A 55,557-nucleotide genomic window follows, 5' to 3' on the forward strand; every position below is an offset into this window, starting at 1 on the left:
CGTTGCCGCCGAGCGACGTCCAGGTGCGGCTGGCACGCTGCACATTGGAGCGCAGCGTGGCCCTGACCGGCGTGAGCACGATCTGGCGGCCGTTGAACAGGGCTGCCTCGGCATGCTCGATGCCCGACACCTCCTTGCCCGCGATCGGGTGGGCCGGCACGAAGCAACTGAAGTGCTCCTGCAGGCCGCGGCGCGCCGCTTCGATCACGTCACCCTTGGTCGAGCCGACGTCCATCACCAGCGTCTCTGCCGAGATGCCGTGGCGGATCGACTTGAACGTGGCCTCGGAGGCCGCCACCGGCACGGCGATCAGCACCAGGTCGGCCCCGGACACGGCCAGCAGCGCCGACGGCGCCGCCAGGTCGATCACACCGAGCTGGCGCGCGCGTTCGGTGGTGGAGGGCGACTTGCTGTAGCCGACAACACGCTTCACCAGCTTGGCCTTCTTGAGCGCGAGCGCGAACGACCCGCCCATCAGGCCGCAGCCGATCAGTCCGAGTTGCTCAAACATGCTGTGCGATCAGGCGGTCACGGGATAGGCACCCAGCACCTTGTAGAAGGCGCACAGCGCACGCAATTCGGCCAGGGCGGCCGCCACGTGGGGCTGTGAGGGGTGTCCATCGAGGTCGATGTAGAAGTAGTACTCCCACTGGCCGGTACGCGCGGGCCGCGACTCGAACCGCGTCATCGAAACGCCATGATTCTTGAGCGGCACCAGCAAATCGTGCACTGCGCCCGGACGGTTCGGCACCGAAACGATCAGGCTGGTGCAGTCGCGGCCGGAGGCGGGCGGCATGGCCAGCGTCTGCGGCAGGCAGATGATCGCGAAGCGGGTGCGGTTGTAGGCGTCGTCCTGGATCGCGTGGGCCACGATGTGCAGGCCAAAACGCGTTGCGGCGCGCTCGCTGGCCAAGCCGGCCCAGGCCGGGTTGGAAGCGGCCAGACGGGCGCCTTCGGCATTGCTGGACACTGCACGCCGCTCCACCTCGGGCAGATGCTTGGACAGCCACGTCTGGCACTGGGCCAGCGCCTGCGGATGGGCCAGCACGGCTTCGATGCCGGCAAGCGAGTTGGTGGTTCGCAGCAGGTTGTGGCGCACCAGCAGGCTGACCTCGCCGACCACATGCGCCGGCGAATGCAGGAACATGTCGAGCGAGCGCGTCACCACGCCCTCGTTCGAGTTCTCGACGCCGACCACGCCGTACTGGGCGCTGCCGCTGGCGGTGGCGTGGAACACCTCGTCGAAACTCGCGCAATAGGCCAGGTCGGCCGCGCCGCCGAAGTATTCGACCGCGGCCTGTTCGCAGAATGTGCCTTCGGGGCCGAGCACCGCGACGCGTTGCGGCGATTCGAGCGCCAGGCAGGCCGACATGATCTCGCGCCAGATGGCCGACACATGCGGGGCCTTGAGTGGCCCGGGGTTGCTGCGCTCCATCTTGTCGATCACCTGCGCCACGCGATCCGGACGGAAGAAGGGCGTGCCCTCGCGCTTCTTGATCTCGCCCACCAGCTCCGCCACGTGGGCGCGCCGATTCAGGAGCCCGAGCAGTTGCTGGTCGAGCGCGTCGATCTGCACGCGCAGTTCGGCAAGACTGGCAGAGGCTTCGGGGGGCGGTGTGGGGGAGGGCGGTGCGGTGTCAGGCATGCGATCGTTCAAATTCTCGCATGTAGTTCACCAATGCCTGCACGCCCTCGAGCGGCATCGCGTTGTAGATGCTGGCACGCATGCCACCCACGGACTTGTGGCCCTTGAGTTGCAGCAAGTCCGCTGCGCGAGCGCCGGCCAGGAATGCGTCGTTGCGGCTTTCGTCGGCCAGGAAGAAGGGCACGTTCATGCGGGAGCGGCAATTTGCGGCCACCTTGTTGAGGTAGAAACCCGAGCCGTCGATGAAGTCGTACAGCAGCCGCGCCTTGACGGTGTTGCGCTGCGCCATGGCTTCCACGCCCGTCAGCGCACCTTCGGTCTGCTCGCGCAGCCACTGGAAGGTGAGCCCGGCCACATAGATGCCCCAGGTCGGCGGCGTGTTGTACATCGACCGGTTGTCCGCCACGATCTTGTAATTGAATGCGCTCGGGCAGATCTCCAGGGCGTGCCCCAGCAGGTCGTCGCGCACGACCACAATCGTGAGTCCGGCCGGCCCGAGGTTTTTCTGGGCACCGCCGAAAGCCAGGCCAACGCGCGCCCAGTCGACCGGGCGCGAGGCCACGTGCGACGAAAAATCGATCACCAGCGGCGCTTTGCTGCCAAGTGCGGCAAGGTCGGGCAACTGCTGGAACTCGATGCCGTTGATGGTCTCGTTGCTGCACAGGTGCACATAGGCAGCATCCGCGCCGATCTGCCAGCCGGCCGGATCGGGCAGGCTGAGATGGCCGTCGGCCGCATTGCTCGCGGCGATGCGCGCGGCGCAGTAGCGCTGCGCTTCCTTGTGCGACTTGATGCTCCAGCTGCCCGTGATCACGAAATCGGCCGCGCCGCCACGCGACAGGTTCAACGGAACAATCGCGTTCTCGCCCAGTCCGCCGCCCTGCATGAACAGGATGTGGAAGTGGTCGGGAACCGCGAGCAGGGTCCGCAGGTCGCTTTCGGCCTGCGCAAGAATGACGCCGAACTCTTTGCCGCGATGGCTCATTTCCATCACGCTCATGCCGCTGCCCTGCCAGTCAAGCATTTCGGCGGCGGCACGGCGCAGCACTGCCTCCGGCATTGCGGCCGGGCCGGCGGAGAAGTTGTAAGGCCGCCGCGTGCCCGGCGCGGGCATCACTTCTTGGCGGGTGCTTTGGCAGGCGCGGCGGCCGGTGCCTTGCCCTGTGCGCCGGTCGGCGCGCCGAGGGCCTTGGCGACGGACGCGTCGAGCGCGCGCAACTTGGGTTCGATGGTCGGCTTGGTTTCTGCCACCAGCTGCTTCGTCAGCGCCTCACCCATCTTCGGGTTGAGCTCGTCATACTTCTTGCGCAGCGGCGAGCTGAGCCATGCGATGAGCTGGCGCAGTTCGTCTTCGCTGAAGTTGTCGGTCATGACCGGGCCGAGCGTGGTCGGTGCCAGCGTCATGGCCTTGTCGCGCAGGATCGGGTAGGCCTCGTCGAAATACTTCTTGAGCTCGGCGTCGGCCGCCTTGGCAGCAGCTTCGCGCTTTTCGGCCGGCACTTGCGATTGCAGGTAGCCGGAGCCGGCCTGGGCGATCGGCGCGCTCGAATCTTCCACGAGGCTGCGGGCCAGCACTTCGATGCCAGGGCGTTGCAGGTCGATGAGTTGCTTGACGAGGGCGGCCTTGCCGTCCTGTGCCCAGCCGATGGAGCTGGTGGCCAGGGCGGCAGCGACGAGTGCGAGCTTGATGGTTTTCTTCATTCAGTTTTTTCCGTTCAGGATGTTGGATTGTCTTCAGGTTCAGGAGTGGATTCGATATCGCCGTTGGCGTCGTTCTCGACGATGCGCTGCAGCCCGCTGAGCTTGGCGCCTTCGTCGAGGCCGATCAAAGTCACGCCTTGGGTGGCGCGGCCCAGCTCACGGATTTCGGCGACCCGGGTGCGCACCAGCACACCCTTGTCGGTGATGAGCATGATCTCATCGTCCGAATGCACCAGCGTGGCCGCAACGACCTTTCCGTTGCGCTCACTCTGTTGAATGGCAATCATGCCTTTGGTTCCGCGGCCATGACGCGTGTATTCGGTAATGCTTGTACGTTTGCCGTAACCATTTTCCGTGGCCGTCAGTACGCTCTGCTGTTCGTCTTCGGCCACGAGCATGGCAATCACGCCCTGGCCATCTTCCAGCATCATGCCGCGCACCCCGCGTGCATTGCGGCCCATCGGCCGCACATCGTTCTCGTCAAAGCGAACGGCCTTGCCACCATCGGAGAACAGCATCACGTCGTGCGTGCCGTCGGTCAGTGCGGCGCCGATCAGATAGTCGCCCGGATCAAGATCGACCGCGATGATGCCGGCCTTGCGCGGGTTGCTGAACTCGTCGAGCGTGGTCTTCTTGACCGTGCCCATCGACGTGGCCATGAATACGAACTGGTCGGCCGGGAAGGTGCGTTTCTCGCCGGTCAGGGCCAGCACCACGTTGATTTTCTCGCCTTCCTGCAGCGGGAACATGTTGACGATCGGGCGGCCGCGCGAGCCGCGCGAGCCCGCCGGAACCTCCCAGACCTTTAGCCAGTAGAGCCGGCCCCGGTTCGAGAAGCACAGGATGTAGTCGTGCGTATTGGCGATGAAGAGCTGGTCGATCCAGTCGTCTTCCTTGGTCGCCGTGGCCTGCTTGCCGCGGCCGCCGCGCTTCTGGGCTCGGTATTCGCCGAGCGGCTGGCTCTTGATGTAACCGCTGTGCGAGAGCGTCACGACCATGTCGGTCGGCGTGATCAGGTCTTCGGTGGAGAGGTCGTAGGCGCTGTGCTCGACCTGGCTGCGGCGCGCGCCCAGCTTGGTCTGGCCGAACTCCTGTTTGATCGTGCCCAGTTCATCGCCGATGATGACCGACACGCGCTCCGGCTTGGCCAGGATGTCGAGCAGATCCTCGATCTCGGACATCACTTCCTTGTATTCGACGACGATCTTGTCCTGCTCCAGGCCGGTCAGGCGCTGCAGGCGCATTTGCAGGATTTCCTGCGCTTGCGTTTCCGACAGCCGGTAGAGGCCGTCGTTGCCCATGCCGAAATCGGCTTCGAGGCCGTCAGGGCGGTAGTCGTCGGCATTGACCACACCGCCATCGGCACGGGTACGGGTGAGCATCTCGCGCACCAGCTTGCTGTCCCAGCGGCGAGCCATCAGGTCGGTCTTGGCCACCGGCGGCGTCGGGGCGTTGCGGATGATCGCGATGAAGTCGTCGATGTTGGCAAGCGCCACCGCCAGGCCTTCCAGCACATGGCCGCGTTCGCGCGCCTTGCGCAGCGTGAACACCGTGCGGCGCGTCACCACTTCACGGCGGTGCTGCAGGAAGACCTGGATCAGGTCTTTCAGATTGCAGAGCTTCGGCTGGCCGTCGACCAGCGCCACCATGTTGATGCCGAAGGTGTCCTGCAACTGCGTCTGCTTGTAGAGGTTGTTCAGCACCACCTCGGGCACTTCGCCGCGCTTGAGCTCGATCACCAGGCGCATGCCGGACTTGTCGGACTCGTCCTGGATGTGGCTGATGCCCTCTATCTTCTTCTCGTGCACCAGCTCGGCCATGCGCTCCTGCAGCGTCTTCTTGTTGACCTGGTAGGGCAGCTCGTCGACGATGATCGCCTGCCGCTGGCCACGGTCGATGTCTTCGAAGTGGCACTTCGCGCGCATGATCACCTTGCCGCGGCCAGTGCGGTAACCGTCCTTGATGCCGTTGATGCCGTAGATGATGCCGCCGGTGGGGAAGTCGGGCGCCGGGACGATTTCCATCAGTTCGTCGAGCGAAGCTTCCGGCTGTCGCAGCAGATGCAGGCAGGCGTCCACCACTTCGTTGAGGTTGTGGGGCGGAATGTTGGTCGCCATCCCGACGGCGATCCCGGCCGAACCATTGATCAGCAGGTTGGGAAATCGCGCGGGCAGGACAAGCGGCTCCTGCTCGGAACCATCGTAATTGGGGCCGTAATCAACCGTTTCCTTGTCGATATCCGCCAGCAACTCATGGGCGATCTTGGTCAGCCGGATTTCCGTATAGCGCATGGCCGCCGCGTTGTCGCCGTCGACAGAGCCGAAGTTGCCTTGGCCATCGACCAGCATATGGCGCAGCGAAAAGGGCTGCGCCATCCGGACGATCGTGTCGTAAATCGCGCTGTCGCCATGCGGGTGATATTTACCCATCACGTCGCCCACGATCCGCGCGCTCTTTCGGAACGCCCGGTTCCAATCGTTGTTTTGCTCGTGCATGCCGTACAGCACGCGCCGATGCACCGGTTTGAGGCCGTCCCGGGCGTCCGGTAGGGCGCGACCGACGATCACGCTCATGGCGTAGTCGAGGTAACTGCGGCGCATCTCCTCTTCGAGACTGATGGGCAGGGTTTCTTTGGCGAACGAGGTCATGAGCGGCACGCAGACAGCAAGGAGGCGAAATTTTACGCCGTGAGGGGTGTCGCAACGCCGCAACACAAGGCGGCTATTCCGCCTCCGTCCTACGATTCCGGGGGGCGCTGCGGCCTGTTTGCCAAAGACCCTATGGCACAATCGCCTCAACGTTTTGGGTGGTGGTCACTTAAAGCGTCCTTGATTCGCAGCGCGGCTGCGGCTTTTTCCCCAAGAGGAGAACCATGAAGAAACTGAATAAAGTGGCGATGATGTTTGCAGTCGCTGCGCTCGCCACTGCCGCCGGCGCGCAGACCCGTGTCACCGCAGCAAATGGCGGTCCTACGATCGACAACTGGCAAAACGGCACCGGCGAACTCGTCTGGAAAAACGGCACCAATGAACTGTGCTGGCGCAATGCCAACTGGACGCCTGCTACCGCAGCCGTCGGTTGCGACGGCGCGATCGTCCCCGCACCCGCAGTGACCCCCGCCGCCGCCCCGGCCGCAGTGGTTCCGCCGGCCGCTGGCCCCGCAGTTGCTGCATCGAAGGTTACCTTCGCTGCTGACGCCTTCTTCGACTTCGACAAGTCGGTTCTGAAGCCTGAAGGCCGTGCGAAGCTCGACGATCTGGTCTCGAAGATCAAGGGCGTGAACCTCGAAGTCATCATCGCCGTCGGCCATACCGACTCGATTGGCTCGGACGCTTACAACCAGCGCCTGTCGGTTCGCCGTGCAGAAGCCGTCAAGGCCTACCTGGTCTCCAAGGGCATCGAACGCAACCGCGTGTACACCGAAGGCAAGGGCGAGAAGCAACCTGTTGCGGACAACCGCACCAAGGAAGGCCGCGCCAAGAACCGTCGCGTGGAAATCGAAGTTGTCGGTACCCGCGCCAACTAAGTAATCCGAAAGGATTCTTAAGGAACCCCGCTACGGCGGGGTTTTTTTATGTCCGCTTCATAATCATTCGATGACAAATAACTTGAATGCCGACCCCGCGGAGTTGGCCAAATTTTCGGAACTGGCCCATCGCTGGTGGGATATGGACAGCGAATTCCGGCCATTGCATGAAATCAATCCGTTGCGGCTCGACTGGCTTGACGGCATTTCGCCGATAGCAGGTCAGCGTGCGCTCGATGTCGGTTGCGGCGGCGGCATCCTGGCCGATGCCCTGGCGCGAAAAGGTGCCGATGTGCTGGGCATCGACCTGGCCGACAAGGCGCTCAAGGTGGCTCAACTGCATGCGCTCGAAGCCGGCACGCGCGGCGTCAAGTACCGCGAGGTCAGTGTCGAGGCGCTGGCAGCCGAGCAGCCGGGCAGCTTCGACGTGGTCACCTGCATGGAAATGCTCGAGCATGTGCCGCAGCCTGCATCGGTTGTTCAAGCCTGCGCCACGTTGGTCAAACCGGGCGGCTGGGTGTTCTTCTCGACCATTCATCGCAATTTCAAGGCGTTCATGCTCGCGATCGTCGGCGCCGAGTACGTGCTCGGCATGCTGCCGCGAGGAACGCACGAGTACCAGAAGCTGATTCGGCCGAGCGAACTTGCTGCCTATTGCCGGAGTGCCGGGCTGGAACTGCGGCAGACCAAGGGTTTGCAGCACAACCCGGTGACGCGGCGCTACTGGCTCAACGACGACACCAGCGTGAACTACATGTTCGCGACGCAACGGCCGGCAGCCTCCCCGTGAAGCAGCGGCACGACATCCTGGCCGTGCTGTTCGATCTCGATGGCACGCTGGTCGACAGCGCGCCCGAACTCGGTGCCGCGGCCGACAAGATGCGCACCGACCGTGGCATGCCTTCCTTGCCGCAGGCGTTGTACCGGCCACTGGCCGGCGCAGGCGCGCGTGGCATGCTTGGCGTTGCCTTCGGCATCACCCCCGAGGCGACGGAGTTCGATGCTCTGCGCGAAGAGTTCTATGTGAACTATGAAACCCGCATGCTCACGGGAACCCCCGTGTTCGACGGCATACCGGAGCTGGTGGACGCGCTGCGTGCCCAGGGACTGAGCTGGGGCGTGGTGACCAACAAGGCGGCCCGCTTTACCGACCCGCTCACACGGGCCATGCCGCTGTTCGCGAGCGCCGGCGCCATCGTGAGTGGCGACACCACGCCGTTTTCCAAGCCGCATCCGGAGCCGCTGCTGGAGGCGGCGCGCCGGCTTGGCGTTGCCCCCGGGCGCTGCATGTATGTGGGGGACGACGAGCGCGACATCGTTGCCGGGCGCGCGGCCGGCATGCAGACGGTCGCGGCGACCTACGGCTACATGGGCGACCAGGCCGACGCCACCCTCTGGAATGCCCATGCAGCCATCGCATCGCCACTGGAACTCTTGCAAATGCTGAAGCAGGCCTAAAATGTGAATCTTGGGGCTGCACTGGTTTCGACGTGGGTTCGGAATCGCAGCGGGGCATGTCGAGCTGAATGCGCTCGTAAAACAGATTCAAACAAACTAACTGCAAACGACGAACGTTTCGCACTCGCTGCTTAATTGCCAGTGAGCTTTGCAACAGCAGGCCGATGGGCTGGGCAAGGGGGTGACAGAGCAATCTGACACCTCCCGGCTGCAAAGATAATTACATGGGCTGGCTCCGATCCGGGTACCTTGGGTCGGGGTGAGAAAATAGGGTGCTGGCGTCCGGTTTAGCGTGCGACTGCGCGACTCCGGGAGCGAGACTCAAATCAGATCGCTAAGCATGTAGATCTGCGCGAAGAAGGCTTGCGGACGGGGGTTCAAATCCCCCCAGCTCCACCAACCACCGGACAGGCCCGGCCGTTTTGCGACGGCCGGGCCTTGTTTTTGGGGCCGCGCGATTCGTGGCTATAGTCAGTGCCGCTGAAGGCTCGCCATGCGGCCGGTCTTGCGCCCCCAGGAAAACAACATGCCGGACACCCTGACCTCTGCGATCACGAGCTACTACGACACGGTTCCGTACGACTCGCATCCCTTTCCGCAGACTGCCGCAGAGCATCTGGAATCGCTGGCCTACCTGTTCGGTCTCGATGCCACGCCGCCCGCACAGGCTCGGGTGCTTGAGCTGGGCTGCGCCGCGGGAGGCAACCTGCTCCCGTTTGCGGCACGGCATCCTGGCGCCAGCGCGCTGGGCATCGACCTGTCGCCGGTACAGGTGGCGCAGGGCGTGGCAGCGATCGCGCACACGAAGCTCGGCAATGTCGAACTGCGCGCTTTCAACATCGCCGACATCGATGCATCGTTCGGCCAGTTCGACTACATCGTCTGCCACGGCGTCTACAGCTGGGTGCCGCCGGCAGTGCAGGACGCGATCCTGCGCGTCTGCTCGGAAAACCTGGCCCCGAACGGCGTGGCCTATGTCAGCTACAACGTTTACCCGGGCTGGAAGGCGCGCGAGATCGTGCGCGACGCGATGATCCTGCGCGGCGGCCCGCGCGACGAACCCGACGAGAAGCTTTCGTACGCGCGCGGCATGCTCGAATTTCTCGAACAGTCGGCCCGTCCCGACAGCGTGCTGAAGAAAACGCTCGAGGAAACGATGCCGATCGTCCGGAATGCGAACAGCTCCTACCTGCTGCACGAGTTCCTCGAGCCCTGCAACGCGCCCTGCTATTTCAAGGAATTCGTCGAGCGGGCGGGCGCGCATGGCCTGGCCTATCTGTCCGATGCCGAGCCCTCGACCATGTTCGTGCAGAACTACGGCGAGAAGGTGCGCGAGCCGTTGCTGCGCGAATGCGGCGGCAGCCAGATCATGATCGAGCAGTACCTTGACTTTCTGGTCAATCGCACTTTCCGCCAGACGCTGCTGGTCAAAAAGGAGCGTGTTGGCGAGATCCGTTACCGGCTCGATCCGACCCGGCTGCGCGTGCTCGGCTATGCCGGCGTTTTCCTGCCCGACGACGGCACCCCGATTACGCTCGACGGGCCCGAGCAGCCTTGCACCGCAATCCGCAATCTCAAGGTCACATTGCGCCTGCCGGTGCACAAGGCGGTGGCCCAGGTGCTGGATCAGCACTATCCGGCGGCCCTGCTGCCCGATGCTCTGGTCACCGAGGTCTCCGCCCGGACGGGTGAGCCGCGCAGCGCAGTCGAGCCCTTCGTGATGGCGATGCTCGAAGAACTGCTGATACTGGGCGCGGTGCGGCTGCGGCGCAGCCCGGCCGAGGCCGCGGCGCAGGTGTCCGAGTTGCCCCGCGCCCTCGACGCGGTGCGCCACGCGCCGGGTCTCGCGCTGAGCACCGGCCCCACTGCCACCGCCTGCAACCAGTGGCACGAGCAGGTTGCGTTGTCGCCGCTCGAGCGCTGCCTGCTGCCGCTGCTCGATGGCGCCCACGGACACGAGGCGCTGGCCGAGCATCTCGCCGGCGAAGCGCGCGCCGAGCGACTGCGCTTCATCAAAGACGATCAGTTGTTGACCGAAGAGGTCGCGCTGCGCGACTTCACGCGGCAACAGGTGGCGCTCGCTCTGAAGGACTTGCGCCGCAAGGGCCTGCTGGCAGCCTGATCTATCGATCCATTGTTGAAATCCGAGGAGAGGTCTGAATGAAAAAATACCAATGGACATCCGACGCGCGCAAGCTTTTGACCGAGAGGGGCCACAACCTCGGTGTGCAGCAGCCGTCCAACCATCTGGCCGCGATCATCGTCGGTGCGCCATCGCTGGGCTACTGAACCGGTGCTGTTGCAGGACATCCTCTACAGCCAGGGCTTCGGCACCCGGCGCGTTTGCGCCGGGCTGATTCAACAGGGCTTTGTGACCATCGCGGGCGCCGTTGTCGCGGACTCTGCGGTCGATTTGGCGGCCCAAGGGCTGCGCTTCACGGTGCAAGGCACCGAGTGGGCGTACCACGAGAAGGCCTACCTGATGCTGCACAAGCCGGCCGGCACCGAGTGCTCGCAAAAGCCCTCCACCTGGCCGAGCATCTACACGCTGCTGCCGTCGCCGTTGCGGCTGCGGCCCAACAAGGGCGCGGTGCAGGGCGTGCAGGCCATCGGCCGGCTCGACCAGGACACCACTGGCCTGCTGCTGCTGACCGACGATGGCCAGTTCATTCACCGCATGGGGTCGCCGAAGCACCATGTGCCCAAGGTGTACGAGGTCACGGTCAAGCACCCGCTCGACGAAAGCCAGCTGCAGAAACTGCTCGCCGGCGTGGTGCTCGACGACGACCCGAAACCGGTGCTTGCCGCAGCCTGCGAAGCGGTGGCGCCACTCCACCTGCGGCTGACCCTGACCGAAGGCAAGTACCACCAGGTCAAGCGCATGGTGGCAGCCGTCGGCAACCGGGTCGAAGCCTTGCATCGCTCGTCGATCGGTGCGCTTGCGCTGCCCGAGGATCTGGCGCCCGGCCAATGGCGCTGGCTTAGCGCCGAACAAGTCGAGGCATTGCGCAGCGCCCGCTGAAACAGGCCCGACCGGTCAGCCGACGGTCGGGCTCGACCGTTAAAATCGAACGACTTCTTCCGGAATCTCCCCTTGCGCTTTTCTGCTCTCCCCAGCGGCCGCATCGCGGCCTTTTTGTTGTCCGCCGCCTCTTTGCTGTCGCATGCCGGCGCGGCCGAACCGCCGCCGATCTTCGTGCTCAATTCGCTCGATGCCACTGTGAGCGTGATCGATCCCGTCAGCTGGACGGAAAAGCAGCGCATCCAGACCGGCAAGGAGCCGCATCACCTGTACCTGACGCCGGACGAGCAGTCGGTGATCGTGGCCAACTCGGCCGGCGATTCGCTGACATTCCTGAACCCGCGCACGGCCGAAGTGCAGCGCGTGGTGTACGGGATCATCGACCCGTACCAGCTCCAGTTCTCGCACGACATGAAGTGGTTCGTCACGGCCGCCAACCGGCTCAACCATGTCGACATCTACCGTTGGGACGGCAAGGAGCTCAAGCTCGCCAAGCGCATCCCCACCGGCAAGACGCCGAGCCATATCTGGATCGACCGCGCCAGCACGGTGGCCTACGTCACGATGCAGGATAGCGACGAACTCATCGCGGTCGACCTCGCCACGCAGACCATCCGCTGGCGCATGCCGACCGGCGCGATGCCGGCCGACATCTTCGGCATCCATGGCGACAAGACCCTGCTCGTCGGCCTCACCGGCAGCGACGGCGTGCAGGTGTTCGACGTGGCCGGCGCGCAACCCAAGCTGGTCGGCAAGATTCCCACCGGCAAGGGCGCGCACGCGTTCCGCGCCGCGGGTGACGGCAAGACCGTGTTCATCAGCAACCGCGTGGCCAACAGCGTGAGCCGCATCGACCTGGCGACGCTGAAGGTGATTGACGAGTACCCGGTGCCCGGCGGCCCCGACTGCATGGACGTGTCGGCCGACGGCAAGACCCTGTTCGTCACGTCGCGCTGGGCCAGGAAGCTCAGCGTGGTCGACCTCGCTGCGCACAAGGTGGTGCGGCAAGTGAATGTCGGCCGCTCGCCGCATGGTGTCTGGACGCTCGACCATGCATCGAGATAGGCGCTCCCCCAGGCTTCGCGCACTGCGTGTCGCTTCGCCAACCCCCTCGCCGGGGGCGACACCGGCGGCCCGGCGGACCCGGTTCCGCGGTGTCTCACGCATGGTTGCGCGCTTGCGCTCGGCTTTTTGGGGCTTGTTTCTGGTCGTGCCCACTGCTGTGCTGGCCCAGGCCACTTGCGAGAAACCGGTTTACCTGACACTCGACACCGGCCACATGGGTGTCGCCCCGCTGGTGGCCGACGTGCTCAAGCGGCAGAACGTGCGCGTTACCTTCTTTGCCGCGGCCGAGCGCACCCAGACCGACGGCGACAGCCTCGACAACCACTGGGCCGCCTGGTGGAAGGCGCGGGCGGCCGAGGGCAACGAGTTCGGTTCGCACACCTACGACCACGTCTACTGGCGCGGCGACGAGAAGAGCGTCGAGCCGCGGTTTCGGGTGAAGCCTTCGGCCGGGGCCTTTGCTGGGCGCGAGTTCACCTGGAGCGCCGCGCAGTATTGCGAGAACATCGCCAAGGCCTCCGACCGGCTCGAATTCGTGACGGGCAAGAAACCGCTGCCGCTGTTCCGCGCACCCGGCGGCAGAACATCGCCAAAGCTGGTGGCCGCCGCCAAGGCCTGCGGCTACGCGCACGTGGGCTGGTCGCCGGCCGGTTTCCTCGGCGACGAGTTGCCGAGCGAGACCTTCAGCAACGAGAAACTGCTCGCGCAGGCGCTCGACCGGATCCGGCCCGGCGACATCCTGCTGGCGCACCTCGGCATCTGGTCGCGCAAGGATCCGTGGGCGCCGGCCGACCTCGAGCCGCTGATCGTGGGCCTGAAGGAGAAGGGCTTCTGCTTCCAGACCTTGCGCCAGCACCCCGACTACCGCGACTGGATCGCAAAGCATCCCTGACATGGACTGGTTTACCGACCACTTCGCTGCGGTGCAGCAGTGGCTCTTCGAAGCCGCGGTGCAGCCGCTGGTCTACGCCGTCGGACTGGGCGGCTGGGTAGAGGATGCGTTCGATGCCACCGGTTGGCTGCTGGTCGGCCTGATCCAGATCGCAATCCTGCTGGCGCTGATCGGGCCGCTGCAGCGTTGGCGCCCGGTGGAGCCGGTGAGCGACCGGCGCGCGATCCGCACCGACATCCTCTACACGCTGATCCACCGGCTCGGGTTGTTCCGCCTGGGCATGTTCTTCGCGCTCGATCCGCTGTTCGACGAGGTGATGGGCTCGCTGCGCGGCGCGGGTTGGGGCAGCCTGCACCTGGACGAACTCTGGCCCGGCGTGACCGACGTGCCGTGGATCGCCTTCGCCATCTACCTGGTCGTGCTCGACTTCGTGGAGTACCTGATTCACCGGGGCCAGCACCAATTCAACTGGTGGTGGGGGCTGCATTCGCTGCACCACTCGCAGCGCCAGATGACGATGTGGAGCGACAACCGCAACCACCTGCTCGACGACGTGCTTCACGACACGATCATCGTGGTGGTCGCACAGCTCATCGGCGTTGCGCCGGGCCAGTTCATCGCGATCGTCGCGTTCACGCAGCTCAGCGAGAGCCTGCAGCATGCCAATCTTCGGCTGTCGTTCGGCGCCATCGGCGAGCGGCTCTGGATCAGTCCGCGCTTCCACCGGCTGCACCACAGCATCGGGCTGGGCCATGAGTCGGCCGGCCCCCGTACGCTGGGCGGCCATAACTTCGGCGTGCTGTTGCCGTGGTGGGACATGCTGTTTCGCACCGGCAACTTCGAGAACCGGTATGACGCCACCGGCATCCGCGATCAGGTCGAGCCCGATGCCGCCGGCCGCGTGCGCGACTACGGGCGCGGCTTCTGGGCCCAGCAGTGGACCGGGCTCCAGCGCATGCTGGGCCGCTGAATTCGTAGCGTATCCTCGGCAGCGATGCGCCTCCTTCTCGATTCCTTCTGGCGCGCGGTGGCTTATTGCCTGCGACCGCGCGTGATGCTGCTGTCGCTGCTGCCGCTCGGGCTCATGCTGGCGCTGGCGGCGCTGTTCGGTTACTTCTTCTGGGCGTCGACGGTGGCTTGGACCCGGGAGGCGCTCGACGCCTGGCCGCTGCTTTCCAGCTTCTGGGGCTGGATCGGCCGCCTGTTCTCCGGCGACGTGACAGCAATGCTCGCCCCGCTGGTGGTGGTGATCGCGGCGACGCCGCTGCTGGTCGTGGTGTCGCTGGTGATCGTGGCCGGCCTCATGGCGCCGGCGCTCACGCGGCTGGTCGGCGAGCGCCGCTTTCCGGCGCTGGAACAGAAGAAGGGCGCTTCCTTTATCGGCAGCGTGGCCCGCTCGCTGGGACTCACGCTGCTGGCGCTGGTCGCGCTGGTGGTCTCGATGCCACTGTGGCTGATTCCACCGCTGGTGCTGATCCTGCCGCCGCTGATCTGGGGCTGGCTCACCTACCGCGTGATGAGCTTCGACGCGCTGGCCGAACATGCCAGCCCTGAAGAGCGCGCCGCACTGCTGCGCGCGCACCGGTTGCCGTTGCTCGGAATCGGCGTGCTGTGCGGCTACCTCGGCGCGGCGCCGAGCATCGTCTGGGCCTCCGGCCTGTTGTTCGCCGCGGCGTTCTTCGTGCTCGTTCCGCTTGCGATCTGGATCTACACGCTGGTGTTTGCGTTCTCGGCCCTCTGGTTTGCACACTATTGTCTTGACGCGCTGGCACAGTTGCGGGCGCAGCGCGCCGCGCTCGCGACCGCCGATCCGACGCCTGCGCTCGAGGCTGATCGCACCGTCGAAACACTATGGAGTTCTCCATGAAACGCGCGATCGGCATGCTCATCGTGGGCGACGAAATCCTCTCCGGCAAGCGGCTCGACAAGCACATGCCCAAGGTCATCGAGATGCTCGCCGCGCGCGGTCTGTCGCTCGATTGGGCCGAGTACGTGGGCGACGAGCCCGCGCGCATCACGGCTGCGCTCAAGCGCGCGTTCGACTCCGGCGACATCGTGTTCTCGACCGGTGGCATCGGTGCCACGCCCGACGACCACACGCGGCAGTGCGCCGCCGCGGCGCTCGGTGTACCGCTGGCGTTGCACCCCGAAGCGGAGTTGCTGATCCGCGAGCGCATGCAGGACACGGCGCGCGAGCAGGGGGTGCCCTACGAGGCCGATCGCCCTGACAACGTCCACCGCCTCAACATGGGCGTGTTCCCGCAGGGCGCCACGATCATCCGCAACCCTTACAACAAGATTCCCGGCTTCAGCGTGGGTGACGTGCACTTCGTACCTGGCTTCCCGGTCATGGCCTGGCCGATGATCGAAGCGGTACTCGACACGCGCTACACCGACCTGTTTGCGCACGGCCAGAGCGCCGAGAAGTCGGTGATCGTCTACGGCGCGATGGAGGCTACGCTGACGCCGCTGATGGAGGCCGTCGAACGCACCCATCCCGGCGTCAAGGTGTTCAGCCTCCCGAGCGTGGATCATCCCGAGCATGGCCGTCACATCGAACTGGGCGTCAAGGGCCCTGCAGAGGGGCTCCACGCCGCGTACACGCAACTGATCGAGGGCCTGCACGGCTACGATGCGCGACTTGGCCCCGAAATGGTGCGATGAACTACCATGCACCAAAATGAGTAAATACTGGTTCATTCTGGGTTGTGAGCGGGGGCTAAAGCCTGTGCGCAGCACCCTGGCAATGGCATAGAAACTGCATTCGCTTCCCCCGCATTCCTAACCACCATCCACAAGGAGAATTTGATGGCAAAGACCGTCGCCGACGTACTCAAACTCGTGAAAGAAAGCGAGGTCAAGTTCGTCGATTTCCGTTTCACTGACACCCGTGGCAAGGAACAGCACGTCACCGTGCCGGTTTCCGCTTTCGACGAAAGCAAGTTCACCGACGGTCACGCCTTCGACGGCTCCTCGATCGCTGGCTGGAAGGGCATTGAAGCTTCGGACATGCAACTCATGCCCGACCCGAACACCGCAAACATCGACCCGTTCTTCGAAGAAACGACGCTGATCCTGACCTGCGACGTGATCGATCCGTCGGACGGCAAGGCCTATGAGCGCGACCCGCGTTCGCTGGCCAAGCGCGCCGAGGCCTACATGAAAGCCTCGGGCCTGGGCGATACCGCCTATTTCGGACCGGAACCCGAATTCTTCGTGTTCGACAGCGTGCGCTGGAAGAACGACATGTCGGGCTGCTTCGTGAAGATCGATTCCGAAGAAGCTTCGTGGAACACCGACAAGGAATACGAACACGGCAACACCGGCCATCGCCCGGCCGTCAAGGGCGGCTACTTCCCGGTGCCCCCGGTCGACAGCTTCCAGGACATGCGCTCGGAAATGTGCCTGGTGCTCGAATCGCTCGGCATCCCGGTCGAAGTGCATCACCATGAAGTGGCGAACGCCGGCCAGATGGAACTGGGCACCCGTTTCAGCACGCTGATCCAGCGCGCCGACTGGGTTCAGCTGCAGAAGTACGTGATCCACAACGTGGCCCATGCCTACGGCAAGACCGCCACCTTCATGCCCAAGCCCATCGTTGGCGACAACGGCTCCGGCATGCACGTGCACCAGTCGGTCTGGAAGGACGGCAAGAACCTGTTTGCCGGTGACGGCTATGCGGGCCTCTCGGAATTCGCGCTGCACTACATCGGCGGCATCATCAAGCACGCCCGCGCGCTGAACGCCATCACGAACCCCGGCACCAACAGCTACAAGCGCCTGGTGCCCGGCTTCGAAGCCCCGGTGAAGCTGGCCTACTCGGCCAAGAACCGCTCGGCTTCGATCCGCATCCCGTTCGTGGCCAACCCGAAGGGCCGCCGCGTCGAGGCGCGCTTCCCCGATCCGCTGATGAACCCGTACCTCGGTTTCGCCGCGCTTCTGATGGCCGGCCTCGACGGCGTCGAGAACAAGATCGATCCGGGCGAAGCCGCCAGCAAGGATCTGTACCACCTGCCGCCGGAAGAAGACGCGCTGATCCCGACCGTGTGCCACAGCCTCGACCAGGCGCTGGAATACCTCGACAAGGATCGTGCATTCCTGACCAAGGGCGGCGTGTTCACCGATTCGTATATCGACGCCTACATCGACCTCAAGATGCAGGAAGTCACGCGCTTTCGCATGGCGACCCATCCGGTCGAGTTCGACATGTACTACTCGCTGTAATGTTGCGCGAGACTGCGGCAGCCCCTTGAAAGGGCCCGTCGCGTCAAATAAGGACGGCCTGGCGCCGTCCTTTTTCTTTGGGCGGGAACATGCGACTGGCATCGGCATCGAATTGCAGGAAAATGGCACTTTGCCGCGCACTTCCTCCAAGACCATGAAGACTGTCGTTTCCTTTCTTTTGCTGCCAATGGCCCTGCTGGCCGTCGCACCGGCGTTCGCGCAGGAGCGCGTCTGGCGCTGCGGCAACGAATACACCAACAACGCGACCGACGCGCAGAAGCGCGGCTGCAAGATCATGGAAGGCGGCAACGTCACGGTGGTTCAGGGCTCGGCACGTGCCGCGACGGCGCCTTCCAGCGGCGGAGGCGGCGCGGCGGTCAAGGCGCCCCCGGGCAGTCCGCGCGTGGAGGGGGTCGACCAACGCGCCCGGGACGGCGAAGCCCGCTCGGTGCTGCAGTCCGAACTCAAGAAGGCCGAAGCGCGCCAGGCCGAACTGCTCAAGGATTTCAACAACGGCGAGCCGGAGAAGCAGGGCAGCGAAGGCCGCAACTACCAGAAGTACCTGGATCGCGTGGCCGAAATGAAAGCCGAGATCGCGCGCAATGAAAGCGACATCGCCGGCATTCGCCGCGAAATCGGCCGGCTGCCGGCCGCTTCCCAGTAACCATGGCCTTTGGCAAGGCCCCCGCCTCCAGCAAGCGTTTTCAGCCTTTCGACCTGCTCGCCACGCTGATTGCCGTGGTGCGCACCGACGGCGCGGTGTTGTTCGCCAACGCGGCGCTCGAGGACGCACTCGGCACTTCGCGCCGCACGCTCGAAGGCTCGCAGTTCGGCGCGTGCTTTCACGAGCCCGCGGTGCTGCGCACCGCCATCGACGGCGCGCACAGCCACGACTTCGCCACGCTGCGCTATGAGGCGTTCCTGCGGCGCGTGAACCACGAGCTCATGCCGGTACAGGTGACGCTGGCACAAACCGACAAGAGCGGCGAACTGATCATCGAGATGTCACCGCTCGAGAGCCAGGTTCGACAAGACCGGGAAGAGCGCCTGCTCGACCAGGCGCAGGCCAACAAGGAGTTGATCCGCAACCTCGCGCACGAGATCAAGAACCCGCTCGGCGGCATTCGCGGCGCCGCCCAGTTGCTGCAGATGGAGGTCGAGTCGCGCGACCTGATCGAATACACCCAGGTGATCATCCACGAGGCCGACCGGCTGCAGACGCTGGTCGATCGGCTGCTGGCGCCGCATCGGCGCCCGCACGTTGTGGGCGATGTCAACATCCACGAGGTCTGCGAGCGGGTTCGCTCGGTGATCCTCGCCGAGTTTCCGCGCGACCTGCACATCGAGCGCGATTTCGACGTCTCGATTCCGGAGTTTCGTGGCGACCGCGAGCAACTGATCCAGGCCACGCTCAACATCGTTCACAACGCGGCGCAGGCGCTGACCGAGCGGCGTGCCGCAGGCGATGCGCAGATTACTTTCAAGACCCGCATTGCGCGTCAGGTCATCTTCAACAAACAGTGGTATCGACTGGCACTGGAATTGCATGTCATTGACAATGGACCGGGTGTGCCGGACACGATCAAGGATCGCATCTTCTACCCGCTCGTATCGGGCAGGGATGGCGGAACCGGGTTGGGTCTGACACTTGCGCAAACCTTCGTACAACAGCATCACGGCGTGATCGAGTGCGACAGCGTCCCGGGCCGAACCGATTTCAAGATATTGATACCGCTGCCTTAGCAGCCAGGGCGACAAGGAACTGCATGAAGCCGATCTGGATAGTGGATGACGACCAATCGATACGCTTCGTGCTCGAGAAAGCGCTGCTGCGCGAGAACCTGCCGACGCGCAGTTTCACCAACACCCGCGAAGTGCTGGCGGCGCTCGAGGCTGCCAACGACGACGAGTCCCAGGGCCCCCAGGTTCTGGTGAGCGACATCCGCATGCCTGGTGGTTCGGGCCTCGAACTGCTCGACAAGATCAAGATCAAGCACCCAGGCCTGCCGGTCATCATCATGACCGCGTACTCCGACCTCGACAGCGCCGTTTCGGCGTTTCAGGGCGGCGCCTTCGAATACCTGCCGAAGCCCTTCGATCTGCCGCGTGCCGTCGAGTTGATTCGCCGCGCCGTCGACGAAAGCCAGCGCGAGGAAGTGGCCGAAGAGCGCATGGTGGCCGCCCCTGAAATGCTGGGCCAGGCCCCAGCGATGCAGGACGTGTTCCGCGCCATCGGCCGCCTCTCGCAGAGCAATGTGACGGTGCTCATCACCGGCGAATCGGGCTCGGGCAAAGAGCTGGTGGCGCGTGCCCTGCACAAGCATTCGCCGCGCACCGATGGACCGTTCGTGGCCATCAACACCGCAGCGATTCCCAAGGATCTGCTGGAGAGCGAACTGTTCGGCCACGAGCGCGGCGCCTTCACCGGCGCCCAGACCATGCGGCGCGGCCGCTTCGAGCAAGCCGATGGCGGAACGCTGTTTCTCGACGAAATCGGCGACATGCCGTTCGACCTGCAAACGCGCCTGCTGCGCGTGTTGAGCGACGGGCACTTCTACCGCGTCGGCGGCCACAACGCGGTCAAGGCGAACGTGCGCGTGATCGCGGCGACGCACCAGGATCTGGAACAGCGCGTGAAGCACGGCGGCTTCCGCGAAGACTTGTTTCACCGCCTCAACGTGATCCGGCTGCGGCTGCCTGCGTTGCGCGAGCGGCGTGAAGACGTGCCTGCGCTGACGCGCCACTTCCTGCAGCAGAGCGCCAAGCAACTCGGCGTCGACCCCAAGCGCATCTCCGACGCGGCGCTGGTTCAGCTGTCGACCTTCGGCTTTCCGGGCAATGTGCGCCAGCTCGAAAACATCTGCCACTGGCTCACGGTGATGGCGCCGGCGCAATTGATCGAGCCCAAGGATCTGCCACCGGAAGTGATTGCGGGCGCTGCGGTCGAAGCCACCTCGAGCGGCTTCGGTGCGGCGCCGGTGTCGACCACCCACAGCGCGCCGGCCGAGCGGGAGCCGCTGGCGCCTGTTGCGTCGGCCCCGGCACACGCTGCGCCTGCCGCGACCGAAACAGTGCCGCAGGAGGCGCCGCGCAGCGATGCCTGGGAGACCGGGCTGGAGATCGAAGCGCAGGCTCTGCTGGCCGCCGGCCGCCACGACGTGTGGGATGCGCTGTCGCGCCGCTTCGAATCGCGCCTGATCCTGACCGCGCTGGCCAACACCCGCGGCCGCCGCATCGAGGCCGCGCAAAAACTCGGCATCGGCCGCAATACGATCACGCGCAAGATTCAGGAACTCGGCATAGAGTAGTTGCTCGCCCCCAGGCTTGCTCACTTCGTGTAGCCTCCTTCCCCCTGCCGGGGGCAACACCGGCGGACCGGCGGAGCCGGTTCCTCGGTGTTTCTGGAAAAAGCGCAGTGCTTTCCAGGGGGCGGAGTTGGTTAGATTTCCAGCACGACCGGTGCGTGGTCGCTGGGCTTTTCCCACTTGCGCGGGACGCGGTCGATCACGCAGCTTTTCACCTGCGGCACCAGCGGTTCGCTCACCAGGATGTGGTCGATGCGCAGGCCTCGGTTCTTCTGGTAGCCGAGCATGCGGTAGTCCCACCACGAGTAGCTCTTGGGCGGCTGGTCGAACAGCCGGAAGGCATCGGTCAGGCCCAGCTTCAGCAACGCCTTGAACTGGTCACGCTCTTCGGTTGTGTGGTGGATGGTTTCGGCCAGCCCGACCGGATCGAAGCTGTCGCGGTCTTCCAGCACGATGTTGAAGTCGCCAAGCAGCACCAGATTCGGGTGAGCAGCCAGTTCCTCGCGCAGCCAGTCGCGCAGCGCGCGCAGCCAGCCCATCTTGTATTCGAACTTCTCGCTGCCCGGCGCCTGGCCGTTGACGAAGTAGCCGTTGACCACCCGCACCTCGCCGGCCGGCGTGTCGAGCGTGGCCGCGATCACGCGTGACTGCTCGTCGGTGAAGCCGGTGATGTTCTTCACGACATCGCGCACCGGCGCCAGGCTCAGGATCGCGACGCCGTTGTAGGTCTTCTGGCCGAACACGGCAGCCTCGTAGCCGGCCGCCTTGAGCACCTCGAGCGGGAACTTGTCGTCGCTCATCTTGAGCTCCTGCAGACACAGCACGTCGACCGGGTTGGCGACGAGCCAGTCGAGCACATGCTGCAGGCGGGCGGTGAGGGAGTTGACGTTCCAGGTGGCAATTTTCATGATTGCCGTAACTTACCTGATTGTTGTTGGCCTGCGCATCACCCAACCGCGCGCATTTGCCAGCCCTGCCGCTCAGTCGAGCGACACGCCAGCTTTTTCCAGGGTCACGAAGCTGAACCGCAGCCCATTGCTCGACACATGGGATGCGCGCACGGTTTCCTGCCACTCGCTGCCGAGCGTCGGTGCATAGGCGTCACCATCGAAGTCGCGGTCGATCTCGGTGACCAGGGCGCGCTGTGCCAGTGGCGCTGCCTCGGCATAGATCTGCGCACCGCCGATCACCCACACCTCGGCGGCATCGTCGCAGAGCGAAATCGCTTCCGTCAGGCTGGATGCGCGCCGGGCTCCGGCTTCGTTCCAGCCGGGTTGGCGTGTGATCACGATGTTGGTGCGACCCGGCAGCGGCCGGAATTTCGGCGGCACCGAATCCCAGCACTTGCGGCCCATGATCACCGGGCAGCCCATGGTCGTGCGCTTGAAGTGCGCCATGTCTTCGGGCAGGTGCCAGGGCAGCGTGCCGTTGATGCCGATCACGCCGTTGGCGGCGCGGGCGTAGATCAGGTTGATGCGGGTCATGCGCTCAAACGGCCACCGGCGCCTTGATCGCGGCGTGGTGCTGGTAGTCGACCACTTCGAAATCCTCGTACTGGTAGTCGAAGATCGAAGGCGGTTTGCGCTGGATGACCAGCGTCGGGTACGGATGCGGCGCGCGGTTCAGTTGCAGCGCGACCTGCTCGGCATGGTTGCTGTAGATGTGGCAGTCGCCGCCCGTCCAGATGAAGTCGCCCACGTCAAGGTCGCACTGCTGCGCCACCATGTGCGTCAGCAGCGCGTAGCTCGCGATGTTGAAGGGCACGCCAAGGAAGATGTCGGCGCTGCGCTGGTAGAGCTGGCAGCTCAGCTTGCCGCGCTCGCCCGGCGCCTGCGGTGGCGCCACGTAGAACTGGAAGAAGGCGTGGCAGGGCATCAGCGCCATCTTCGGCAGTTCGGCCACGTTCCAGGCGCTCACGATGATGCGGCGCGAATCGGGGTTGCTCTTCAGGGTCTTGATCACATCGGCGATCTGGTCGACGTGGCCGCCGTCGGGTGTCGGCCAGCTGCGCCACTGGACGCCGTAGACCGGGCCCAGGTCGCCATCTTCGCGCGCCCATTCATCCCAGATCGTCACGCCGCGTTCCTTGAGCCAGTTGTTGTTGCTGGAGCCGGTCAGGAACCAGAGCAGTTCCTGGATGATGGACTTGAGGTGCACCTTCTTGGTCGTCACCAGCGGAAAGCCTTCGTTCAGATCGAAGCGCATCTGGTAGCCGAACACGCTCTTGGTGCCGGTGCCGGTGCGGTCGCCCTTGTGCACGCCATGCGTGTCGACGTGGCGCATGAAGTCTTCGTACTGCGAGCGGATGGGGCGGATCATGTGGAAGAGGCCTCCGACCGGAGCACGCGCCCCGGGTTCAGGATGTTCTGCGGGTCGAGCCCGCGCTTGATGGCGCGCATCATGCCGAGCGCGACCGGGGATTTGTGCTTTTCGAGCTTGTCGACCTTGAGCGCCCCGATGCCGTGCTCGGCCGAGAACGAGCCGCCGAACCGGGCGACCGCGTCGTACACGAGCACGTTGACGCGCTCTTCTTCGTCGCGCAGGAACGCCTTCGAATCGCCCTCGGCCGGCGCCTGCACGTTGTAGTGAAGGTTGCCGTCGCCAAGGTGGCCGAAGTTGACCAGCCGCACGCCCGGAATCTCGCGCTGCAGCAGCGCATCGGTGCTGGCGACGAACTCGGGGATTCGCGAGACGGCAATCGAGATGTCGTGTTTGATGTTCAAACCCTCTTCGGCCTGCGCGAGCGGAATGCTCTCGCGGATGTGCCAGAGCTGGTGCGCCTGCGTGAGGTTTTCGGCCACCACGGCGTCCGTGACGCAGCCGTCTTCGAACGCGGTTTCCAGCAGTGCCTCGAAGCGCGCGCGCGCATGGTCTTCGGATTCGCTGTCGGAGTTCTCGAGCAGCACGCAATACGGTGTGGCGTCGTCGCCGATGAAGGGCACGCGCAGCTGAGGCATGTGCTTGGCCACCAGGCTCAGTGCAAACTGGCCCATCACCTCGAAACCGGTCAGCCCGGCGCCGAGCCGCTGGTGCGCCATGCCCAGCAGCGTGACCGCATGATCAAGCGACGGCACTGCGGCCCAGGCGGTGAGCTGCGCGGCGGGCATCGGGTACAGCTTCATCGTCGCGGCCGTGATGATGCCCAGCGTGCCTTCGCTTCCGATCATCAGGTCGCGCAGGTCGTAGCCCGTGTTGTCCTTGCGCAGGCCGCTGGTGCCTTCCCAGATCTCGCCCTGCGGCGTGACGACTTCCAGGCCCAGGCACAGGTCGCGCGCATTGCCGTAGCGCACTACCTGCGTGCCACCGGCGTTGGTCGCCAGGTTGCCGCCGATGGTGCAGCTGCCTTCGGCCGCCAGGCTCAGCGGAAACAGGAAACCGGCCTTCTCGGCCGTTTCCTGCAGGGTCTGCAGAATGCAGCCGGCTTCGACCGTCACCGTGAGGTTGGCCGCGTCGATCTGGCGGATCGCGTTCATGCGCTGCAGGCTCAGCAGCACCTGGGTGCCGCTGCCATCGGGTGTCGAGCCGACCGCGAGACCGGTGTTGCCGCCCTGCGGCACCAGCGACGTGCCGGCCGCCGCGCAGGCCTTGACCACGTCGGCCACCTGCTGCGCGTTGCCCGGCCGCACCACGGCCAGCGCCTTGCCGCGCTCGCGCTTGCGCCAATCCTGCTCGAAAGCGGTGAGGTCGCCTTCGGTGAGGACGTTCGATGCGCCGACAACGGCGCGCAACTGGTCGATCAGGTCGGTCATGGGGCAGGGGCCTCGGTCAGGCGTTGGGCTTCGGCGGCGTTGCGCAGGCGCAGCCGCACGTGCCAGGCGCAGGCGGCGAAGAGCACGAGGCACAGCAGCACTTCGAGCAGTGCCAGGCCACGGCTCAGCGGCAGCACGTCGCTCCAGGCGCGCACCACGCCCTCGGTGAAATAGAGCCAGACCATCAGGCTGACCCAGCGGTAGGTGTACATGCGGTTCTTGAGCAGGCCGGCCAGCGGCACCACGAGCGGCAGCACCTTGAGCGCCAGCACCGAGCCGCCCGGGCGCAGCGGCGCCAGCCACATTTCCCAGGCCAGCCCGAGCACGATCAGACCGACCAGACTGCCGACGGCGAGCCGGCGGGTCAGCGCAACGGAAGACGAAAGCGGCGGCAATGTGGTTGTCATGTCAGGCGCTCGACGGCGGGGTATTCAATGCCAGAAACACCGCGGAACCGGCTTCCGCTCGCGAAGCGACACGAAATGCGCGCAGCTTGGGGGGGAGGGCGTCCACCTATCATACCGGCCATGAATTTTCAGCAGTGGATGGGGGATCTTTCGCACTTTCCGTGGCGCAACACTGCGGCCGTGCTCGGCGAGCGGTTTCGCGAGGAACGGCTCGGCCTGACGGCCAGCAGCCTCACTTTCACCACCACCATCGCGCTGGTGCCTTTTTTCACCGTGGCGCTGGCGCTGTTCACGGTGTTCCCGATGTTCTCGAAGATGCAGGGCGGCCTGCAGCGCTGGTTCGTCGAAAGCCTGATTCCGGAGAACATCGCGCGCCAGGTGCTCGGCTACCTGAACCAGTTTTCGAGCAAGGCCGGCGGCCTGGGCATCGCAGGCCTCCTGGTGCTGCTGGTGACCGCGATCGCGTTGATCCTCACCATCGACAAGACGCTCAACACCATCTGGCGCGTGCGCACGCCACGTCCCTTTGCGCAGCGCGTGCTGATCTACTGGGCCGCGATCACGCTCGGGCCGCTGATTCTGGCGGTGAGCCTCAGCACCACCTCGTATGTGTTTTCGGCCTCGCGCGACGTGGTGGGCGGCGCCGCCCTCAGGCTGCTCAAGCTGCTGTTCGACACCTTCGAGTTCGCGTTGCTGGCGGCCGGCATGGCCTCGCTCTATCACTATGTGCCCAACACCTCGGTCAAGTGGGCCCATGCCTGGGCTGGCGGCTTCTTCGTGGCGGCCGCGATCGAGATCGCCAAGCGCGTGCTGGGCTACTACATCAGCCAGGTGCCGACCTATTCAGTGCTGTACGGCGCGTTTGCCACGGTGCCGATTCTGCTGGTGTGGATTTACGTCGCCTGGGTCATCGTGTTGCTCGGCGCCGTGATCGCGGCCTACCTGCCGAGCCTGATGACCGGCGTGGCGCGCCGCGGCGGCGCGGCCGGCTGGCCGTTCCAGCTTGCGGTCGAGGCGCTGCAGCACCTGCACCGTGCGCAGGCCACGCCGACCAAAGGGCTGGGCGTCGGCGAACTGGTGCAGCGCATGCGGGTCGACAGGCTGCAAGTGCTGCCGGTGCTCGAAACGCTGGTGGCGCTCGACTGGATCGCGCCGCTGGCCGAAGAGCCCGACAACGAAGACCCGCGCTATGTGCTGCTGGCCGACCCCGACACCACGCCGCTGCACCCGCTGCTCGCCGAGCTGCTGATGCCGCCCACCGAAGCGCTCGCACCGGTCTGGGCCAAGGCGCCGCTGGCCCGCCTGCGGCTGCGCGATGCGCTGTAACGCGGCGCCACCGATAATCCGATCGCCTTGAACGCCCTGCTTCAATCCCCCGCCGACGCCCTCTGGGTGGTGTGCCTCTGCGCCGAATGGTGCGGCGCCTGCCGCGAGTACCGGCCCTTGTTCGAGCAGGTGGCGCAGGCGCACCCGGGGCTTCGCTTTGCATGGGTCGACATCGAAGACCACGCCGAGCTGGCCGACGATTTCGACGTCGAGACTTTTCCGACGATCCTGGTCGCAGGCGGCGACGGCACCCGTTTCATCGGGCCGCTGCTGCCGCACGCCGAGACCCTGTCGCGCATGCTGTCGGCACTGCAGCCCGCGCAGCCGTCCGCCGCGGAAGTGAACCTGCTGCTTTCGGCGCTGCACGCTGCGCCGGGGCGCTTCGAAGTGCGGCCCTGAAGGTCAACCGGCTCGGTTGCCAGGAGCCGAGGAAGCCTAGGCGCCCAGGAAGTCCTTCAGCGCAAACAGCGTCTCGTCGGGTGCCTCCGACAGCAGCGCATGCCCGGCGTTGACCGTGACCACTTTCGCGCCGGGTGCTTTGCCGGAGAGGGTTCTGGTCGCCCGCGGCGGCGTCATCTGGTCGGCTGCGCCGAGCAGGAACAGCACGGGGCACCGCACGGACGCGATCGCGGCTTCGCCGTTCGCGTAGTCGTTGCAGGCCTTGAAGCCGATGTGGAACACGTTGGCCTCCCGGTTGCTCGCGAGCACGCGGCGCATCAGCGCGCGCGAGCTGCCGTAGAGCCAGGTGCCCGGGCCGAGCGATGACGGGGGCGGCGCCAGCAGCGAATGCGACAGGTTGTTGACCAGGGTGATCGTGCGCTGCGGGTCGTTCAGCGCACCGTCGAGCAGCGCGGGCGAGACCACCATCGGGTAGGCAGTGCCGACCAGCGCGAGGTGCGTGACGCGCTGCGGCGCGCGGGCCGTGGCTTCCAGCGCGATCAGCGAGCCGAAGCTGTGGCCGACCAGCGCGGCCTTTTCGACACCTGCCGCATCCAGCAGCGCGATCACGAAGTCCGCGGCCTGCTCCACGCTCGCGGGTGGCGGGCCTTCGCTCCTGCAATGGCCCGGGAGGTCGAGTGCGAGCACGTTCCAGCCGTGGTTGGCGAACCAGCGGCTTTGCAGGATCCACACGCTGTGGTCATGCAGCACGCCGTGGACGAACACCACCGTGGGCTTTGCTGCATCGAAAGTCTTGCCGCCGGTGTAGCACCAGGTGCGATGGCCATTGACGACGAGTTCCATCACGCGCCCGCCTTTTCTGCGGCCTTGAGGGCGCGCTTCAGGTCGTCGATCAGGTCGGCCGGGTCTTCCAGGCCGATCGACAGCCGGATCGTGCCCTGCGAGATGCCGGCACCGGCGAGCGCCTCGTCGGTCATGCGGAAGTGCGTGGTGCTGGCCGGATGGATCACCAGGCTGCGGCAGTCGCCCACGTTGGCGAGGTGGCTGAACAGCTTCAGCGCCTCGATGAACTTCTTGCCCTGCTCGCGACTGCCCTTCAGGTCGAAGCTGAACACCGCACCCGCACCCTTGGCGCCGTGCCGCAGCAACTTCTTGGCGAGCGCATGGCTCGGGTGCGATTCGATCAGCGGATGGCCGACGCGCGAGACAAAGGGGTGCGCGGCCAGGAATTCGACCACCTTCTGGGTATTGTCGATGTGGCGCTCCATGCGCAGCGGCAGGGTCTCGATGCCCTGCAGGATCAGCCAGGCCGTGTGCGGGCTCATAGAGGCGCCGAAGTCGCGCAGGCCCTCGCGCCGCGCACGCAGCAGAAACGCGCCGACCGTGCTTTCCTCGCTGAACACCATGTTGTGGAAGCCGTCGTAGGCCTGGGTGAGTTCGGCGAACTTGCCCGAACGCTCCCAGTCGAAACTGCCGCCATCGACCACCACGCCGCCGATCACCGTACCGTGCCCGCTCAGGAATTTGGTGGCCGAGTGGTAGACCAGATCGGCGCCCCAGTCGAAGGGCTTGATCAGGTAGGGCGAGGTGAGGGTGGAGTCGACCAGCAGCGGCACGCCGGCTTCGTGCGCGATGTCGGCGACGGCAGGAATGTCCAGCACGTCGAGGCCGGGATTGCCGACCGTCTCGCCGAACAGCAGCTTGGTCTCCGGCCGGATCGCGGCGCGCCAGCCATCCAGGTCGTTCGGCTTCACGAAGGTGGTTGCGATGCCGAAACGCCGCATCGTGTAGTGCAGCAGGTTCTGTGAGCCGCCATAGAGCGCCGTGCTCGCCACGATGTGCGAGCCCGCGCCCATCAGAGTCGCGATGCTCAGGTGCAGCGCGGCCTGGCCGCTCGCGGTGGCGATCGCGCCGATGCCGCCTTCGAGCGCGGCCACGCGCTGTTCGAGCACCGCGTTGGTCGGGTTGCTGATGCGGCTGTAGACATGGCCGGCCCGCTCCAGGTTGAACAGCGCGGCCGCATGGTCGCTCGACTCGAATACGAACGAGGTGGTCAGGTGGATCGGCACGGCGCGCGCGCCGGTGGTGGGGTCGGGCGCCGCGCCTGCGTGCAACGCGAGCGTGTCGAAGCCGGGGTCGGAATAGCCGGGCATGGAAAGCCTTTCAGGGTCTTGTTTGGCAACGCCCGGTTACCGATGCATCGGCTGCAGCGGCGCCGCGGGGCTTGTTTCGGCGGCTATTGTGAGTGAGTTGGGCTATATTCAAATCGGCATCGCCGCCGAGTCCCGAGGAGCACCATCATGAAAGTCAGCGACATCCTGCGCGTCAAGGGCAACACGCTCTTCACCGTCACGCCCGAGGAGTCGTTGTCGACCGCGGTTTCGGCGATGGCGGAAAAGGACATTGGCTCGCTCGTCGTCATGGAGCACGGCGATCTGGTCGGCATGCTGACCTTCCGCGAGGTGATCCTCGCCATCGTCGGAAACGGAGGCCAGGTCGGCGGCACGCTGGTGCGCAAGGCCATGGACGATGCCCCTGTCACCTGCACCATGGAAACCGACCTCGACGAAATCCGCCGCATCATGCTGGAGCGCCACGCCCGCTACATGCCGGTAATGGACAAGCGCATGCTGATGGGCGTGATCAGCTTCTACGATGTGGCCAAGGCGGTGGTCGACAGCCAGAACTTCGAGAACAAGATGCTCAAGGCCTACATCCGCGACTGGCCGGCCGAGGAAGAGCCGGGCAACTGAGCGCAGGCGCGGCCGCGGCGCCTCGTTCAGTAGTCTTTCTTGAGCTGCTGCGCCACGCGGCGCGCCATCAGCCGCATTCCCGTGTCGTAGCTTTCGATCACCTCCGGCGTGCGATCCATCAGCGCGTCGAAGTTCGGGAACCGGAAGCGCGGCTCGGCCTCGATGCTCCACGCGGCATTTCCGCTCGCATCGGCGCCGTAGTAGAGCGATGTGGAGAAGAGGGTGTCGCCGGAGGCTGGGGCCGACAGCGTCGCACCGATGTTGACGCGCGGCAGGTAGTAGGACGAGAGCCGCCCTGAGTCCATGCCCGTTTCGCCAAACTGCACGTACAGCACCGGATCGCGCGTGGGCAGTTGGGTCACATCGACATAGTCGGCGTCCTTGTAGCCGCTCGGCACTGCAATGACGGCGGCCTCGTAGCCTTGGCCGCGCAGTGCTTCTATCAGGGCTGCCGTCATCTTCGGGCCCATGGCCTTGCGTTCGGCCTCCATCTTCTCGTCGAACAGATTGGTCTTGACGCGATTGGCGATGGATGCCCAGAGCAGCCCGGCGACCAGGTTGTTGTAGGTGTAGAGACGGTCGGGCGATGTGACGGGCAGAACCTGAATCCGGGTCAGCACCGGTTTTGGCGCCGGTGGAGTTCTGTGGCCGCAGCCCGCCAGCGCGAGCGCGGCGACGGCCGCGAACGATAAAACAACAGACCGCCTCGATGCGCACAGCGCCATGGTTCTCTCCCTTTTTTTTGAACGGGCGCAAGGATGCCACAGAGCTGCCTCCGCGCGTGCCGGAAGCGGGAAAAAGGTTGCAACGCCCGTCCTGCGGCGGGAATAGTTGTCAAATCGATCGCAAAGCTGCACCCGGAAAGCTCGCCATTACAGCGCTGAGCCGCAGCACGCCGCCCGTCAGAACAAGTGTTTCCCCGGTCAACACGTTCCCAAAGCGCGCGCCATCGGCGAAGCCCGGGACTTTCAGCAGCGTGTCACCCCACGGCACGTTGCCCAACGGGAGGCGTCGCGCCGCAGCCGCCGCGACCGGGTCGCTTTCCAGCGTCGCGAAGAGCCGCGCCGCGATCACAACCAGCGTCTGCCCTTCGTGCTGCCGCATGAACGCCAGCACGTGCTGGGCCTTGGACCCCCTGGCCTGGAGCGCCGTGTAGCTGCCGTCGCGAAACAGTGCCGGCTGCTCGCTGCGCAGGCCCAGCAATCGCCACGTGAGCCATAGCTTTGCGCGGCCGTCGTACGGCCGGCTGGCCATCGCGCCGACGGCAGCCGCCATGTCGGGCTGCTGCGCGATCTGCGTCAGCTCGTCGAGCCATCGCGAGCGCGTCGCGTAGTCGACCGGGCGCCGGTTGTCGGGGTCGACCAGGCTCAGATCCATCAGCTCGTTGCCCTGGTACAGGTCGGGCACGCCGGGCGAGGCGTACTTGATCAGCGTCATCGACAGGCTGTTGAGCGCGCCGAACCAGGCCAGCGTGCTGCTCAGCGCTGTCAGGTCATCCAGAAACGGGTTGTCCCGCACGCGTGCCAGCAGGCGGTGCACAAAGCGCGTCAGCGCCGCTTCGTAATCGGGATTTGGAACCACCCAGCTGGTGTGCGCTTTCGACTCGCGCGCGGCTTTGAGCGCATAGCGCTCAATGCGCTCCGCATAGTTCTCACGCGTGCCGGCGTCGAGGCCGCCGGCCGGCAGCGTGCCGAGCAGCGTCTGGTACAGCAGGTACTGGTCGGCTGCCGAGGGCAGCGCGGTACCCTCGTCCGCGGCATTCATCGCGCGCCAGCGGCGCAGCGCCAGGCGCCATGCGGCAGGCATTTCCGACAATACGTTGATGCGGTTGCGCACATCCTCGGAGCGCTTGTTGTCGTGGGTCGACGTGGCCAGCATCGTGTGTGGCCAGCGCAGCGCGCGGTCGGCGCTGGCGGCGTGGAAGGCTGCCACCGTCATGCCGAAATGCGCTGGCTCGCCACCCACTTCGTTGAGCGAACTCAGCGGAAAGTAGCGGTAGAAGGCCGTGTCTTCCACCCCCTTGGCCGTCACCGGCGCGCTGAATTGCTGGAACCGGATCGCAAAGCGCCGCACGCGCGCGCGCAGCGCCTCCGGCGCATCGGCAATGGTCTCGGCCAGCAGGGTGCGGCGCAGGAACTCGAACACCGACCCGTCGGCATCGAGGCTGCGTTCGCGCGCGTGGGCCACGGCTTCGTCGATGTAGTGGCGATCCTGCACTGAAGGCACGTCGATGATGTAGCTGCGATAGACCTGCATGCAGGCCGCTACCTCGGCCAGCGCGCGGCGCAGCGTGTTGAGCGTGTAGTCGCGCGTGTGGCGGTCGGCGCGCGCGATGCGCAGCAGCTCGGTCGACAGCACGTTGAGTTCGGACGACAGCGCGTTGCGCATGATGGCGCGCTTGCCGCGGTAGGCCAGCTCCTCGAACTCTTCTTCCACGCCGCTGAAGCTGCGCCAGATGCGCTGGAAGCGCTCGTCCGCGCTCGCGTCGAGCAGCACGCCGTTGACCACCGTGGCAAAGCGGTAGCCGGTGGTGCCGTGGATGTGCCACTGCACCGGAACTTCTTCGTGCGAGGCGGCGATCTTCTCGGCCACCACGTAGAGCGGCCGGGCCGGCCGGCCCTGCGCATCGGGGCCCGGCAACACCAGCCCAGCGCGAAGCGCAAAGCCGAGCTGCAGACGCTCGAAGTAGCGGGCCGGGTCGTAGAGGCCGTCGGGGTGATCGATGCGCAGGCCGTCGACCACGCCGGCTGCGGCCAGGTCGAGTGCCATGCCCTGCGTGGCCTCGAACACTTCCTCTCGCTCGACGCGCAGCGCAGCCAGTTCGTTGATGTCGAAGAAACGCCGGTAGTTGATCTCGTCGGCGGCCACGCGCCAGTAGGCGAGGCGATAGGCCTGCGTCTCGAGCAGCGCATGCAGCGCGTCGCGCTCGGTCGGGCCGTTGAACTCGGCCACCGCGGCGGCGATCGCCTGCGCCACGTCGAGCTGGCGCGCAACCAGGCGGGCGAGCCGGCCCTTGAGCACTTCCTTGTCGCGCGCACGTTCGGCCACCGACTCGGGTTCGGTCGCGGTGCGCTCCGGCAGATGGCCGAACGAAGACGCGATGCTGGCCAGGCTGGCGGACAGCTCGACATCGTTGATGCGCGATTCGGCCCGCTGCAGCACGCGCGGATAGGTCTCCGGTGCCAGCGGAAAGCCGTGCTCGTGGTAGCGAAGCGCCAGGCTGCCAGCCTCGGCATCGAAGGCCAGCACCAGCTCGCCGCGCGCCAGCACGTCGCCGTAGTGGTCGCCGAGCACTGGCAGCAGCACCTTGCCCTGCAACTCGACATTGAGTGGCTGCCAGTCGATGTCGAAGTGCTGTGCATAGGGCGAGGCCGGCCCGTTCTCCAGCACGTCGAGCCACCAAGCGTTGTCGGCCGCCAGAACCCCCATGTGGTTCGGCACCAGGTCGAGCAGTTGGCCCATGCCATGCGCCTTGAGCGCGGCGCTGAAACGCTCGAAGCCTTCACGCCCGCCGAGTTCAGGGTTGATCTCGTCGTGCGCGACCACGTCGTAGCCGTGCGTGCTGCCGGGGCGCGCACGCTGGATCGGCGAGCAGTAGATGTGGCTCACGCCGAGCTTCGCCAGATAGGGCAGCACGGCGATCGCATCGTCGAAGCGGAAGTTCTTGTGGAACTGGAGGCGGTAAGTGGCGCGTGGAATCACCGTTGCGATGCCACGCTGCCGATCTGCGTTCGGCGCGGGATGCGGGCGGATCGCCGCCAGCGTCTCGCACAACTGCAGCGCCTGGCCATCGGCCGCGAGTTGCTGCAGATCGAGCGGCAGCTTGCGCCGCCAGTTCGGTTGCGCCTCGGTGGTGCCGGGCATGTTGGCCTGCTCCAGCATGCCGACCGCATCCTCCAGCTGCACCATCATCACCTGCGACGGCGTGCTCGCCACATAGGCGTGGATCGCGGCGACCACGGCCGGCGGCAGCGTTTGCGCACCGGTGGATTCGGCCACCGCGTCGGCCGACAGCAGGCCGGCGCGCTGCACCGCCAGCAGCAGGCGCACGCGCTCCTGCGCGCGGTCGAACAGCTGCTTTTCGAAGAGGGCCTGGTTCGGGAACAGCCCGAGCGACAGGCGCAGGCGCAGGTCGTGGCCAGCCCACCAGCCCGTGAGGGTGGCGAGGTCGTGCGTGCTGATCGCGACCAGCGCGTTGCGCGGGTACTCGGCCGGCGCCTTGAAGTCGCCCTCGTGGTTGCGCTCGAAGTAGAGCAGGCGGTACGACAGCACCTCGAAGCGCGCCAGCGCGCCACGCATCTCGTCGGCCACGGTGCCGAGGTCTTCGCCGATCACCATGCAGCCCTGGCGCTGGCTTTCGATGGCCACGATCGCGAGCATCTCGTGCAGGGCGTAGTGCACGTAGGCGCCGTCGTGCGGGGTCTTGTCGGGCGGGATCCAGAACAGGCGCATCAGGCCCATCACATGGTCGATGCGCAGCGCACCCGCGCCGCGCATGCTGCCGCGCAGGGTCTCGATGAAGAAACGGTAGCCGGTCTCGCGCAGCCGGTCCGGGCGCAACGGCGGCAGGCCCCAGCCCTGGCCGTTCGGGTTGAACTCGTCGGGTGGCGCACCGACGCTGGCGCCGAGCGCGAAGGCGTCGCGCTCGCACCAGGCATCGGAGCCTGCGCGGTCGACCGACACGGCCAGGTCGAGATAGAGGCCGACCGCCATGCCAACCGCCTTGCATTGCGCGCTCACGCGGTCGAGCTGGCGTGCGGCCTGCCATTGCAGGTATTCGAAGCAGCTGATGCGCTCCTCGTGCTGCTCGGCAAAGCGGGCCACCGCCGGCGCGTCCGGCGCGCCGTAGCCCTCGGGCCATGCAGGCCAGCCCCAGACGGCCGCGTCGGCTTGATGGAAATGCGCCTGCAGTGCCTCGAACAGCGCATGCCGGCGCAACGACGCACCGCGCTCTGCGCGGAATGCATCGAAAGCCTGCGCGCCAGCGCTGCCGGTTGCGATGTGCTGCGTGCGGAAATGCGCATAGAGCAGTTCGAGGATCTCGAACTTGGCCGCCGCTACACCGGGGTAGTCGACCAGATCCACTTCGCGCAGCGCGGCCAGGCGGCTCTGGAATTCGGGCGACTGCACGCGTTGCTGTGCGGCCTCGCATTCGCGGAACTCGTCGATCGCCTCGACGTCGATGTACAGCACGTTGAGCTGCACCCGCGAAGACGGGCTGTAAGGGCTTGCATGGGCCGGGTTGTGCGGGAACAGCGCATGCAGTGGATTGAGGCCAAGGATGCCTGCGCCCCGTTGCGCGGACTGCTGTGCGAGCCTGGCCAGGTCGCTGAAATCGCCGATACCCCAGTTGCGGTTGGAGCGCAGCGCATAGAGCTGAACCGCCGGGCCCCAGACGCGCCCATCGTCCTGCAGCGCCGGGGGGCGGTAGCAATGCGGCGGTGCGCAGAGCAGCAGGGTCTCCCCGGCCAGGCCGTCGATGCGCAGGCGGTGGTAGCCCATCGGCAGCGCCAGCGCCAGTTCGAGCTGGCGCTCGCAGTGCGGAACGCCATCGATGTCGGTGCGTGCGCCCTCGGGAATGGCATGCAGGGACACCTGGCCGGTGTGCTGCTGGCCGCTTTCTTCCACCACCGTCCAGCCGGTCTCGGCCAATGCGGCGGGCAGGCGCAGCGTGAGCGACCAGTGCGCCTGGTCGGCGTCGATCGCCTGCACCGGCGGCAGCGCTTGCCGCCAGGCGGCGTGCTGCAGGTCGTGCAGGGCCTGTTGCAGCGGCTGACCGGTGTCGACGTCGAAGCTGCCAAGCAGCGCGCTCAGGTTGTCCGGCGCGATCACATGGCGGTGGCCGAAGATGTCGTGGTAGTCGGTGGCAATGCCAAAGTGGGCGCACAGGCGTTGCAACGCCTCGTGGCCGCCGGGAACCTCATCCATGGGTGCTCTCTTGGTCTCTTTGCTGCAACGCGATGCACACAGCGCCGGGTGCCAGGCGCAGCGTGTCGTGGCCCTCGGTCTCGAGACCGAAGGCATGAATGGCATGGCCGCGCAGCGCGCGGACGCCCGTCAAAGGCTGTGTTCCGAAGTGGGCGAGCAGCTGCAGGCTGGCGCCGCCCGCCAGCGGCCATTCGACGCGCAGCGCCGCGCCGTCGCGCCAGTGGCGCCCACCACCGGGCTGGCCTGCGAGGTGCGGCACCAGGGCGTGGTGGCGGATCGCCAGCAGCTCGGCGATATGGGTCATGAATTCGCGGTGCGGGCTCTGCAGCCGTTCTTCCCAGCGCAGCTTCGACGCTTCGAAGGTCGAAGCTGCATTCGGATCCGGAATGCGCGCGCGCGCCGCCTCGTCGGCAAACGCGGCGAACTTGCCGAACTCGGCGCGGCGACCGGTCGACACCGCGGCGGCCAGATCGGGCCCGAAATCGCAGAAGTAGAGAAAGGGCGTGGAGGCGGCGTACTCCTCGCCCATGAATAGCATCGGCGCATGTGGCGACAGCAGCAGGCAGGCGTAGGCGGCACGCAGCGACACCGGGTCGGCCAGCGCGTGGATGCGGTCACCGAAGGCGCGGTTGCCGACCTGGTCGTGCGTTTGCAAAAAGGAAACGAAGGCGCCCAGCGGCAGGTGTCCGCTCGGCTCGCCGCGCGACTCGCCCTCCCGGAACGGTGACGGCTGCCCCTGGAACACGAAGCCCTGCGCAAGCGCCTGGCCGAACTGGCTCACCGGGTCGTCGGCGTAGTCGGCGTAGTAGCCATCGGTGTCGCCGGTCACGAGCACGTGGCCCGCATGGTGCAGGTCGTCGTTCCATTGCGCTGTGGCGATCCGCGGCGTGCTGTCGGCGTTACGCGCCAGGTAGCGCGCACCGTTGGCATCGTTTTCGAGCACCACATGGATCTGGCGCTCGCGGCCCGGCCCCTCGCGCAGCGCCGCGCAGATTTCTTCCACGATGTCGGGGCTGGAGTCGTCGCGGATTGCATGCACCGCGTCCATACGCAGCCCGTCGCAGCGGAACTCTTCGACCCAGTAGAGCGCGTTGTGCACGAAGAAGTCGCGCACCGTGCGCGATGCGTCGCCGTCGTAGTTGATCGCCGAGCCCCAGGGCGTCTGGTGTGCCGCATTGAAGAAAGACGGGCTGCCCGCGTGCAGGTAGTTGCCTTCGGGCCCGAAGTGGTTGTAGACCACGTCCATCAGCACCATGAGGCCGTGTTCGTGCGCGGCGTCGACGAAGGCCTTGAGTTCGTCGGGCGTGCCGTAGGCGGCGGTGGGCGCGAACAGCAACACGCCGTCGTAGCCCCAGCCACGCTCGCCGGGAAAGTCGGCCACGGGCATCAGTTCGATGACAGTGATGCCGAGTGCCATCAGGTCGGGCAGGCGGCGGCGTGCGGCGGCAAAGGTGCCTTCTGGCGTAAAGGTGCCGATGTGCAGTTCGTAGATGACGGCTTCAGCCCAGGGGCGGCCGCGCCATGCGTCGTCGCGCCACACGTAGCCGCGCGGGTCGACCACCTCGCTGGCCGCATGCACGTCGTCGGGGTTGCAGCGCGAGGCTGGGTCGGGCACCAGGGTGCCGTCGGGCAGGCGGAAGTGGTAGCGGTCGCCGGCATGTGCATCGGGCACATCGAGCCGATGCCAACCTTCCGCGTCGCGCGTCATCGGCGCTGCAGGGTGGTCGTTTCGTTTCAGTGCGATGCCCTCGGCGTCTGGTGCCCAAAAACTGAAGCGCACACCGCTGTCGTGCACGGTCGCGCCGAACGGCATCGAATGCACATGTTTCATGCGGGGCTGCGATCGAGGAGATGGGGGCGGGCCGCTGGCGGCGGGTGGCCCCTTCCGCGAATGTCCCCCGCCTTCGGCTCCTCCTTTATTTCGCTGCAGGGGCCACCCACCACCAGCGGCCTTGGACACGCTCTGCTTGTTCGGCGCGAACCGGACACGCCGCGTCCAGGATCAGGGCGGTGGGGCACGCTGCGCAGCGAAATAAAGGAGGAGGCCGCAGGCCGGGGGACATTCGCGGAGCAGCGTGCCCCGCCGCCCTGAGCCCGCCGGAGCGCCTCGCACCCATATGTCGCAATCGAATCTCGGTCGTTCATGCAGTCCCAGTTCAAGGCGTCAAAGCGGCGGCGGCGGATCGCTCGGCCGGCTCGGCATCAGAGGGCGGCCGCGTCGCCGCGGCGGCGCGGCGGGCGGCTCGACCGCTTCGGGCGAAAGATCGGATGCCGCTTCGAGATCGGCGAAATCGCTGTCCCGCACTGCCGGCCTGGGCATGCCATTGCGGGGCCACCACTGGGCGATGCGATCGGCCGCCCAGTCCTTGCCGGCCAGGCCGAAGGCCAGCGCCAGTGCGAACACCACACCGGCCAGGATCACGATGAAGCTCTCGCGCACGATGTCGCCGCCGACCTTGATGTGGTCGAGCGCGATCAGCACCACGAAGATCATGATCGCGTACTGCGCCAGCTTGCCGAAGAAGCGGGCGTCGGCCAGCTTGACGTTGCGCGCATAGGTGATCACCGCGTCGCCCACGAAACGTGCGAAGTACGAGCCGAAGGCCAGCACCAGCAGCGCCACGAAGATGTTCGGCACGAACCACACCACGCGCCCGAGCAGGTCGGTGATGTAGGTGAGCCCAAGGCCGTTGAACGCGATGATCAGCGCCGCCAGCACCACCAGCCAGTAGGCAAGCACGCCGATGATGTCGCCGGTGTCTTTTTCCATGCCGCCCTGGCGCAGGAAATTGTCGAGGCCCGAGCGCTCGGTCAGCACGTTGAAGTTGACGGCCCGCAGCCCGCGCGTGACCGCAAAGCGCACCACCTTGGCGAACAGCCAGCCGACGATGACGACCAGCGCTGCGATCAGCAGCCGCGGCAGGAATGCGCCGATCTGGTAGAGGATCCCGCGCAGGGGCTCCAGGTAAAAGTTGAACTCGTTCATGCGGCTTCTCCTCGTGCGGTTTCGGCGCGGATCGGGGCTGCGAGGGCCTGCAACCCCTGCATTGGCACCTGAACCCAGTCGATGCGATTGTTCAACTCGTAGCGCAGCTCGTACATGGCCTTGTCCATCTCGAACAGCGAGAGCAGCTCGGTTTCGGGCGCTGGCGCGCCGGCCACCGCCAGCGTGTCGACATAGCCGCCCAGGAACGCGCTGCGCACCTGGCTTTCCCAGTCGGCCGCGGCGGCATCGAGCCGGGCCAGTTCATCCGGGTTGTGCGCGGCGCGCTTGAGTGCCGACCACCGCGCATAGTTGAACGAGCGCAGCATGCCGGCCACATCGCGCAGCGGCGAGGTCTTGGCGCGGCGCTCCGCGAAGTCGCGGGCCGGTTCGCCCTCGAAGTCGATGATGACGAAGTCGTTGCGCGACACCAGCACCTGGCCGAGGTGGTAGTCGCCATGAAAGCGCGACTTGATCCCGGCGGCATTGCCCGTTTCGGTCTCGAACTGTTCGATGCGGTGGAGCATCGACGCCTCCTGCGCCAGCAGGCGCTCGCCGTCCCGCTGGGCTTCGGGCGGCAGGCTCGCGAGCCGCTCGCGCAGCATGGCGAAGCTGTGGCGCGCTTCGGCGACCGCGTTGTCGCGCAGCGCGACGCGGTCGGTCGCCGTCAGTGGTTCGGGATCGAACGCCGGATCGCCGCTCGAGCGCGCAAAGGCGAGGTGCAACTCGGCGGTGCGCTGGCCCAGTATCCGCACCAACGTGAGAAAGGCGCCATGGTCGACCACCGCATCGCCTTCCGTGGCGGCACGCTGCTCCGACAGGAACCGGTCGAGGTAGGCCTGCGTGTATTCCCACGCGTCGCCCTGGTTCGGCACGAAGGCCTGCAGCAGCGCCAGCGTCATCACGCTGCCGTCGGCGCCGTGGTACTCGATGGCACCGGCGACCGGCACGCAGTTGGCGAAGCGGGCCACCTTGGTGAGGTAGCGGCCGACGTCGAGCTCGGGGTTGATGCCCTCGTGCAGGTGCCGGTAGCCCTTCAAAAACAGCTGGTCGCCGAGCGTGACAACGGTGTTGCTGCTGGCCGCGCTCGGCCGGCTCACGTCGAGCGCGTCGACGTCCTCCTGCGTCACGTCGGCCAGCGCGCCGGTCGACGTGAAGCGGATTTCACCGCGCTCGGCCGGCAGCGTGAGGCCCTGTGCGATCGCCAGCACCACGGCGCGGCAGAACGCCTCGTCGTAGAAGGCGTCGGCCATCAGGCCCACCTCGGCCTGCTGGCGCACCTTGGCAATCGCGGCCGGCGCGAGTTGCTTCATGCGCTCATCGTCATGGTCTTCCCAGGCCAGTGCCAGCGGCATGAAGTAGGTGGACTTTGCATCGGTGGCCTGCACGTCGAGGATCGGCAGCATCCAGCGCAGTCGGCCGTGCTCCCACACGGCATGCTCAGCGATGGTGGTGCGCGTGATGGCACTGCCCTTGGCGCCGTACCAGCGCTGCACCTCGATGTGGCGCGCGAGCACGTCGGCCTCGACCTGCTCGCGCAGCCGCTCCGCCATGCCGATGCGCCATGGCATCACACGTTCGCGGAAGAAGCTGCTCCAGCCGTCGAACAGCACCAGTGTCGGGCGCTCGCGCAGCCCCACGTCCTCCTGGTGCCAGGTGGGCATAGGGGCATCGGTGGTGAGCTTGAACCAGTAGAAGCCGTAGGAGGCCAGCGTGAGCAGGTAAGGCAACTCGCCGATCGGCGGAAACGACGAACGCCCGAGCATCTCGACCGGCACGCGCGTCTTGTAGGCCGACAGGTCGAGCTCGACCGGCTGCGCCGCGCGCGACAGGTTGAACACCGTGAGGATCACGTCGTCGTCGAAGATGCTGAGGTAGGCCAGGATCTTCCGGTTGCCGGGGCGCAGGAAGATCTTCTTGCCGCGCCCGAACGCGCTGCTGGTCTTGCGCACGGCCAGCATGCGGCGCGTCCAGTGCAGCAGCGAGCTGTTGTCGCGCAATTGCGATTCGACGTTGACGGATTCGTACCCGTACATCGGATCCATGATGGGCTGCAGGTACAGCCGCTGCGGATCGGCGCGCGAGAAGCCGGCATTGCGGTCGGGCGCCCATTGCATCGGCGTGCGCACGCCGTTGCGGTCGCCCACGAACACGTTGTCGCCCATGCCGATCTCGTCGCCGTAATAGATGATCGGCGAGCCGGGCATCGACAGGAGCATGCCGTTCATGAGCTTGATGCGATCCTTGTCGTTGTCCATCAGCGGCGAAAGGCGGCGCCGGATGCCGAGGTTGATGCGAGCACGCATGTCCGACGCATAGGTCGTGTACATGTAGTCGCGCTCTTTGCTGGTCACCATCTCGAGCGTGAGCTCGTCGTGGTTGCGCAGGAAGATCGCCCACTGGCACCCGTCGGGAATGTCGGGCGTCTGCTGCAGGATCTCGACGATCGGGTCGCGGTCTTCCTGTGCGATCGCCATGTACATGCGCGGCATGAGCGGGAAGTGGTACGCCATGTGGCACTCGTCGCCGTTGCCGAAATACTCGCGCACGTCTTCCGGCCACATGTTGGCTTCGGCCAGCAGGAAGCGGTTCTTGTACTCGGCATCGACCGCCGTGCGGATCTTCTTGATGACCGCGTGCGTCTCGGGCAGGTTCTCGTTGCTGGTGCCGTCACGCTCCACCAGGTAGGGGATGGCATCGAGCCGGAACCCGTCCACGCCCATGTCGAGCCAGAAGCGCATGGTCTTGAAGATCGCCTCGAGCACCGCCGGGTTGTCGAAATTGAGATCCGGCTGGTGGCTGAAGAAGCGGTGCCAGTAGTACTGCTTGGCCACCGGATCCCAAGTCCAGTTCGAGGTCTCGGTGTCGGTGAAGATGATCCGCGTGCCCTGGTAGATCTGGTCGGTGTCGCTCCACACGTAGAAGTCGCGCTCGGGCGATCCGGGCGGGGCCTGCCTCGCGGCCTTGAACCAAGGGTGCTCGTCCGAAGTATGGTTGATCACCAGCTCGGTGATCACGCGCAGGCCGCGCTTGTGGGCTTCGTCCAGCATCTCCTTGAAGTCGGCCAGCGTGCCGTACTGCGGATGCACGTCTTCGTAGCCGGAGATGTCATAGCCGTCGTCGCGCAGCGGCGAGGGGTAGAACGGCATCAGCCAGATGGTGTTGACGCCCAGATCCTTTACATAGTCGAGTTTGGCCGTCACGCCCTTGAAATCGCCCATCCCGTCCTCGTTGGTGTCGAAGAAGGCCTTGACGTTGAGCTGGTAGATCACCGCATCGCGGTACCACTGCGCGTCGTCGGTGCTGTCGATCTCGGGGGTTTCAAGGACCAGGGCGGGGACGGGAGCGTTCATGGGCAACGGGATCCTCAAAGGAATTGTTCGAAGTCGTTCTCGTCGCGCACGCGGCGCCGGACAAGCAGGATGTGGGCCGGCGTCTGCTGCGGGTCGAGCCGCACGTAGTGGGATTCGCCCTGCCAGAGAAAGCGTTCGTCGCTCAGCAGATCGTGCATCTGGAAGCTGTGGCCCGCCTCCACGCCGATCGACTCGGGGGTGAGGCCGACCCAGCCTTCCTGCGGGTTGTGCGGATCGAGGTTGACCACTGTGACGACCACGTTGCGGCCGTCGGGGGAGGCCTTGGCATAGGCCAGCAACTGTTCGTTTTCGACGGCCAGGAAGCGCAGGCTGCCGTTGAACTGCAGGGCCGGGTTGTCGTGCCGGACGCGGTTCACCCGCGCGATCAGCGGAGCGATGCTCTTCGGCTGGTCGTGGTCCCAGTGGCGCAGCTGGTACTTTTCGGAATCGAGGTATTCCTCGCTGCCGGGACTGCGTGGCAGATGCTCCAGCAGCTCGTAAGCCGGCCCGTAGATGCCGTAGTTGGCCGCCAGGGTGGCGGCCAGCACCAGCCGCAGACGAAACATCGCCGCTTCGCCGCCCTGCAGTTGCGCATGCAGGATGTCGGGCGTGTTGGGCCACACGTTGGGGCGGAAGTATTCGTAGCCCGGCCCCTGCGAGAGCTCGGTGAAGTACTCGATCAGCTCGGCCTTGGTGTTGCGCCAGGTGAAGTAGGTGTACGACTGCGAGTAGCCGACCTTGGCCAGCCGGTGCATGACCTTCGGCCGCGTGAACGCCTCCGCCAGGAAGATGACGCCGGGATGCTGGCGCTTGATCTCGGTGATGCACCACTCCCAGAACGGGAACGCCTTGGTGTGCGGGTTGTCGACGCGGAAGATCGTCACGCCCTCGGCGATCCAGTGGTCGAACACGCTCTTGAGTTCGAGCCACAGGCCCTGCCAGTCGTCGCACTCGAAGTTGAAGGGGTAGATGTCCTGGTACTTCTTGGGCGGGTTTTCGGCGTACTGCACGCTGCCGTCCGGACGCCAGCGGAACCAGCCCGGGTGCGCCTTGACATAGGGGTGGTCGGGCGCGCACTGGAACGCGATGTCGAGCGCGATCTCGAGGCCATGGCCGTGCGCTGCCGCGACCAGGTGGCGGAAGTCGGCCAGGGTGCCCAGCGCGGGCAGGATGTCCTTGTGGCCGCCTTCGACTGCGCCGATGGCCCAGGGGCTGCCCACGTCGTCGGGCTCGGTCACCAGCGCGTTGTTCTTTCCCTTGCGGTCGATGCGGCCGATCGGGTGGATCGGCGGAAAGTACAGCACGTCGAAGCCCATCTTCGCGATCGCCGGCAACCGCGTCTCCACGTCGCGCAGGGTGCCGTGCTTGCCGGCCGGGCCGGTGGAGCGCGGAAACAGTTCGTACCAACTGCTGAAGCGTGCGCGCTCGCGGTCGACGATCAGCGGCAATTCGGCGAAGTGCGCCTCGAAGCGCCGATCCGGGTACCTGGCGGCGATGGCAGCCTGGTCTTCGTCGAGTGCCATGGCCTTGAGGCTGGCGCCGTCGATGCCGCGATCGGCGGCGCTGCGGTCCAGCGTCTGTGCCCAGGCGGTCAGCGCTTTCTGATCCGCACCCTGGGCACGGCCGGCCGCGCTCGCGATTTCGATGGCACCGACCTGCGCCGCCACGCGAATGTCTTCTTCGTCGACGCGGCGCTCGAGTTCGTACCGCCAGGACGCGAAGGAGTCGACCCAGGCGACCACGGTGTAGGCATAACGGCCCGGCACGGGTGGCACGAAGTCGGCCTCCCAGATGTCGTTGTAGAGCAGCACCATCTCCACCTCGTGCGCCGCAATGTTGCTCTCTGGCCCCCAGCGCAGCATGACGCGCAGCACGTCGTGCCCTTCGGCAAAGCAATGGGCCTTGACTTCGAGCTTTTCGCCGGCCGTGCGCTTGACCGCGAAGCGCCCCGCGTCAACCACCGGCAGCACGGCATCGATGATGGTGCGCACGCGCCCGTCGGGCGGCATGCCGGGCGGTGCGGCTGCGAGAAGGGCCGGGGTCTGGGTTTCAGGCATCGTTCGAAGGCTTCAGGATCAGAGTGGACAGTGGCGGCAGGGTCAGGCTCAGCGAGTGCGGTCGGCCATTGGCGGGCGTCGACGCAGACTTCACGCTGCCCATGTTGCCCCAGCCGGCGCCCCCGTATTCGATGGCATCGCTGTTGAGCAACTCGCGCCAGATGCCGCCGGTCGGTACGCCAACGACGTAGTTTGTACGCGGCAGCGGGGTCAGGTTGCAAGCCACCAGCACCGGCGCACCGCCCCGGCGCGGCTTGCGCAGGAACACCAGCACGCTGGCGTCGGCATCGTCGGCGTTGATCCACTCGAAGCCGTCGGGCGAAAAGTCGAGCTGGTAGAGCGCCGGCTCGGCCTTGTAGACCCGGTTGAGTTCGCGCACGAAGCCCTGCAGGCCGGCGTGTTCGGGATGCTCGGCCACCCACCATTCGAGTTCGCCGTCGTGCGTCCACTCGCGTCGCTGGCCGAACTCGCAGCCCATGAACAGCAGCTTCTTGCCCGGGTGCGCCCACATCAGCCCGAACAGCGTGCGCAGGTTGGCGAACTGCTGCCAGCTGTCGCCCGGCATCTTGTTGATGAGCGATCCCTTGCCGTGCACGACCTCGTCGTGCGAGATCGGCAGCACGAAGTTCTCATCGAAGGCATAGATCAGCGAGAAGGTCAGCTGGTGGTGATGGTGCCGGCGGTGGATCGGATCGCGTGCGAAGAACGACAGCGTGTCGTGCATCCAGCCCATGTTCCATTTCATGCCGAAGCCCAGGCCGCCCATGTCTGTCGGGCGCGAGACCATCGGCCAGGCCGTCGACTCCTCGGCCACCGACACCGTGTCGGGGTGCTCGCGGTACACCGCGCGGTTCAGGTCGCGCAGGAACTCGATGGCCTCGAGGTTCTCGCGGCCGCCGTTGCTGTTGGGGATCCACTCGCCAGCGTTGCGTGCGTAGTCGAGGTAGAGCATCGATGCCACCGCATCGACCCGCAGGCCATCCAGGTGGTAGTACTCCAGCCAGAACAGCGCAGACGAGATGAGAAAGCTGCGCACCTCGTTGCGGCCGTAGTTGAAGATGCTCGAGTTCCACTCGGGGTGGAAGCCCTGGCGCGGGTCTTCGTGCTCGAACAGGTGCGTGCCGTCGAAATAGCCGAGGCCGTGCTCATCTGTCGGAAAGTGGGAAGGCACCCAGTCGAGCAGCACGCCGATGCCACGCTGGTGCAGGTGGTCGACAAAGGCCATGAAGTCCTGCGGCGTACCGTAGCGCGAGGTCGGTGCAAAGTAGCCGGTGGTCTGATACCCCCAGGAGCCGTAGAACGGGTGCTCGGTGATCGGCATCAGCTCCACGTGCGTGAAGCCCATCTCGATCACATAGTCGGCCAGGCGGCGGGCCAGTTCGCGGTAGCCCAGCATCTGGCCATCCTGGCGTTGCCAGGAGCCTGGGTGCAATTCGTAGATGGACATCGGCGCGTCGAGCGCGTTCCTCGGCGCGCGCGAGGCCATCCAGTCGGCGTCGCTCCAGTCGTGTTCGAGCGACCACACGCGCGAACCCGTGGCCGGCGGCGCCTCGGCATAGAACGCATACGGGTCGGCCTTGTCGACCACATAGCCGTTGTGCTGCGAAAAGATGCGGTACTTGTAGGCCTGCCCGCGCCTTGCTTCGGGCGCAACCCCCTCCCAGATGCCGCTCGAGTCGGGGCGGGGCTCCAGCGGCAACGCGCCGTCGTTCCACCCGTTCCAGTCGCCGATGACGGAGACGGCGCGCGCATTGGGGGCCCACACTGCGAAGGCGGCGCCCTTGCCGTCGGCGCGCAGATGGCATCCCAGCATGTCGTGCATGCGGGCGTGGGTGCCTTCACGGAATAGCCAGCTGTCTTGCTCGCCGAAGCGCTGTTGATGGTTTTGCACGGATGAATTTCCCTTGTGGCCGGACATTGCGTCCGGTGGCTTGCGAGCAACTCATTGGAGCGCGGAACCGCCCGGCAACGCGAGCCGCCGAGGGAGCCTTGACCTGTAGGACAGCGGCTAGTGTGCCGGCGCCGCCGGAAATCAGTGCAGTTCTGCGGCCGCGTGGATGGTTTCACGCACGCGCGGGTAGATCTGCGCGTTCCACTTGCTGCCGCTGAACACGCCGTAGTGCCCCACGCCGGCCTGCAGGTGGTGGACCTTGAGATAAGGCCGGATGTTGGTGCAGAGGTCTTGCGCCGCCACGGTCTGACCGACCGCACAGATGTCGTCGCGCTCGCCTTCGACCGTGAGCAGCGCGGTGCGGCGGATCGCGGCCGGGTTGACCTTGCGCGTGCCCACGGTCAGTTCGCCACGCGGCAGGTCGTAGGTCTGGAACACGCGCTCGACTGTCTCCAGGTAGAACTCGGCCGGCAGGTCGTTCACCGCAAGGTACTCATCGTAGAAATTGCGGATGGTGTCGGCCTTGTCGATCTCGCCTTCGACCAGGTGCTCGAACAGCTTCTTGAACTGCTCCTTGTGGCGCGCCGGGTTCATGCTCATGAAGGCCGAAAGCTGAAGAAAGCCGGGGTACACCCGCCGAGTGGCGCCCGCATGCGGCCATGGCACGCGGCTGATCAGGTTGCGCTTGAACCACTCGATCGGCTGGCTGGTGGCCAGCGTGTTCACGCCGGTCGGGTTGATGCGGCAATCGACCGGGCCGGCCATCAACGTCAGGCTGCGCGGTGCGGCCGGGTTGTCGTCTTCGGCCATCAGCGCGGTGGCGGCCAGTGCCGCCACGCAGGGCTGGCAGACCGCCACCAGATGCACGCCGGGGCCGATGGCCTCCATGAAGCTGATGAGCTGCAGCGTGTATTCGTCGAGCCCGAAGCCGCCTTGCCAGACCGGCACGTCGCGCGCGTTGTGCCAATCGGTCACGTACACGTCGTGGTCGCGCAGCAGCGTGCGCACCGTTTCGCGCAACAGCGTCGCGAAATGGCCCGATAGTGGTGCAGCCAGCAGCACAGGAGGGTGCATCGTGCCCGTTTCCTTGCGGAAATGGAGCAAGGTGCCGAAAGGTGCCACCAGCACCGGCTCTTCATGCACGGCGACCTCCTGGCCCTCCACGACCACGGTCTTGATGTCCCAGGCCGGCCGCGAATGGGTTATGCGCATGCGCGCGAACACCTCAAGCTGCGCCGCCATGCGCCGCACGGCGCTGCGCTCGGAGCCCGAACTCCAGAGCGCGGCCCCCATGAACTGCGCGCCGAGCCGCAGCGGAGAGAAAAGGTCGGCATGAGTCTGATAGGCCCGGTAAAGCATGAGCCCGTTGCAGGCAAGTTGCGGGCCAAGCCGGGCGGCGGTGGCATGGGGCTTGCACGGCGACAGGCTGCCGTCCAGATTGACGGCGTCAAGGAGCGTCGCAATGGCCAAACCCGTCCTCACGATCAGCAGCAAGAACTACGGTGCCTGGTCGTTGCGCGGCTGGCTCATGTGCCACCTCGCCGGACTCGACTTCACCGAAAAGATCATTCCGCCCGACGATCCGGCCATGAAGGCCGAGATGCTGTTGCTCTCCTCGTCGATGCTGGTCCCGTCGCTGCAGCACGGCACCGTGAAGGTGTGGGACACGCTGGCCATCGGCGAGTACCTCAACGAGATCAAGCCCAAGGCCGGGCTGCTCCCGGCCGATGCCAAGGCACGTGCGCACTGCCGCGCCATCAGCGGCGAAATGCACTCCGGTTTTGCCTCGATGCGCGGTGCACTGCCGATGAACATCAAGGCCAGGTTTCCCAACTTCAAGATCTGGTCTCGCGCGCAGGCCGACATCGATCGCGTGGTTGTCATCTGGCGCGAATGCCTGAAGGCGTACGGCGGCCCGTTCCTGTTCGGCAAGCAGCCCTGCATCGCTGACGCGATGTACGCACCGGTGGTGACGCGCTTCATGAGCTACGACGTGGCGCTCGACCGCGAATGCACGGCCTATTGCAAGCGCGTCATGGAACTGCCCGCGATGCAGGAATGGGTCAAGGCAGCCAAGGAAGAGCCCGAGGAAATCGACGAACTCGACGCCGAGTTCTGAGGCCAGAAATAGATTCTTTTGCCGTTGCTGGCTTGGTCGGACGAATGGTTGCATACTGTTGTTTTGTACAGTATCGAGGTCGCCATGGCCGACACCTTCATTCCGATCAGCGCGCTCAAGGGCCGCGGCGCCGCGACGCGCATTGCGCACCGCTTCGAAAAGGAAGCGCGAGCCGCGTACGACGATGGCTGGGGCACGCTCGAAAACGAAGAGGCCGACGCACATTCGGCGCCGCAAACCGAGGTGCGCTTCGAGGATGCGAAGTCGGTGTTGAGCGACAACGACTCGCCAGATATCCCGTTCGATCGTTCGCTCAACCCTTACCGCGGCTGCGAGCACGGATGCATCTACTGCTTTGCTCGGCCTACGCACAGCTACCTCAACCTGTCGCCCGGGCTCGATTTTGAGACCAAGCTCATCGCCAAGCGCAACATCGCCGAGGTGCTGCGCCACGAGCTTGGCAAAAAGAACTACCGGCCTAGCCAGATCGCGATCGGCACCGCGACCGACTGCTACCAGCCGATCGAGCGCGAGCTGCGCCTGACGCGATCGGTGATCGAAGTGCTGCGCGACACCAACCATCCGTTCGCGCTCGTCACCAAGTCGAGCGCGGTCGAGCATGACCTCGACCTCATTGCGCCGATGGCGGCCCGGCAACTGGCCGCCGTGTATGTGACCGTGACCACGCTCGACGGCGAACTCGCCCGCAAGCTCGAGCCGCGCGCTGCCGCGCCGCACCGGCGCCTTCGCACCATCCGCACGCTGGCCGAGGCGGGCGTGCCGGTCGGTGTGAGCGTGGCGCCGCAGATCCCGTTCGTCACCGAAGACATGGAGCAGGTGCTCGAAGCGGCCTGGGAGGCCGGGGCGCGTTGTGCTTTCTACACGGTGATCCGGCTGCCGTGGGAAGTGGCGCCGCTTTTCAAGCAGTGGCTGGAGTTGCACTACCCGCGGCGCGCCGACCGCATCATGGCGCGGATCCGCGAAATGCGCGGTGGCCGGGACTACGACGCCGACTTCGCCACGCGCATGAAGGGAAGCGGCCTGTGGGCCGAACTGATCGGCCAGCGCTTCGAGAAAGCCACGCGGCGCATCGGCTTCAACCGCGACCGGATACCGATGAATCTCGGCGCGTTCCGGCCACCGAGTGCCGCGGGACAGGGAAGTCTGTTCTAAAGTCGGCAGGATGAAATCTGTCTGGATCGTGGTGATGGGGGTTTCCGGCTGTGGCAAGTCCAGCCTGGGCGACGCACTGGCCAAAGACCTTGTGTTGCCGTCGATCGAGGGGGACGACTTCCATCCACCCGCCAATGTCGAAAAGATGCGGGCGGGCATCGCGCTCACCGACGCCGACCGTGCGGGCTGGCTGGATGTGCTCGGGGCCGAACTCGCCGCCCAGCCGGAGGGTGCGGTGCTCACCTGCTCTGCGCTCAAGCGTGCCTACCGCGACCGGCTGCGCGCGGCCGTGCCGGGCCTGCGCTTCGTCTTCATGGAACTGACGCGCGAGGAAGCCGAGCGCCGCGTCGCGGCCCGCGCCGCGCAGCACATGTTTCCGGCCAGCCTCGTGGCCAATCAGTTCGCCACGCTCGAGTCGCCAGTGGGCGAAGCCGGTGTGCTGGCGGTTGACGCGACCTCGCCGCTGGCCGCGCTGGTCGCCCAAACCAGGGCGTGGTTGTAGGAAAAAAAGGATTCAGGCCCGCGCGATCCGCATGGCTTCGAGCGCTTCAGACGCGCGATCCATCACACGCGTGACCACATCCATGTCGGCCTCCGACGCCGACGCCACCATGGCGCGGACCACTTCGGCCTGAACCTGGAGCGTCTCGCGCGCCACCGCCATCCCCGCCTCGGTGAGCGACAGGCGCTTGACGCGCGCATCGGCGCTGTCGCTTTCGCGGCGCACCCAGCCTTGCCCTTCCATGTGCGCGACCAGCATGCTCACGCCGCTTTTGGCCACGAAGCAGCGCGCCGCCAGCGCCTGCTGCGTGATGCCGGGCGTGGTGGCGATGGTGGCCAGCACCTCGTGCTCGCCGACGCGCAGGCCGATGGCAGCGAGCCGGGCGGTCATCACGGCTTCGCACAGGTTGTAGGCCCGCACGGTGGCGAGCCAGGCCAGCGTGCCGTGTGGCGCGGACGGGGATTTCGGTGTTCGAGAAGAGGCGGGCATATTCGTTCAATACTGAACTATAATGTTCAAAATTGAACCAATTCTAAACCCATCATGAACCTCTACCTGCGCCTCCTGTTGACCTTGCTGCGTGCCTGGCGCGCGCCCCGCCTCACGCCGGGCGACACGCTGGAGCGCCGGTTGCGCGTGCTGCCCAACGACCTCGACCTGAACGGGCACATGAACAACGGGCGCTACCTCACGATCATCGACCTGATGCTGATCGAGTACTTCGTGCGCACCGGCTTTGCCCGCACGATGCTGCGCCACGGCTGGCGGCCGATGGCGGGCGGCTCGCTCATCAGCTACCGGCGCGGGCTGCAGCCTTTCGAGGGGTACACATTGCGCTTCCGGCTCGACGCGACCGACAGCCACTGGAACTACATGCGCTTCGAGTTCGTGAAAGGCGACAAGGTCTGCGCCGCCGGCTACATGAAAGGCGCGGCAGTCGCGCGCAGCGGGCTGGTGCCCAACCTCGAGTCCTACGCCGCCATGGGCTTGCCCCTGCCGGCGGGCGAGCTGCCGGTGCCGGTGCGCGACTGGATCGCGGCCGAGCAGGGCGTGATGCGCGCGGCCTGGTAGCCCGCGCGCCCGCAGCGGTTCTGACTGGGTCAGCCAATCACCTCGGGCCAGTCGGTGTGGAAGAACTGGCCTTCCGGCTTGTCGATGCGCTCGTAGGTATGGGCCCCGAAAAAGTCGCGCTGCGCCTGCAGCAGGTTGGCCGGCAGGCGCTCGGCACGGTAGCTGTCGTAGTAGGCCAATGACGCGCTGAAGGCCGGCACCGGAATACCGTTGCGCACCGCCAGCGCCACCACTTCGCGCCAGTTCTGCTGCGTGCTGTTGAGCAAGTCCTTGAAGAAGGGCGCGAGCATCAGGTTGGCCAGCGCCGGGTCGGTGCGATAGGCGTCGGTGATGCGGTTCAGGAAGCGCGCGCGGATGATGCAGCCGCCGCGCCAGATCGATGCGATGCCGCCGAAGTCGAGTCCCCAGTTCTTCTTCTCGCCCATGGTCTTGATCAGGTCGAAGCCCTGGGTGTAGCTGATCACCTTCGACGCATAGAGCGCGTCGTGCACCTTGGCGACCAAGTCTTTCTTTGCGGCGCCGAAGTCGGCCTTCGGCCCCTGCAGCTGCTGGCTCGCGACCACGCGCTGCTTCTTCTGCGACGACAGCACGCGCGCTTCGACGGCGGCGTTGATGGTGCTGATGACCACTGCGTTCTCGGCCGCATTGAGCAGCGTCCATTGGCCCGTGCCCTTCTGGCCGGCCTTGTCGAGGATCAGATCGACGATCGGCTTGCCGGTCTCGGGATCCTTCTGTTCGAGCGCCTTGCCGGTGATCTGGATCAGGTAGCTTTGCAGATCGCCTTCGTTCCATTCGTTGAAGATCGCGGCCATCTCGTCGGTGGTGAAGCCGGCCGCCTTGAAAAGGCTGTAGGCCTCGCAGATGAGCTGCATGTCTCCATACTCGATGCCGTTGTGGATCATCTTCACGTAGTGGCCGGCGCCGCCGGGGCCGATGTGGATCACGCAGGGCTGGCCATCGACCTTGGCTGCGATGCTTTCGAAGATCGGCTTCATCACCTGCCAGGTCGACGGCGGGCCGCCGGGCATGATCGCCGGCCCCTTGCGCGCGCCTTCCTCGCCGCCCGACACGCCCGCGCCGATGAAGCGCAGGCCCTTGGCTGCAAGGTAGGCGTCGCGCCGCTCGGTGTCGGTGTAGAGGCTGTTTCCGCCGTCGATCACGATGTCGTCCTTGTCGAGCAGCGGAATCAGTTGCTCGATCACCTGGTCGACCGGCGCGCCGGCCTTCACCATGATCTGGATCTTGCGCGGCAGCGCCAGGCTCTGCACGAAGGCTTCGAGCGTGTCGCAGCCGACCAGTTGCTTGCCCGGATTGCGCGCAACGAACTCGTCGGTGGTTGCCGTGGTGCGGTTGAATACGCTGACCTGGAAGCCGCGGCTCTCCACGTTCAGCACCAGGTTCTGGCCCATCACGGCGAGGCCGATCAATCCGAAGTCGCTTTTCTTCACGCTGTTGCTGCTCATGGATGTCCTTCTTGCGGCGCAGCTTGCGCCCGGGTTGTTTCAGCCGGGGATTGTGCCGGGCATGGCGCGGTCGTGTGATCCGGATACACCGCACGCGATTTTTTGGCTAGAGTGGACACCAACCATAAGGAGCAGGCTTTGGAGAACAACGATGAAGGCTTTGAGATCACGGAGAAGCTGGTCTTCGACCTCAACCTTGCGCTTTACCTCGACCTGGTGGCCGTGCTGGAAAAATCGGGTGTCATCACCTACCGGCAAATGGCCGCGCGCGTGTTGAACGTCAGCATGGACGCCCGCGACGACGGCGACGGGAACCTGGCGAACGCGCTGGAAGGCATCGCCAAGGGATTCGCGGGGCAGGGCGATGGCTTGTCGATCGGCCTCCTGAAGGCCGCCCGCGCGATCCGCGAGGACGAAGCCCTGGGCGACGTGCCGATGCGTCCGGACGAATCCTGACGGTTCGCCGTCAGGCCGGGGGGCGCGGCCGATGCCGTTGTCGGCGCTCGACCCACTCGAAGCCGACCATGCCGGCCAGCATGGCGCAGACGAACACCAGCGCCTTGGCCTCGCCCATGCCGAGAGCCACCAGCCCGGGGCCGGGACAGAAGCCCGCGACGCCCCAGCCGACTCCGAACACCAGGCTGCCGATGACGAGCCGGCGATCCACGTGCCGCGCCGTGGGCAGCCTCATTTCGGCGCCGAGCAGCGAACGCGCCCGTCGGCCTGCGACGAAGAAGGCGCCTATGCCGACCGTGATCGCGCCGGCCATCACGAACGCCAGGGAGGGATCCCATTTGCCGGCCAGGTCGAAAAAGCCGAGTACCTTGGCCGGGTTGGCCATGCCGGAAACCAGCAGGCCGAGACCGAACACGAGGCCGGCCAGGAACGAAGTGACAGCGAGCATGACGGGCCTTCAGACAGCCAGCAGATGACGAATCGCGAACACCGTGACGAAGCCGGCGCCCATGAAGGCGGCCGTGGCAACCAGCGAGCGCGGCGACTGGCGCGACAGGCCGCAGACGCCGTGGCCGCTGGTGCACCCCGCGCCGTAACGCGTGCCGATGCCGACCAGCAGACCCGCCGCGACCAGGGCCAGGTAGCCGGCATCGATCTGCGGCGCAGGCCAAGGCGCGATCACCAGGTAGGCGAGCGGCGCGCCCACGAGCCCCAGGGTGAAGGCCAGCCGCCACGCGACATCGCCCCTGGCCGGTCTGAGCAGCCCGCCGACCACGCCGCTGATGCCGGCAATGCGGCCATTGAGCAGGGCGAACATGGCGACCGCGATGCCGATCAGCACGCCGCCCGCGAGCGACGACCAGGGCGTGAAGTGTGCCCAGGCTATCGAGATCATCGCACTTCCTCCGGGCAGTAGAGGCGGTACAGCACCGCCAGTATCTGGAGCAGCGCGGGATCCGACACGCTGTAGTAGATATTCTTGCCTTGCCGGCGCGTTTCGACGACAGCCTCGTTGCGCAAAACGCCCAGCTGCTGGGAAAGCGTGGGCTGGTGAATGCCCAGTTGCGCCTCCAGCTCGCTGACGCACATCTCGCCTTGCGACAGCTGGCACAGCAGTAGCATGCGCTCCTCGTTGGCGAGCAGTTTCAGGGCGCCGACAGCGCGACTGGCGCCGCTGCGCAGAACTTGCGGATCGATGACGGTGGGGGAGCGCGGCATGGGGTCGAAGGAGTTGTTCAAGTTGAATTTAATATATCATACAATATAATGTAATTAGGTATATTGTTTGACCACACGAGAGATCGCCATGACTTTGCGAACCACCGCCCGCGCGTTCTTCGATCCGCAAACCTGGACTGTGTCGTACGTCGTCTGGGATCACGCAACGCGCCAGGCCGCCGTCATCGACCCGGTGCTCGACTACGACTTCAAATCAGGCCACACGGGCACGAAGTCGACCGACCAGTTGCGCGCATATCTGCAGGCCGAGCAACTGCAGGTCGACTGGATCCTGGAGACGCACGCGCACGCCGACCACCTGTCAGGCGCACGCTGGCTGCAGGAGCGCGTAGGCGGGCGCATTGCCATTGGTACCCACATCCGCGAGGTGCAGGCCACTTTCAAGAAGCTCTACAACCTGGAGCGCGGCTTTCTGCCCGACGGCAGTCAGTTCGACCACCTGTTCGACGATGGCGAGACCTTCATGATCGGCACGGTGAAGGCCACCGCGCTGTGGGTGCCCGGCCACACCCCCGCGGACATGGCCTATGGCGTGGACGGGGCGGTCTTCGTTGGCGACACGCTGTTCATGCCCGACGTCGGCAGCGCGCGTGCGGATTTTCCCGGCGGCGACGCGCGCACGTTGTACCGCTCGATGCGCCGCCTGCTGGCATTGCCGCCGGAAACCACGATGTACGTCTGCCACGACTATCCACCCGCTTCGCGCGAACCCGCCTGGCAAACGACCGTTGCCGCGCAGCGCGCGCACAACATCCATGTGCGCGACGGCATCGGCGAGGACGAGTTCGTTGCGATGCGCCAGGCGCGCGACGCGACGCTCGAAGTCCCGACGCTCATCCTGCCGTCGATCCAGGTCAACGTGCGGGCTGGGCAACTGCCACCGGCGGACGACAACGGCGTGGCCTATCTGCGCATTCCGCTCAATGCGCTGCCGCGCCACTGAGGCGCCGCTAGCGCGCCTCGGTCCCCAGCGCATCGAACACGCGCATCGCCGCATAGGCATCGTTCGCGGCATAGCGAAGTTGCCCCTCGCTGAGGTGTTTTGCAGCCCAGTTCGACGTGGTTTGCTTGCGCGACTTGACGAAGCGCTGGTTGAACATGAGCGCCACGGCGGTCTTCACACCCACCGAGTTGCGATGGCCCCGGCGCCGGAACACCGTGTCCAGATCCAGCACCGTCTGCGGCTCGATGCCGAGCTTGGCGCGGATCTGCGTGCGGTCGCTCGACAAGCCGAAGCCGACCTTGGTAAGCGCGCTTGACGCCAGCAGGCTGGCTGCCGCGGCGCGGCACACCGAATCGTGCAACTGGAACACCCAGGCGCGGTCGATCGCGGCCAGTTGCACCGTGTGCGGTCCGGTCGACACTTCGTTCTTCAGGAAAGTGGGCTTCGATTCGGTGTCGAAGCCGACCACGCTCAGCTGGCCCAGCGCGGCGAGGGCGCGCGCGGCATCTTCCGGCGTGGCGACGAGCTCGATGTCGCGCATCTCCAGGCCCGCGAAAATTTCGAGCGTGGCAATCTCTTCGCGGCTCGGCAGGGTGGGCAATGGTGCGTGCTGGCTTTGGATGAACTCGCTCATGGTCTGTATTGCGTTGCGCTGATGAACTGGCTGAAGGTCTCGCACCAGACGATCGCTGCCTTGTAGCGCGCGACGTCTACCCCCTCGGGCACCGGCACCACGAAGCCGTCGAATGTTTTCACGTCGCCAACGCGCTGCATCGTGGACTTGAGCCGCAGGAAATCGGCTTCGGTTTCGACGAATTCGGGCGAAAGGTAGAGCTTGTAGTCCGGCCCTGGCGCCAGCTTGCCCTGCAGCGTGATCGCGCGCGGGCCCACCGACACTTCGCCTTCG

The 55,557-nt window shown here is 65.9% G+C and carries 51 protein-coding genes and 1 other RNA gene (2 of these 52 running past the window's edge); 25 read left to right on the plus strand and 27 right to left on the minus strand.

Annotated features, from left to right (window positions below; all coding sequences use genetic code 11):
- The 5 genes in view from ACSFA8_RS03640 to gyrA are tightly spaced (at most 14 nt apart) and all read right to left on the minus strand, a layout consistent with a single transcriptional unit that may run on beyond the window.
- Positions 1-511, minus strand: the 5' portion of a protein-coding gene (locus tag ACSFA8_RS03640) for a prephenate dehydrogenase (RefSeq protein WP_435478145.1). 362 nt of this gene lie to the left of the window's left edge; 511 of the gene's 873 nt are visible here — the first part of the coding sequence; it begins with the start codon at positions 509-511; its stop codon lies off the left edge, out of view.
- A gap of 9 nt (positions 512-520) precedes the next feature.
- On the minus strand, positions 521-1,645 hold the full coding sequence (gene pheA, locus ACSFA8_RS03645; protein ID WP_435478146.1) for a prephenate dehydratase: 1,125 nt from the start codon (positions 1,643-1,645) through the stop codon (positions 521-523).
- On the minus strand, positions 1,638-2,759 hold the full coding sequence (serC, locus tag ACSFA8_RS03650; RefSeq protein WP_435478147.1) for a 3-phosphoserine/phosphohydroxythreonine transaminase: 1,122 nt from the start codon (positions 2,757-2,759) through the stop codon (positions 1,638-1,640). Before serC ends, pheA begins: the two co-directional genes overlap by 8 nt.
- Positions 2,759-3,346 carry a DUF2059 domain-containing protein gene (locus ACSFA8_RS03655; RefSeq protein ID WP_435478148.1) on the minus strand — a complete coding sequence of 196 codons (588 nt, stop codon included), beginning with the start codon at positions 3,344-3,346 and terminating at the stop codon, positions 2,759-2,761. Before ACSFA8_RS03655 ends, serC begins: the two co-directional genes overlap by 1 nt.
- Positions 3,347-3,360: 14 nt before the next feature.
- The gene (gene gyrA / locus ACSFA8_RS03660; RefSeq protein ID WP_435478149.1) at positions 3,361-5,994 is read right to left on the minus strand and encodes a DNA gyrase subunit A; all 2,634 of its coding nucleotides are present in this window, start codon (positions 5,992-5,994) and stop codon (positions 3,361-3,363) included.
- Between the two features lie 224 nt (positions 5,995-6,218).
- Between gyrA and ompA the strand changes: the two genes are divergently transcribed.
- The 16 genes from ompA (at position 6,219) to ntrC (ending at position 20,841) form a co-directional block, all read left to right on the plus strand.
- The gene (gene ompA / locus ACSFA8_RS03665) at positions 6,219-6,872 is read left to right on the plus strand and encodes an outer membrane protein OmpA (RefSeq protein ID WP_435478150.1); all 654 of its coding nucleotides are present in this window, start codon (positions 6,219-6,221) and stop codon (positions 6,870-6,872) included.
- A gap of 70 nt (positions 6,873-6,942) precedes the next feature.
- Positions 6,943-7,662 carry a bifunctional 2-polyprenyl-6-hydroxyphenol methylase/3-demethylubiquinol 3-O-methyltransferase UbiG gene (gene ubiG / locus ACSFA8_RS03670; protein WP_435478151.1) on the plus strand — a complete coding sequence of 240 codons (720 nt, stop codon included), beginning with the start codon at positions 6,943-6,945 and terminating at the stop codon, positions 7,660-7,662.
- A complete protein-coding gene (locus ACSFA8_RS03675) occupies positions 7,659-8,330 on the plus strand; it encodes an HAD-IA family hydrolase (RefSeq protein ID WP_435478152.1) in 672 nt (223 codons plus the stop codon). The genes ubiG and ACSFA8_RS03675 overlap by 4 nt, the downstream gene beginning before the upstream one ends.
- A gap of 12 nt (positions 8,331-8,342) precedes the next feature.
- Positions 8,343-8,729, plus strand: a transfer-messenger RNA (tmRNA) gene (gene ssrA / locus ACSFA8_RS03680).
- Between the two features lie 127 nt (positions 8,730-8,856).
- Positions 8,857-10,452, plus strand: coding sequence for a methyltransferase regulatory domain-containing protein (locus ACSFA8_RS03685; RefSeq protein WP_435478153.1), 1,596 nt, complete (start codon positions 8,857-8,859; stop codon positions 10,450-10,452).
- A gap of 38 nt (positions 10,453-10,490) precedes the next feature.
- Positions 10,491-10,619 carry a hypothetical protein gene (locus ACSFA8_RS03690; RefSeq protein ID WP_435478154.1) on the plus strand — a complete coding sequence of 43 codons (129 nt, stop codon included), beginning with the start codon at positions 10,491-10,493 and terminating at the stop codon, positions 10,617-10,619.
- Positions 10,620-10,623: 4 nt separating this feature from the next.
- Complete coding sequence (locus tag ACSFA8_RS03695) at positions 10,624-11,352, plus strand: pseudouridine synthase (RefSeq protein ID WP_435478155.1); 729 nt, start codon at positions 10,624-10,626, stop codon at positions 11,350-11,352.
- A 72-nt stretch (positions 11,353-11,424) separates the two neighbouring features.
- Entirely contained in the window at positions 11,425-12,417 is a 993-nt protein-coding gene (locus ACSFA8_RS03700) for a YncE family protein (RefSeq protein WP_435478156.1), read from the plus strand.
- A 100-nt stretch (positions 12,418-12,517) separates the two neighbouring features.
- A complete protein-coding gene (locus ACSFA8_RS03705) occupies positions 12,518-13,309 on the plus strand; it encodes a polysaccharide deacetylase family protein (RefSeq protein ID WP_435478157.1) in 792 nt (263 codons plus the stop codon).
- A gap of 1 nt (position 13,310) precedes the next feature.
- Entirely contained in the window at positions 13,311-14,279 is a 969-nt protein-coding gene (locus ACSFA8_RS03710) for a sterol desaturase family protein (protein WP_435478158.1), read from the plus strand.
- A gap of 24 nt (positions 14,280-14,303) precedes the next feature.
- Positions 14,304-15,176, plus strand: a complete 873-nt coding sequence (locus ACSFA8_RS03715) for an EI24 domain-containing protein (protein WP_435478159.1) — start codon at positions 14,304-14,306, stop codon at positions 15,174-15,176.
- Positions 15,173-15,973, plus strand: a complete 801-nt coding sequence (locus ACSFA8_RS03720) for a competence/damage-inducible protein A (RefSeq protein WP_435478160.1) — start codon at positions 15,173-15,175, stop codon at positions 15,971-15,973. The genes ACSFA8_RS03715 and ACSFA8_RS03720 overlap by 4 nt, the downstream gene beginning before the upstream one ends.
- 144 nt (positions 15,974-16,117) lie before the next feature.
- Positions 16,118-17,533: a type I glutamate--ammonia ligase gene (gene glnA / locus ACSFA8_RS03725; protein WP_286545824.1), complete on the plus strand. Its 1,416-nt coding sequence runs from the start codon at positions 16,118-16,120 to the stop codon at positions 17,531-17,533.
- Between the two features lie 154 nt (positions 17,534-17,687).
- Positions 17,688-18,197: a hypothetical protein gene (locus ACSFA8_RS03730; RefSeq protein WP_435478161.1), complete on the plus strand. Its 510-nt coding sequence runs from the start codon at positions 17,688-17,690 to the stop codon at positions 18,195-18,197.
- A 2-nt stretch (positions 18,198-18,199) separates the two neighbouring features.
- Complete coding sequence (gene glnL, locus ACSFA8_RS03735; protein ID WP_435478162.1) at positions 18,200-19,276, plus strand: nitrogen regulation protein NR(II); 1,077 nt, start codon at positions 18,200-18,202, stop codon at positions 19,274-19,276.
- A gap of 23 nt (positions 19,277-19,299) precedes the next feature.
- Positions 19,300-20,841, plus strand: coding sequence for a nitrogen regulation protein NR(I) (ntrC, locus tag ACSFA8_RS03740; RefSeq protein ID WP_435478163.1), 1,542 nt, complete (start codon positions 19,300-19,302; stop codon positions 20,839-20,841).
- Between the two features lie 131 nt (positions 20,842-20,972).
- Here ntrC and xth read toward each other — a convergent pair whose 3' ends face one another.
- The 5 genes from xth to ACSFA8_RS03765 all read right to left on the minus strand — a co-directional run bounded on the left by xth (position 20,973) and on the right by ACSFA8_RS03765 (position 24,994).
- A complete protein-coding gene (gene xth / locus ACSFA8_RS03745; protein WP_435478164.1) occupies positions 20,973-21,746 on the minus strand; it encodes an exodeoxyribonuclease III in 774 nt (257 codons plus the stop codon).
- 72 nt (positions 21,747-21,818) lie between these two features.
- Entirely contained in the window at positions 21,819-22,322 is a 504-nt protein-coding gene (locus ACSFA8_RS03750; protein WP_435478165.1) for a dihydrofolate reductase, read from the minus strand.
- Positions 22,323-22,326: 4 nt separating this feature from the next.
- The gene (locus ACSFA8_RS03755) at positions 22,327-23,157 is read right to left on the minus strand and encodes a thymidylate synthase (protein WP_435478166.1); all 831 of its coding nucleotides are present in this window, start codon (positions 23,155-23,157) and stop codon (positions 22,327-22,329) included.
- Complete coding sequence (locus ACSFA8_RS03760) at positions 23,154-24,587, minus strand: FAD-binding oxidoreductase (protein ID WP_435478167.1); 1,434 nt, start codon at positions 24,585-24,587, stop codon at positions 23,154-23,156. The genes ACSFA8_RS03755 and ACSFA8_RS03760 overlap by 4 nt, the downstream gene beginning before the upstream one ends.
- Positions 24,584-24,994, minus strand: coding sequence for a DUF2069 domain-containing protein (locus ACSFA8_RS03765; protein WP_286622151.1), 411 nt, complete (start codon positions 24,992-24,994; stop codon positions 24,584-24,586). The genes ACSFA8_RS03760 and ACSFA8_RS03765 overlap by 4 nt, the downstream gene beginning before the upstream one ends.
- Before the next feature lie 108 nt (positions 24,995-25,102).
- Here ACSFA8_RS03765 and ACSFA8_RS03770 point away from each other — a divergent pair, with 108 nt between their 5' ends.
- A complete protein-coding gene (locus ACSFA8_RS03770) occupies positions 25,103-26,320 on the plus strand; it encodes a YihY family inner membrane protein (RefSeq protein WP_435478447.1) in 1,218 nt (405 codons plus the stop codon).
- A 27-nt stretch (positions 26,321-26,347) separates the two neighbouring features.
- Complete coding sequence (locus ACSFA8_RS03775) at positions 26,348-26,719, plus strand: thioredoxin family protein (protein WP_435478168.1); 372 nt, start codon at positions 26,348-26,350, stop codon at positions 26,717-26,719.
- A 36-nt stretch (positions 26,720-26,755) separates the two neighbouring features.
- On the opposite strand, the gene ACSFA8_RS03780 is transcribed toward ACSFA8_RS03775, so the two are convergent.
- Together ACSFA8_RS03780 and ACSFA8_RS03785 are read right to left on the minus strand one after the other, a co-directional pair.
- Positions 26,756-27,562 carry an alpha/beta fold hydrolase gene (locus tag ACSFA8_RS03780; protein WP_435478169.1) on the minus strand — a complete coding sequence of 269 codons (807 nt, stop codon included), beginning with the start codon at positions 27,560-27,562 and terminating at the stop codon, positions 26,756-26,758.
- Entirely contained in the window at positions 27,562-28,872 is a 1,311-nt protein-coding gene (locus ACSFA8_RS03785) for an O-acetylhomoserine aminocarboxypropyltransferase (protein WP_286545843.1), read from the minus strand. Before ACSFA8_RS03785 ends, ACSFA8_RS03780 begins: the two co-directional genes overlap by 1 nt.
- 147 nt (positions 28,873-29,019) lie before the next feature.
- Here ACSFA8_RS03785 and ACSFA8_RS03790 point away from each other — a divergent pair, with 147 nt between their 5' ends.
- Complete coding sequence (locus ACSFA8_RS03790; protein ID WP_435478170.1) at positions 29,020-29,472, plus strand: CBS domain-containing protein; 453 nt, start codon at positions 29,020-29,022, stop codon at positions 29,470-29,472.
- 26 nt (positions 29,473-29,498) lie between these two features.
- Here ACSFA8_RS03790 and ACSFA8_RS03795 read toward each other — a convergent pair whose 3' ends face one another.
- From ACSFA8_RS03795 to ACSFA8_RS03830, 8 genes are all read right to left on the minus strand, one after another.
- Positions 29,499-30,092, minus strand: coding sequence for a hypothetical protein (locus ACSFA8_RS03795; protein WP_435478171.1), 594 nt, complete (start codon positions 30,090-30,092; stop codon positions 29,499-29,501).
- Between the two features lie 214 nt (positions 30,093-30,306).
- Entirely contained in the window at positions 30,307-35,400 is a 5,094-nt protein-coding gene (locus tag ACSFA8_RS03800) for a malto-oligosyltrehalose synthase (protein WP_435478172.1), read from the minus strand.
- Positions 35,393-37,231 (minus strand): malto-oligosyltrehalose trehalohydrolase, encoded by a 1,839-nt coding sequence (gene treZ / locus ACSFA8_RS03805; RefSeq protein WP_435478173.1) that lies wholly within the window; start codon positions 37,229-37,231, stop codon positions 35,393-35,395. The genes ACSFA8_RS03800 and treZ overlap by 8 nt, the downstream gene beginning before the upstream one ends.
- Positions 37,232-37,564: 333 nt before the next feature.
- Positions 37,565-38,386 (minus strand): mechanosensitive ion channel family protein, encoded by an 822-nt coding sequence (locus ACSFA8_RS03810; protein WP_435478174.1) that lies wholly within the window; start codon positions 38,384-38,386, stop codon positions 37,565-37,567.
- Complete coding sequence (gene treS / locus ACSFA8_RS03815) at positions 38,383-41,736, minus strand: maltose alpha-D-glucosyltransferase (RefSeq protein WP_435478175.1); 3,354 nt, start codon at positions 41,734-41,736, stop codon at positions 38,383-38,385. Before treS ends, ACSFA8_RS03810 begins: the two co-directional genes overlap by 4 nt.
- A gap of 14 nt (positions 41,737-41,750) precedes the next feature.
- Entirely contained in the window at positions 41,751-43,793 is a 2,043-nt protein-coding gene (locus ACSFA8_RS03820; protein WP_435478176.1) for an alpha-1,4-glucan--maltose-1-phosphate maltosyltransferase, read from the minus strand.
- Positions 43,786-45,711, minus strand: coding sequence for a 1,4-alpha-glucan branching protein GlgB (glgB, locus tag ACSFA8_RS03825; RefSeq protein WP_435478177.1), 1,926 nt, complete (start codon positions 45,709-45,711; stop codon positions 43,786-43,788). The genes ACSFA8_RS03820 and glgB overlap by 8 nt, the downstream gene beginning before the upstream one ends.
- 114 nt (positions 45,712-45,825) lie before the next feature.
- A complete protein-coding gene (locus tag ACSFA8_RS03830) occupies positions 45,826-47,043 on the minus strand; it encodes a polyhydroxyalkanoate depolymerase (RefSeq protein ID WP_435478448.1) in 1,218 nt (405 codons plus the stop codon).
- A 103-nt stretch (positions 47,044-47,146) separates the two neighbouring features.
- Here ACSFA8_RS03830 and ACSFA8_RS03835 point away from each other — a divergent pair, with 103 nt between their 5' ends.
- From ACSFA8_RS03835 to ACSFA8_RS03845, 3 genes are all read left to right on the plus strand, one after another.
- Positions 47,147-47,803, plus strand: a complete 657-nt coding sequence (locus ACSFA8_RS03835) for a glutathione S-transferase (protein WP_435478178.1) — start codon at positions 47,147-47,149, stop codon at positions 47,801-47,803.
- 84 nt (positions 47,804-47,887) lie between these two features.
- Positions 47,888-48,976, plus strand: coding sequence for a PA0069 family radical SAM protein (locus ACSFA8_RS03840; RefSeq protein ID WP_435478449.1), 1,089 nt, complete (start codon positions 47,888-47,890; stop codon positions 48,974-48,976).
- 10 nt (positions 48,977-48,986) lie between these two features.
- The gene (locus tag ACSFA8_RS03845; protein WP_435478179.1) at positions 48,987-49,478 is read left to right on the plus strand and encodes a gluconokinase; all 492 of its coding nucleotides are present in this window, start codon (positions 48,987-48,989) and stop codon (positions 49,476-49,478) included.
- Positions 49,479-49,490: 12 nt separating this feature from the next.
- On the opposite strand, the gene ACSFA8_RS03850 is transcribed toward ACSFA8_RS03845, so the two are convergent.
- Entirely contained in the window at positions 49,491-49,967 is a 477-nt protein-coding gene (locus ACSFA8_RS03850; RefSeq protein ID WP_435478180.1) for a MarR family winged helix-turn-helix transcriptional regulator, read from the minus strand.
- A gap of 54 nt (positions 49,968-50,021) precedes the next feature.
- On the opposite strand from ACSFA8_RS03850, the gene ACSFA8_RS03855 reads away from it, so the two are divergent.
- Positions 50,022-50,549, plus strand: a complete 528-nt coding sequence (locus tag ACSFA8_RS03855; RefSeq protein WP_435478181.1) for a thioesterase family protein — start codon at positions 50,022-50,024, stop codon at positions 50,547-50,549.
- A 29-nt stretch (positions 50,550-50,578) separates the two neighbouring features.
- On the opposite strand, the gene gnd is transcribed toward ACSFA8_RS03855, so the two are convergent.
- Positions 50,579-51,997: a decarboxylating NADP(+)-dependent phosphogluconate dehydrogenase gene (gene gnd / locus ACSFA8_RS03860; protein ID WP_435478450.1), complete on the minus strand. Its 1,419-nt coding sequence runs from the start codon at positions 51,995-51,997 to the stop codon at positions 50,579-50,581.
- A gap of 153 nt (positions 51,998-52,150) precedes the next feature.
- Here gnd and ACSFA8_RS03865 point away from each other — a divergent pair, with 153 nt between their 5' ends.
- Positions 52,151-52,468 (plus strand): hypothetical protein, encoded by a 318-nt coding sequence (locus ACSFA8_RS03865; RefSeq protein ID WP_435478182.1) that lies wholly within the window; start codon positions 52,151-52,153, stop codon positions 52,466-52,468.
- 10 nt (positions 52,469-52,478) lie between these two features.
- Here ACSFA8_RS03865 and ACSFA8_RS03870 read toward each other — a convergent pair whose 3' ends face one another.
- The 3 genes from ACSFA8_RS03870 to ACSFA8_RS03880 are packed head-to-tail and all read right to left on the minus strand — an operon-like array spanning position 52,479 to position 53,686.
- Positions 52,479-52,916 carry a DUF6691 family protein gene (locus ACSFA8_RS03870; RefSeq protein ID WP_435478183.1) on the minus strand — a complete coding sequence of 146 codons (438 nt, stop codon included), beginning with the start codon at positions 52,914-52,916 and terminating at the stop codon, positions 52,479-52,481.
- Between the two features lie 9 nt (positions 52,917-52,925).
- Positions 52,926-53,363 carry a YeeE/YedE family protein gene (locus ACSFA8_RS03875; protein WP_435478184.1) on the minus strand — a complete coding sequence of 146 codons (438 nt, stop codon included), beginning with the start codon at positions 53,361-53,363 and terminating at the stop codon, positions 52,926-52,928.
- Positions 53,360-53,686, minus strand: a complete 327-nt coding sequence (locus ACSFA8_RS03880) for a metalloregulator ArsR/SmtB family transcription factor (RefSeq protein ID WP_435478451.1) — start codon at positions 53,684-53,686, stop codon at positions 53,360-53,362. The genes ACSFA8_RS03875 and ACSFA8_RS03880 overlap by 4 nt, the downstream gene beginning before the upstream one ends.
- Positions 53,687-53,774: 88 nt before the next feature.
- On the opposite strand from ACSFA8_RS03880, the gene ACSFA8_RS03885 reads away from it, so the two are divergent.
- On the plus strand, positions 53,775-54,650 hold the full coding sequence (locus tag ACSFA8_RS03885) for an MBL fold metallo-hydrolase (RefSeq protein WP_435478185.1): 876 nt from the start codon (positions 53,775-53,777) through the stop codon (positions 54,648-54,650).
- A gap of 7 nt (positions 54,651-54,657) precedes the next feature.
- On the opposite strand, the gene ACSFA8_RS03890 is transcribed toward ACSFA8_RS03885, so the two are convergent.
- Positions 54,658-55,284 carry a 3'-5' exonuclease gene (locus ACSFA8_RS03890; protein ID WP_435478186.1) on the minus strand — a complete coding sequence of 209 codons (627 nt, stop codon included), beginning with the start codon at positions 55,282-55,284 and terminating at the stop codon, positions 54,658-54,660.
- Positions 55,281-55,557, minus strand: the 3' portion of a protein-coding gene (locus ACSFA8_RS03895) for a DM13 domain-containing protein (RefSeq protein WP_435478187.1). The gene runs 197 nt beyond the window's last position; only the last 277 of its 474 coding nucleotides appear in the window; its start codon lies off the right edge, out of view; the stop codon is at positions 55,281-55,283. Before ACSFA8_RS03895 ends, ACSFA8_RS03890 begins: the two co-directional genes overlap by 4 nt.

This window comes from Variovorax nitratireducens (genome assembly GCF_051216545.1).
Lineage (GTDB): Bacteria > Pseudomonadota > Gammaproteobacteria > Burkholderiales > Burkholderiaceae_C > Variovorax.

What these genes read in the sequence shown, in the direction of transcription:
- ACSFA8_RS03830 (WP_435478448.1), bottom strand. Translation starts at nt 47,043, where the DNA reads ATGCTTTACCGGGCCTATCAGACTCATGCCGACCTTTTCTCTCCGCTG.
- treS (WP_435478175.1), bottom strand. Translation starts at nt 41,736, where the DNA reads ATGAACGCTCCCGTCCCCGCCCTGGTCCTTGAAACCCCCGAGATCGAC.
- ubiG (WP_435478151.1), top strand. Translation starts at nt 6,943, where the DNA reads ATGACAAATAACTTGAATGCCGACCCCGCGGAGTTGGCCAAATTTTCG.
- glnA (WP_286545824.1), top strand. Translation starts at nt 16,118, where the DNA reads ATGGCAAAGACCGTCGCCGACGTACTCAAACTCGTGAAAGAAAGCGAG.
- ACSFA8_RS03840 (WP_435478449.1), top strand. Translation starts at nt 47,888, where the DNA reads ATGGCCGACACCTTCATTCCGATCAGCGCGCTCAAGGGCCGCGGCGCC.
- ACSFA8_RS03790 (WP_435478170.1), top strand. Translation starts at nt 29,020, where the DNA reads ATGAAAGTCAGCGACATCCTGCGCGTCAAGGGCAACACGCTCTTCACC.
- ACSFA8_RS03720 (WP_435478160.1), top strand. Translation starts at nt 15,173, where the DNA reads ATGAAACGCGCGATCGGCATGCTCATCGTGGGCGACGAAATCCTCTCC.
- ACSFA8_RS03655 (WP_435478148.1), bottom strand. Translation starts at nt 3,346, where the DNA reads ATGAAGAAAACCATCAAGCTCGCACTCGTCGCTGCCGCCCTGGCCACC.
- ACSFA8_RS03780 (WP_435478169.1), bottom strand. Translation starts at nt 27,562, where the DNA reads ATGGAACTCGTCGTCAATGGCCATCGCACCTGGTGCTACACCGGCGGC.
- ACSFA8_RS03880 (WP_435478451.1), bottom strand. Translation starts at nt 53,686, where the DNA reads ATGCCGCGCTCCCCCACCGTCATCGATCCGCAAGTTCTGCGCAGCGGC.
- ntrC (WP_435478163.1), top strand. Translation starts at nt 19,300, where the DNA reads ATGAAGCCGATCTGGATAGTGGATGACGACCAATCGATACGCTTCGTG.
- ACSFA8_RS03875 (WP_435478184.1), bottom strand. Translation starts at nt 53,363, where the DNA reads ATGATCTCGATAGCCTGGGCACACTTCACGCCCTGGTCGTCGCTCGCG.
- ompA (WP_435478150.1), top strand. Translation starts at nt 6,219, where the DNA reads ATGAAGAAACTGAATAAAGTGGCGATGATGTTTGCAGTCGCTGCGCTC.
- gyrA (WP_435478149.1), bottom strand. Translation starts at nt 5,994, where the DNA reads ATGACCTCGTTCGCCAAAGAAACCCTGCCCATCAGTCTCGAAGAGGAG.
- ACSFA8_RS03885 (WP_435478185.1), top strand. Translation starts at nt 53,775, where the DNA reads ATGACTTTGCGAACCACCGCCCGCGCGTTCTTCGATCCGCAAACCTGG.
- ACSFA8_RS03760 (WP_435478167.1), bottom strand. Translation starts at nt 24,587, where the DNA reads ATGACCGACCTGATCGACCAGTTGCGCGCCGTTGTCGGCGCATCGAAC.
- serC (WP_435478147.1), bottom strand. Translation starts at nt 2,759, where the DNA reads ATGCCCGCGCCGGGCACGCGGCGGCCTTACAACTTCTCCGCCGGCCCG.
- ACSFA8_RS03800 (WP_435478172.1), bottom strand. Translation starts at nt 35,400, where the DNA reads ATGGATGAGGTTCCCGGCGGCCACGAGGCGTTGCAACGCCTGTGCGCC.
- ACSFA8_RS03870 (WP_435478183.1), bottom strand. Translation starts at nt 52,916, where the DNA reads ATGCTCGCTGTCACTTCGTTCCTGGCCGGCCTCGTGTTCGGTCTCGGC.
- ACSFA8_RS03690 (WP_435478154.1), top strand. Translation starts at nt 10,491, where the DNA reads ATGAAAAAATACCAATGGACATCCGACGCGCGCAAGCTTTTGACCGAG.
- ACSFA8_RS03785 (WP_286545843.1), bottom strand. Translation starts at nt 28,872, where the DNA reads ATGCCCGGCTATTCCGACCCCGGCTTCGACACGCTCGCGTTGCACGCA.
- ACSFA8_RS03820 (WP_435478176.1), bottom strand. Translation starts at nt 43,793, where the DNA reads ATGCCTGAAACCCAGACCCCGGCCCTTCTCGCAGCCGCACCGCCCGGC.
- ACSFA8_RS03855 (WP_435478181.1), top strand. Translation starts at nt 50,022, where the DNA reads ATGAACCTCTACCTGCGCCTCCTGTTGACCTTGCTGCGTGCCTGGCGC.
- ACSFA8_RS03850 (WP_435478180.1), bottom strand. Translation starts at nt 49,967, where the DNA reads ATGCCCGCCTCTTCTCGAACACCGAAATCCCCGTCCGCGCCACACGGC.
- ACSFA8_RS03810 (WP_435478174.1), bottom strand. Translation starts at nt 38,386, where the DNA reads ATGAACGAGTTCAACTTTTACCTGGAGCCCCTGCGCGGGATCCTCTAC.
- ACSFA8_RS03730 (WP_435478161.1), top strand. Translation starts at nt 17,688, where the DNA reads ATGAAGACTGTCGTTTCCTTTCTTTTGCTGCCAATGGCCCTGCTGGCC.
- ACSFA8_RS03835 (WP_435478178.1), top strand. Translation starts at nt 47,147, where the DNA reads ATGGCCAAACCCGTCCTCACGATCAGCAGCAAGAACTACGGTGCCTGG.
- ACSFA8_RS03845 (WP_435478179.1), top strand. Translation starts at nt 48,987, where the DNA reads ATGAAATCTGTCTGGATCGTGGTGATGGGGGTTTCCGGCTGTGGCAAG.
- glgB (WP_435478177.1), bottom strand. Translation starts at nt 45,711, where the DNA reads ATGTCCGGCCACAAGGGAAATTCATCCGTGCAAAACCATCAACAGCGC.
- ACSFA8_RS03715 (WP_435478159.1), top strand. Translation starts at nt 14,304, where the DNA reads ATGCGCCTCCTTCTCGATTCCTTCTGGCGCGCGGTGGCTTATTGCCTG.
- glnL (WP_435478162.1), top strand. Translation starts at nt 18,200, where the DNA reads ATGGCCTTTGGCAAGGCCCCCGCCTCCAGCAAGCGTTTTCAGCCTTTC.
- ACSFA8_RS03750 (WP_435478165.1), bottom strand. Translation starts at nt 22,322, where the DNA reads ATGACCCGCATCAACCTGATCTACGCCCGCGCCGCCAACGGCGTGATC.
- treZ (WP_435478173.1), bottom strand. Translation starts at nt 37,231, where the DNA reads ATGAAACATGTGCATTCGATGCCGTTCGGCGCGACCGTGCACGACAGC.
- ACSFA8_RS03705 (WP_435478157.1), top strand. Translation starts at nt 12,518, where the DNA reads ATGGTTGCGCGCTTGCGCTCGGCTTTTTGGGGCTTGTTTCTGGTCGTG.
- ACSFA8_RS03765 (WP_286622151.1), bottom strand. Translation starts at nt 24,994, where the DNA reads ATGACAACCACATTGCCGCCGCTTTCGTCTTCCGTTGCGCTGACCCGC.
- ACSFA8_RS03710 (WP_435478158.1), top strand. Translation starts at nt 13,311, where the DNA reads ATGGACTGGTTTACCGACCACTTCGCTGCGGTGCAGCAGTGGCTCTTC.
- ACSFA8_RS03755 (WP_435478166.1), bottom strand. Translation starts at nt 23,157, where the DNA reads ATGATCCGCCCCATCCGCTCGCAGTACGAAGACTTCATGCGCCACGTC.
- xth (WP_435478164.1), bottom strand. Translation starts at nt 21,746, where the DNA reads ATGAAAATTGCCACCTGGAACGTCAACTCCCTCACCGCCCGCCTGCAG.
- pheA (WP_435478146.1), bottom strand. Translation starts at nt 1,645, where the DNA reads ATGCCTGACACCGCACCGCCCTCCCCCACACCGCCCCCCGAAGCCTCT.
- ACSFA8_RS03685 (WP_435478153.1), top strand. Translation starts at nt 8,857, where the DNA reads ATGCCGGACACCCTGACCTCTGCGATCACGAGCTACTACGACACGGTT.
- ACSFA8_RS03890 (WP_435478186.1), bottom strand. Translation starts at nt 55,284, where the DNA reads ATGAGCGAGTTCATCCAAAGCCAGCACGCACCATTGCCCACCCTGCCG.